Genomic DNA, 57,671 nt, shown 5'->3' with positions numbered 1-57,671 from the left:
CGCCTGGGGGTAACGTTGCTGCGCGGTCGCTACGCGTTGGGCATCGCCAGTGACGATAACGTCGAGACGATAGTCGTCGTTATGTGCAAGCAGCGGTGCATGAAACACGCTGCCGGCGACGCCAAATCCCACCAGCGCCGTGCGGACTGGGCCGCTAACCTGAAGATGCGTCATCACAGTACCTCCGACAGAAAACGCTGCAGGCGCGCGGATTGCGGACGGTCAAAGATTTGTTCCGGCGTGCCGGCTTCCACGATTTCGCCTTCATCCATAAACACCACCTGATCGGCCACGCGCCGGGCGAAGCCCATCTCATGGGTCACGACTACCATGGTCATGCCGCGCTGGCACAAATCGGCCATTAGCGTCAGAACGCCTTTCACCAGCTCAGGATCGAGTGCCGAGGTGGCTTCATCGAACAGCATCACTTCCGGCTCCATCGCCAGCGCGCGCGCTATTGCCACGCGCTGCTGCTGGCCACCGGAGAGATCGCGCGGACGGTGATCGGCTCGCTGAGCAAGGCCCACTTCGGCCAGCCGCTGACGGGCAATCTCCAGCGCTTCGGCTTTCGGGCGGCCTTTCACTTTCCACGGTGCCAGCGCCACGTTTTCCAGCGCGCTGTGATCGGGAAACAGATTGAAATGCTGAAACACCATGCCAATTCTCAGCCGCAGCGCATCGGGCTTGTCCTTCAGGACAGAACGCCCGGCCAGTAAGACATCGCCGTTCTTCGGCTCATGCAGGCGATTGATGCCGCGCAGTAAGGTGGATTTTCCCGATCCCGAGGGACCGATGATGCAGGTGGTGGTGCCCGGTTCGATGCTCAGCGACACATTGCGCAGCACCTCAATCGGGCCGTACGCCAGCGTCAGATTGCGCAGCTCGAGGCTGGCGCCGTGAAATGCAGATGGCATGGCCATATTAATGTCCTCGCTCGCTGGTAAGTGAGACCGCCGGAACCACGTTGCGCTTTTGTTGCACTTCATCGAGCTCCTTCAGGCCGCTTTGTGGCGCGGTGGCACGGCGACGTCCGGTACGGTAGCGGACGTCGATGTAGTTCACGGCGTGGGTGAGCGGCACGGTGATCACCAGATAGAACAGCCCGGCCAGCATCAGGGGTGACAGGTTGCCGCTTAGCACGGCGGCATCCTGGCCGACGCGGAACAGCTCACGCTGACCGGTCATCAGGCCCAGCAGATAAACCAGCGACGAGTCTTTGATGATGGCGATGAACTGATTGACTATCGCAGGCAACACGCGGCGGATGCCCTGCGGAATGATCACCAGGCGCATCGCCCGGCCATAGCTCATTCCCAGCGCCCGGCAGGCTTCCATCTGCCCCTGTTCCACGCTCTGGATACCGGAGCGGAAAATCTCGCCCATGTAAGCGCTGGCAATCAGGCTCAGGGCAAAAATGCCGAGCGGATACGGCGTCGGACCAAATAGCTGATAGCTGAAACGCGCCAGGCCCTGACCAATCAACAGAATGGTGAGGATGGAAGGCAAGCCGCGAAACAGATCGGTATACAGCCGCGCGGGCACGCGCAGCCAGCGCGAGGGCGAGATGCCCATCAGCGCCAGTATCAGGCCGAATAACGTGCCCAGCACGGTGGCCGCCACGGAGATAATGATGGTGTTGACCAGTCCGGTTGCCAGCAGTTGTGGCAGGACGTCCATCATCGATGGAATATCAAAAAACGTACGGGAAAGAATAGTGATCAGATCCATAGCCGATTCTCGGTTGCGGGTGACGGACATGCGCCGTCACCGGATGCAGTCTCACGCATAACGATGCGCAGGGTTATTGGCCGCCGGGCAGATACTGTTGCGGCATTGGCGAACCCGGGAACCACTTCTGGTACAGCTGTTTCCAGGTCCCATCCTGCATCGCCGCTTTGATGGCTTTATCCAGCGCTGCTTTGAACTCGGGCTTGCCTTTGGCGATGGCGACACCCGCAGGCGCGTCAAATGAAGGGATGTTCGCCGCCGTGACCAGCTTAAAGCGGGTGGCATAATCTTTGGCGGCTTCGTAGTCGAGGAACATAGCATCCAGCGTGCCGTTATTCAGCGCGGACACCGCCGCGTTGTTATCGGGGAAACGCACCAGATCGGTCTGTTTGAAGTGCTGCAGCGCATAGTTCTCCTGCAGCGTGCCCTGAATCACTCCGAGCCGTTTATGCGCCAGGGTTTCAACGTTTTTCACTCCGGAATCGCTGCGGGTCAGCACCGTCAGATAGCCCGCAAGATAGCCGGTGGAGAAATCGACGGTTTTTTCGCGCAGCGGCGTGATGCCAATGGCGGCGACGCCGGCATCATACTGGCCATTTGCTACCGCCGGTAGAATGGCGGAGAAGTCCTGACCGATAAAATCCACCTGATCGATGCCCATGCGATGCGCCACATTTTTGAAGAATTCGACGTCAAAGCCGGTGAAGTTGCCGTTTTTATCGGTGAAGGTGTAGGGCTTCGCGTCGCCGAGGCTGGCAACGCGGAGGTGACCGGGTTCGATCAAACCCCAGGGATTACTGTCGCTGGCGGCGTGGGCGCTCCAGCTGGCGGAAACCAGCATTGCCGTGCCGAACAGGGCGGCGGTCAGTTGATTGAAACGTTTGTGCGATGTCATAAGGCTCTTCCGTCTGTGCAGGTGAAACTTCAGAGTTCGCCAAGCCGGTTTATTGTTATTGAGACCGGTCTCAACGCGGAGCAAAATGAAACCGGCTCTGGTTGTGAGACCGGTCTCATTCGGATATACTGATATTAAGCACACGCTATCAGCAGCGTCAATTATGTTGTTATCAACTTGTGATTCGAAATAATTATGACCAATGAAAATGCTCGTTCCCGCGGTCCGACCGTTGCCGACGTCGCCCGCGCCGCCAATGTTTCCAAAGCTCAGGCGGCACGCGCGCTGGGCGGATATGGTTCCGTCAGTGAAGACGTGCAGACGCGGGTGAATCAGGCTGCTGAAGCGCTGGGATACCGACCGAACGAGCTGGCGCGCAGCATGAACACCGGCCGCTCCAATACCATCGGGGTGATTGTCGGCGACATTGAAAACCCGCACTTTGGCCTCGCGCTGCGCGGCATGGCCGACGTCGCGCGCCAGGCGGGCTTTCACCTGCTGTTGAGCAACAGCGATGAAACGCTGGACGAGGAGCGGGAAGCCGTGCGCGTGATGCTGGATAAGCGCATCGATGGCATCATCGTTGCGCCGTGCAGCTCATTGTTTGAGGATAATGAACATCTTCGCCAGGTGCTGGCAGAAGGGCGTTCATTAATGATGTTCGACCGGGCAGTGCAGGGGATGGAGGTGGAGACCATCCAGGCGAACTTTGTCGCAGTGGCCAAACAGGCGACGGAGCTGTTACTGGCGGCCGGACATCAGCGTATTGCTTATCTCTCCAGCATGCGCAGCGCTGCACCGTATTCGCCGGCAATCACGCTGGGCCCCACGCCGGTGGCGCAACGTGTTAGTGGAATGATTGATGCCTACCGGGCCGCAGGTAAGGAACTGGATCCGGCGCTGATTCGGCTTAATGCACTCAGCGAAGCCATCATTGAGCAGATCCTGACTGAACTCCTGGCGCTCGCCGAACCACCCAGCGCGCTGATTGCCTCCGATAACCTGATTGCGATGGGCATCCTGCGCGGTCTGGCCAAACGCGGCCTGCGCGTACCCGAAGATATCTCTTTTGTGATGTACGACGATTTTCCCTGGACCGAGCTGATGTCACCGCCGCTGACCGTGGTCGCTCAGCCGGTGTATGAAATGGGGCGCGAAGCCGCGCGCCGGTTGATTTGCCACATCCGCCAGCAATCCGCTGGCGCCTTACCCGCGTTTGACAGCTGGATGGTGGTGCGCGGCTCAGTGGGGGAAAATCCGTCGGCCCGGTGATACAATGTGCCGCGGCAGGCTTGTGGAATTTCTCCCTGCTTTTTTGGTCGCCATGAATGGCGCCCCTACAGAAAACGGCGCAGTTTTGTCCTTTCTTACGCACCAGTGAAGCATTGGTTTTACTGGTTACACCACTACTTCTCATGATGAAAAAATAGATCTGAAGGTGACTCTACTAAGGAAAAAATACCATTATGATTTCAAATGATAATGTTCTTAATGCATCATCCTTCATGTTGCTATTTTTGTTGTTGCTGTTGGGAGTCTGTTTTTTTATTTTTGTTTATAAAAATCTTGGCGGCGCTAAGGTAGGTAAGGATTCTTTTCTTTATTTCAATTATATGTTTTTTAAACGTGATGCTTTATCAAACAGTGCATTGATTTTTCTTGTTCTTGGATATGTGGCGGCGGCGATAGCTGAATATCGAAGAGGGTTTGATGATTTATCTTTAATATCTAATTTGTCTGGAGGAATGTCATTTCTTCTTTTCGCACTCTATGGGAAGTATTTTTACCAGGGGTTAATTGAAGATAAAAAGCCATTTTTCTTTATCAGGGTTTTCCTGACAAAATCAGACCTGTCTTTTGGTGCGATTTTTCTTTGGCTATCAAGATTTGCGTATATGACATGGTTAATAATATTCATTAGCCATTAAATAACGATTAAGAATATGACCGCAATTGTCACCTCATAAATCTTTGTTGGAGCCAGCCCGTAATGCAGCCTCAGTGCGAGGACGACGAGCTTTTTTGTATTTAAGGCAGGCTGGGCTGTGAATCCAGCAGGGCAAAGATAAGCAAACTACCGGGATCCTTTGGCGGATCTCAAGCTTCATTTAAATCCTGTTATATGAACTTAACTCTTTTGACTATACAGTCATTTTGCAAGGCAATTATGTGTAGGATATCGGCTGATAGATCCGTTACTATAATTAAGTTATACAATAGGCTGGTTACTGTAATCCTTAGAACTATAAATTACGAGATGATTGATATACAATAATACTTTAAATTAATTATTAATCATAAACTCGAAGGTTATATGAGAAAATTAGATGCTCATAAATAAAATATCTTGTTTGATATAAATGGTATTGATTGATTCATTCTGAGGAAGAAAATACATAAAATCATTTAAGAGACACACGACAAAAAATAAGTCAAGATAAAAAAGTTAAGAGCTATAAATAAAGAATCGATAAAGAACACCATACAAAATTAACATCAAATTAAACAGATGCAGTAAAGCCGGGAAAAATAGAAAAAAACACTTTGATCCATCTTTAACTAGATAAGGTGATAATTAAAAATATACAACTGCCTAGACAGATACAAGTCAATGTGATGCATACCCCACTTAGAGAATATGCATCACATAAAAACAACTCTAATATTTATTCAAGCACTTCAATCATATGTGCAAAAGTGCCATTTTCATCAAGTTCAAGGGGATAAAACCTTAACTTAGTTCCTATATGAATTGTTTTATTTCTATCGTCTTCTATTATATCATCACAGCGGAAAAAACATTCGGATTCATTATCATTTAGGTTACTGGCTTTAATAAACCCTCTGCGATTTTCAACATCAAACCATTTTACTACACCTTCAATTTTTCCGGGCAATGAAGCCTGCTTTATTAATTCTTGGGACATAATGGCTTTCCGAGAGGACCATCGTCCTAGATCGCCCGATCTCTCTTTATAAACCCTTTCATCATCATTCATTCGATGGGTAGGGATATCTTTTAAAACACAAAAAGAAAAGTCGAATGAGTATATTGTAGCTTTACGTCCAGAGCCTGCTTCGTCAATGTTAATGATATTGTATTCTTTAGAGCGGCTAGTATACTTATACAAAGGAACATTTGGGAAAGAAAATTTATAGGCCGATCGACTTCGACAAACATTAACTAAGTCATCTAAGAACTCTTTCTCTTGGGCATTTAATCCACTTTCATTATGAGAAGCATGCTTTTTTAAAGCTTCCGTAACGTTATTTTTTTCAACTTTTTTTGCAGAATCACATTCGCTATAGGCAACATCCATGCTCATATCTAATAAATGAATCAATCTTCGCATGTTTCCATGTGATGCATAAAGGATATGTTCTAAAGCGTCACCATAAATCCCAGATTTATTTATGTCAAAAACATCATGCGCTTTAAAACCGATATCTTCATCATCTTTTGGATTAATGTAGTTGTTTATAATATCTATAGATTTCTTTCTTAACCTTTTATAGTCCTGCTCTTCAATTATGCTATTTTCTAGCATAACGACATCACCATAACGTGTTTCATTAAGCATATCCGAGTAGGAATTGGGATAGACAGCCACTTTAGTTCTTATAAAGGATGCCGTTCTAAATTGATTCATTAGTATTTCGAAAAGACCTGTTTTGTTCTGATCGCTTTTGAAAAAACCCTTATCTAATGCACCTGCTTCATCAATCAGCAAAAGTATTTTACCATCAGTATCTTTAAGAAGAAACTTATAGCATTCCTCAATATCCTTGATGCCTGGATTAGGTTTCTTTTTGAACTCTTCGTGGTGATTTACTTTCCAATCTGCAGATGCTTCAACAAAACTAACTTTAATACCGGCTTTCCCTTGTTTATCTGAACTTACTTTTTGAAGATACTCATCACTACTTAACGCAGCTAGTCTAAGCATAACTTCAGCATTCTTATGCTTAGCTATCAAAGCACGAGGTATTAATTTTAAATTACCATGAATATCGGCAAGGTTTCTCACACCCTCAAAATGAGAATGTATCGATGCGAGCTCTTCCACTATCTTTATGACAACTTGCCTGTAAATTTCCTCTGGCTCTTCTATGTGCTGAAAATCATTAAGCTTAATCATTATAGGTAGAATGATTTCACTTTCCCCCTCTACTAATGCGGGTAATAATGAGGACAGATAGAAAGCTTGGTTAGCCCGAAGATACATTGTTTTACCAGAACCCATTCTGCCTTTAATTATAGAGTTCTCATAATCGAATGGTGTAGATAGGCCTGTTAGAGGGTTAACGAAAAGATTTAATAGTGTATTGAGATCATATTCATCTGCATTGCGAGTCTTAAAAGGTCTTGATTCAAATATTTCATCCATAAAAAACCTCATCTTAAAATTTAATTATACATATAGACTAAAGAATTGTTATCTTAACAAAAAGAGGGGAAGAATCTTACTAAAATAACTATATATTTATCAGCGTGATAAACGAATAGGGGTGATGTACGCTTTTATAACGAGGTAGTGCAAACGTTAAATTTGGCTGTTTTAATAACAACAAAATTTAACATAATCATGATTATGCGCACTTTGACCCGAAAGGTAAATCAGTAGTATCCACTCACAGCTCCATTTTTTTAAGGCTGCAAGTTATGGCGCACTCACCATTCTTCAAACCCTCGCCGGCAATAACGGATAACACTTTGTCCAGTTGTAGTTAGCCTTCGCCAGCATCAATTCTCCCGCCACCGCACCGAAATTGATGTCCTGACGTTCATAAAAGAATTGACGCAAAACTGCGGGTAAAAACTCAGCGCTGTAGCGCAGTAACGTGCTGTGCCAGAATGGTGCCGGCAACGGGCTGTTGCCATGCCGCATCAGCAATTCATTTTTCCAGTCTGAATCCAGAACCTTGTCGCAGAATAACTGGCGCATGGCAATCGCAGGCGTATCAGGTATACCCGCAAGCAATAACTGACTGGGCAACGCCACTAAGCACAGATCCCGGATAACGATTTTTTTCGCAGCAAATTCCTGCCAGATCGTGGTCAATTGCACCACTTTCGCTGGTAGAGACTCGTTGACGTCATACAGCGGTAAAGTCAAAGGCAAAAAAGTAAAATGAAGGCCTTGCGCTGGCAGCGTATCGGCAAGCGGATCTGCCTGCGTGAGTCGTTGCAATTCATCAATCAGACGTAACACCGGTAAGGAAACTGACGGCTTTATCCCTGCGGCAAGCGCCAGTTTTACCGGATCGTAATAGTTCTCTTCACGGATGTTCCCGATGCCTGCATTTTTCGCCCACAGCGCAATGGTGTTCTCGTTTGCAGAACGGTACCGGGTTTGCAGACTGATTGGTTGCATGTCAGACCTTAGGGTATTTGGATGAGCGCAGATAATTAATTATGAAACGTTTTTTAGCAGATACTCCAGCCTGATTGTGGTGAAAACGCGTGATTATCTCATGCCTATTCAACCTCGCTTAAACGATGCGCGATTTGTCTTCGCTCTGACGGAGCAAAGCGTCTACAATGCCGGCGAAATTTTTACTGATGAGGATACACAATTGGACACCTGTCCCACACGATTACAATCGGTGCCGATGCTGAGATAGCCTCATCGCTGTCTTAGCCCTGCGTTAAGACGGTGGATTTTCCTCCCCCTTTTTCCTGCGTTCTGTCTGGCCCCGCTGTAATCCATTCTTATAACCCTGAATATCCATTGCCCGGCGGTGATGGAGTGAGGTCTGACATGGACTGGAAAATCTTTTTATTGCGCGTCACGGTCGCGCTGATTCTGGGCGCGCTAATTGGCAGCGAGCGCCAGCTGCGCCAGCGCCTGACCGGGCTGCGCACCAATGCGCTGGTCAGCACCGGTGCCTGTTTGTTTGTGCTGATGACGCAAAGCGTACCGGGAATTGCCGCAGATGCCTCGCGCGTCGCGGCCTATGTGGTTTCCGGCATTGGCTTCCTCGGCGGTGGCGTCATCATGCGCGATGGCCTGAATGTGCGCGGCCTTAACACCGCCGCCACGCTATGGTGTACCGCGGCGATTGGCGTGTTATGCAGCATGGGCTTGCTGCTGGAGGCAGGCATCGGTTGCGTAGTTATTCTGTGCGCCAACATCCTGCTGCGCGAGCTGGCACAGGGCATCAATCGGCAGAGCATCATTACTGCGGAAGACGCCAGCCAGTATTACAAAGTGCAGATCATCTGTCTGGCGGCCGATGAGGTGCAGGTGCGCAGCCTGATGCTGCATAGCCTTGGCGGCAGCGGTCTGCGGCTGCAATCCCTGCACAGTGAGGATCTGGAACCCTCACACCGCATGGCGGTGAATGCGGAAGTGCTGGGTAAACCCAGCCTGACCGATCAGCTGGAAAATCTGGTCAGCCGCATCAGCCTGGAAAAAGGCGTCAGCTCGGTCAGATGGCAGGTGTGTGAGCCGGAGACCGATTGAGTCGTTAAACGCGATGCGGCTGCGCTACCTGCCAAAGCGCAGCCGCAGCGTTGCCGGCAGCACGGTATGCTGGCTGATGGGTTCATCGCTGTTAATCATGGTAGTGAGCAGCGTAAAACACTCCTGCGCCAGGCGCGGCACATCCTGTTCGACGGTATCGATCGGCAGTGTCAGTGAGTCATACAGGTAGTGGTCGTCAAAGCTGGCCACGCGGATGTCGCTGTGCAGCAGGTGATGCTGGCTCATGTAACGCAACACTCCTTCCAGCAGACCGCAGGCGGCGGTAAAAATCGCTTTGGGCGGACGCCCCAGCCGGGCGCACAGTGCGGCAAACATTTCATAACCGCTGCTCGGGTGATAGTTGCCATGAATGATCCACTCCGGCCGCGGCGTCACACCTGCCCGTTCGAGACCCTGCATAAAACCGGCCAGACGATCTTTGGTGGGTGACAGACGCGGCTGACCGCCGAGGAAATAAATCTCATCCGGATTGGCACGCGCCAGCCGTTCCACCAGCTCGGCAGTCGGCGTGACCGAATCGGTCATCACCAGCGGCAGCTGCGTATCATTAACGTAGCGGTCAAACAGCACAATCGGCAGTTGATCGCTCAGTTTGACGTAGTCACTGTCGCTTAACATGCTGGACGCCACGATCAGCCCATCCACCTGACGCGCCACCAGATTATCCACCACCACCCGCTCCTGCCCGGCGTTCTCGTCAGTGCAGGAGATCAGCAGCTGTAAGCCCGCCTCGCGACACAGATTTTCCAGCGCGTGCGAGAACACGGCAAAACCATGGTTGGTGATCTCCGGCACCACTAAACCCAGCGTATGGCTGCGATTATCGCGCAGCGAGCGCGCGTGGATACTGGCCTGATAGTGATGTTCGCGCGCCAGCGTCAGTACCCGTTCACGCGTCTCTTTCGCTACGCGCAACTCTTTGCCACGGCCATTCAGCACCAGGCTGGCGGTGGCTTTGGACACCCCCGCCAGCGCGGCGATATCCGCTATGGTAACGCGTTTGGTTTTTCTCACGTCAGTGCATCGGTTAAGGAAACAATGACTTATTCTACCATGCACGGCCGCAACGACCAGTAGCGCGCCGTCACTTCTGCGTGTCCGGTCAGGGTTAATTGCGCCGGATGCGCCGGGAAGTAGCGGCTGCTCATCACCCCTTCCCCTTCATTAATGAAAATCTCGACGCTTGAGTGATCGCACAGTAACTGGAGCTGATTCACCGCGCCGCGCCAGTAACGGAACTGCCACTCGCCGTTTGCCAGACTGCGCCGCGCGAGCCGCAGCCCGTCGGCGCGCCACTCCAGCCGTAGCTGGTCGGCGAAGTTCAGGGTGATGTCGCCCTGCCCGCTCAGCAGTAACTCCAGCCGCTGCGCATCAATGACCGGCGCATCGGCGGCTGGCCCCTGATAGTGCTGTTCAGCGCTGCGCAGCGCCTGCAGTTCAGTGACCGGACGCTGGAACAGCCGGCCATCGCGCGTGCCCAGTTCGCGCACGCAGGTCATCTGATGGATCCAGCCATTGGCCACCGTGGGCTGCAGCATCTCCTCGCCGTCCGGCACGCCCATCCAGCCCACCAGCAGCCGGCGTCCGTCGGCGGTTAGCGTGGTTTGCGGCGCGTAAAATTCGAAACCGGCGTCAAGCTCATGTAATTCGCCATGGCTAAAGCGGGCGTTAGCGTAATCAAGATCGCCGGACAGCCACGCGCTCGGATGTGCATTGAGAAAACGATGCTGTTCCCGGGCAAGCCCCTGCGGACAGCAAATCAGGAAGGTGCTATCGCCGAGGGTAAACATGTCCGGGCATTCCCACATGTAACTGGCTGCCGCCAGCCCGTTCAGGCCGCTGCCGGCAATCTCGCCCAGATTGTGCCACTCACGCAGGTCCGCCGAGCGCAGCAGCAATACTTTGCCCTGCTTTTGTTGATCCTGCGCACCCAGCACCATGAACCAGTGCTCGCCATGCCGCCACACTTTCGGGTCGCGCACGTGTCCGGTATAGCCGTCGGGCAGCGCGATCACCGGCCCGAGTTTGTCAAAGCCGCCCTGCGCATTCTGCACCGCCAGACACTGCCAGGCGGTGCGCGAACCATCGGCAAACTTCACGTTGCCGGTATAGATCAGGGTCAGCGCGCCATTATCATCAACGGCGCTGCCCGAATAGCAGCCGCTGCGGTCATACTCTTCATCCGGCATTAACGCTATGGGTTCATGCTGCCAGTGCAGCAGATCGGCGGAACTCCAGTGGCCCCAGCATTTATGCTGATGCTGACAGCCCAGCGCATTCCACTGATAGAACAGATGGTAACGCCCGGCGAAGTGAATAAAGCCGTTCGGATCGTTAAGCAATCCGATGACGGGCGCCAGATGCCAGCCCGGATAATGCGGGTCGCGCAGCGCGCGCGGCTGACCGCGCATCACCGCCTGTAAAATATCGGGTAACAATGTAGAAGCCGCCATTATTCCGCATCCGTTTTGTATTTGAGCAGATAAGAGATCACAAATGCGCTGCTGAAGGCAATCACCATGCCAATGGCATAATTAAGCAATGAGCTGGCCTGCACAATCGCCATGCCCGGGAGCCCGGTCAGACCGACAGCTGTCATGTACACATGCACCGACACTACCCAGGCCCCGCCCAGCGCGCCGCCAATCAGGCCGGCGATAAAGGGTTTCATAAAGCGCAGGTTGATACCGAAAATCGCCGCCTCGGTAATACCCAGCAGCGCTGAAAAGCCGGACGGCAGCGAAATGGCTTTGATTTTCACATCTTTGGTTTTAAACCACACCGCCAGACAGGCACCGCCCTGCGCCACGTTAGCCATCGCCCAAATCGGCAGCAGGAAGTTGACGCCAATCGCCGGATTGCCCAACAGCCCGGCTTCAATCGCATGGAAGCTGTGGTGCACGCCGGTGATCACGATAACTGAGTAAAGCCCGCCAAACACCAGTCCGGCCAGCCAGCCGGCATGGGCAATCAACGTGCTGAGGACGAATGAAATACCGTCGCCCAGCATCCGCCCTGCCGGACCAATCACCAGCAGCGCAACGAAGCCGGCGATAATCACCGTCAGGAACGGCGTCAGGATCAGATCCAGCGCGTCCGGAATTACCCGGCGCAGCTGCTTCTCCAGCACGCTCATAAACCACACCGCCAGCAGCACCGGAAACACCGTGCCCTGGTAGCCGATCATCGCCACTTCGATACCGAAAAAGTTCATGGTATGGAAGCCGGCCGCCACGCCCCAGGCGTTGGTGAGCGCCGGATGGGTCAGAATGCCGCCGAGCGTGGCACCGAGGAACGGGTTTCCGCCAAACTCGCGTGCTGCGGTAAAGCCAATCAGGATCGGCAGGATGATAAAGGCCGCCGAGCTGCACATATCCAGCATGATATACAGCGCATTATCGGGGTTAACCCAGCCGTAGGTTTTAACCATGCCGAGCAGTCCCATCAGCAGGCCAGAGGCCACAATCGCCGGGATGATCGGTACAAAAATGTTCGACAGCAGACGCGCAATGCGCTGGAACGGATTGAGCTTGCGCGCAGCGATATCCGCCGCTTCCGACTTGCTGGTTTCACTGATGCCAGCTTCGCGGATAAACGCGGCATACACTTTATTCACCACGCCGGTACCAAAAATCACCTGCAGCTGTCCGGCATTGCGAAAACAGCCCTTCACCCCGTCAAGTTTGCCAATCGCGGCGGTGTCGGCTTTGGCATCATCCACCAGTACCAGGCGCAAACGTGTGGCACAGTGCGCTGCACTGGCGATATTTTCCCGGCCTCCCAGCAGCGGCAGCAGCGACCGGGAAAGAGTAACAAAATCCATAGTAACCTCTGTTTTTGGTTGTTATGCCATCATGCGCTAAGCGGCCCGCACGCGGGCCGTTTCATCAGAACCAGGTTTCCATTTGCACGCCAAAGTTCCACTCGCCGCCGGACTTAAAGCCGGTGCTGCCAAAGGCGTCATCGCTGGCGTAGTTATCCAGACGATGATCCCAGTCCATCCAGCTGGCGAACAGGCGGATTTCCGGACGCTTGAGGAATTCGCCCACATCGCTGGCTTTGAGCGTGGGGGCGACGGTGAGCTTGTAGAAATTGCCGCTGACGGCCTGACGATTGTTATAGCCTTCAGGCCGCAGATCCATGTACTGATATGAGCCTTCATACTGCATCTCAAAGTTCTGCGTAAATTCCTGAATCAGGCGCAGGTTCACGGTGGCCCACTCATAGCTGTCGCCTTTGACATAGCGGTCTTTGCTGCTCTGCGCCAGCAGCGCAGGCGCGATGTGCCAGCCAGCGCCCAGCGGTGTCATGCCGTAGCTGGCGAGCCGCCAGGTATTCGCCTGCGGCAACAGCGCGCCATCGGAACCAATACTCTTCACTTCTGCACCGAGGCCATGACCGTACAGCAGCGCGGTTTTCGCTGAACCCTCACCCAGGCCGTAGAAGCTGTCGTTGTGCAATCCGACCAGGGCGTGCACACCGTCACTGGCGGCATCACTTTTCACGCGGTTGCCGTCAATATCGGTGCGCTGATCGTTATCTTTCGCGCGCATGCCGCTCACCATCAGCTGCAGCGGCCCGACGAAGTTATTCAGCGACAGAATGTAGTTTTGCGCGGTGTTATCGTTATTTTCGATGTCCCCGAAGGTGCGGCCATAAATCGACAGGTTGCTGCGGGCGTCATCGCCCCACTTCATGTCGTAAATACCGGCCCCGGTTCCGGCGAGAAACACCACATCGGAATCGATCCAGTGTATGTCGAAGTTATCGCGGTCGAAACGTTTACCGGCCCACACCGTGGTGTCTTTGAACGCGCCGGTGAAGGTCGGGAGCTGCCCCAGCTCGACAAACGCCTGACGCAGGTTGAGATCGCTGCTGGCGGCAGTCCAGTCGTTGTAGGTGCGCTGTCCGTCGGCCAGCATCGCCTTGAAGCGCGTGGTGGCACCGTTGGTCAGCGTTTGTTTATGTTCGAGGTTAAGTTCAACGTAGGTATCCGGCTCATTGCCGAGCCGCCCGACGTGACCGCCGGTCTCACCGGCTGGCGTGACGGTGGGCCCGCCCTGAGTTTTCGCAGCGGAACTGTTCATCAACAGGCCAGAACGCGCGTAGCCATGAAACTCAAAGCCCTCTGACTCGCTGCTGGCGGCGGGCGCAACAGGCTGAGCGGCCTGCGGTTCGGTCTGTGCCACGGCAACCGGCGTCGGGTTCTGCTGCTGCACCGCAGCCAGCTTTTGCACCTGCTGTTCCGCTGCCTGCGCGCGCTGCTCCGCCACGCTGGCACGCTGTTCAGCCGCGGCCAGCCGTTTTTCCATCGCCGCCAGGCGCGCTTCAATACTGCTCATGTCGTCAGCCGCCCAGGCTGAGCCTGAGCCTAATACGGTGCTAAGGGTTATCGCGATTATACTTTTTTTCACTGTTTTGCATCCCTGAGGCAAGGCTATCATCAGATGTATTTTTTTTGCTAAACCGGTTTAGGCACCGCATCATAGCGGTGCCGATTTTTAAAGCGCAATGGATTTTGCTAAACCGATTTAGTGGATGTGAGATACATCGCAAAACAGGGAAAACGGCGGGGTCAGATACCGTGCTGCTGTAACTGTTGATAGTTGGGTAACGCGGTCATCGCGCCTTTGGCGGTGGTGGCCAGCGCCCCGCACGCCTGCGCCGTGCGCAGGCAGGCCGCCAGCTGCGCTTCATCCGCCGGCAAACCCCGCTGCGCCAGTTCCCACAGCAGTCCCGCCACGAAGGCATCGCCGGCACCGGTGGTATCCACGCTGATCACCGCGCGCGCGGGATAGTGAGTTTGCCGGCCATCAAAATAAGCACGCACGCCAGCGCTGCCCTGCGTGACTAATAACAATTTAAGAGAGAAGCGCTGCGCCAGTTGCGCGATGCCGCTGTCAATGTCGGCGGTGTCCGTCATAAAGGCCAGTTCTTCCACGGAGAGCTTCACCACATCCGCCCGTTGCAGGGCCGCACTGAGGCATTGCAACAACTCCGCCGCATCGGACCACAAATCAAGACGGATATTGGGATCGAAGCTGACAAAACCGCCCGCCTCACGCACACGCTGCATGGCGGTTAACGCCGCCGTGCGCGACGGCTCGGTGAGTAACGCAATCGAACAGCAGTGCAGCCACTCGCCACACTGAAACCGCGGCAAATCGTCTGGCGTGAGAAATAAGTCGGCGCTGGGGCGCACCATGAAGGTGAAGGTACGCTCGCCGTACTCATCCAGGGCCACGACCACCGTGGAGGTGCGCTGCTGCGCATCTTTGCGCATATGGGAAACATCCACCTTTTCCTGCGCCAGCGTGCGACACAAAAACTGGCCAAAAGGATCGTCGCCCACCCGTCCGATAAATCCGCTACTGCCCGCCAGCCGGGCGATACCCACTGCCACATTGGCGGGCGCGCCGCCGGGACACTGCAACAAACGGCCTGCGTCATCAGGCAGCAAATCCACTACGGCATCACCCAGACACCAGATACGTTTCATCATGATTCAGTCTCACCTAATCGCTAAAACGGTTTAGCAAAGCATGCATATTAATCATGAATGTGGGTATTTGTCACCGTGAACAGACCGACAGGCTTCAGACTTGTCCGTTGCTGGGATCGGTTTCGCCCTGCCGCATGGTCGTCTGCGTATTGACGTCTATGCTTAAAGTTTTCCAAAACCTTATAAAAATCGGTGTCATTGAGATTTCATTTCGCCACTTGTCCGGAGGCAAAGGCATGAGCAACCCACGCGATGAGAAGACGCAGCGGTATTCACCGCAGCAGGAAGAGACAGAGCGAGCCCGGCTGACAGCCGGTGCCACCGGGCCGGCCCCCGTCACGGTGCCGGTCACGCTGCAGGTGAACGGCGAACCTCAGCAGCTTAACGTGGATACCCGTACCACGCTGCTGGACGCGCTGCGCGAACATTTACATCTGAGCGGCACCAAAAAAGGCTGCGATCACGGTCAGTGCGGTGCCTGTACCGTGCTGGTCAATGGCCGGCGCATCAACGCCTGCCTCACTCTCGCGGTGATGCAGCAGGATGCCGAAGTGACCACCATTGAAGGCGTCGGCACGCCTGATGATCTGCACCCGCTGCAGTCCGCCTTTATCCGCCACGACGGCTATCAGTGCGGCTACTGCACGCCGGGGCAAATCTGCTCCTCGCTGGCGGTGCTGCAGGAAATTGCGGCGGGCATTCCCAGCCATGTCACGGGCGATCTGACTGCCGCGCCAGCGCTGAGCGATGAAGAGATTCGTGAACGCATGAGCGGCAACATCTGCCGCTGCGGCGCCTATGCCAACATTCTTGCCGCCATTGAAGAGTACGCCGGAGGCCAGAAAGCATGAGAGCCTTTACCTTTGAACGGGCAGCGACGCCCGCACAGGCTGCCAGCAGCGCGATGCAGCATCCGGGCGCACGGTTTATTGCCGGCGGTACCAATCTGCTCGATTTGATGAAGCTGGAAATTGAAACCCCGTCGCACCTGATTGATGTTAACGGACTGGCGCTGGACAGCATTGAACCCACCGCCGGGGGCGGCTTACGTATTGGTGCGCTGGTGCGCAATACCGATCTGGCGGCAGATGCGCGCATCCGGCGCGACTATGCCGTGCTGACGCGCGCGCTGGTGGCAGGCGCTTCTGGCCAGCTGCGCAATCAGGCCACCACCGCCGGCAACCTGCTGCAGCGCACGCGCTGTCCCTATTTTTACGATGTTAATCAACCCTGCAATAAGCGTCAGCCCGGTACGGGCTGTGCCGCACGCGAAGGATTCAGCCGCCAGCATGCGGTAGTGGGTGTCAGCGAAGCCTGTATTGCCACCCATCCCAGCGATATGGCGGTGGCGATGCGACTGCTGGATGCGGTGATTGAAACCGTCAGCCCTGATGGCAGCCAGCGCGCCATTCCCATCGCTGAATTCTACTGCGCACCGGGCGACACGCCGCATATCGAAACCGTGCTGCAGCCGGGTGAGCTGATCGTCGCGGTCACCCTGCCTGCACCGCTGGGTGGCACCCACATTTACCGTAAGGTGCGCGATCGCGCTTCTTATGCCTTTGCGCTGGTCTCAGTTGCAGCGGTTATCCTGCCTGAGGGTAGCGGCCGGGTGGCCGTCGGCGGCGTGGCCCATCAGCCGTGGCGCAGCGCGGCGGCGGATGCTGAGCTTCCTCACGGGGCGCAGGCAGTCTGCGATGTGCTGTTTGCTGATGCGCGTCCCACTGAAGCCAACCGATACAAACTGTTGCTGGCGCAGCGTACGCTCGCCTCAGCGATCGCGGAAGCGAGGAGCAACGCATGAAATTTGACACACCAGCAACCGCCAATCCTATCGATCGGCAGCGCGTCGTCGGCCAGCCGCTGGCGCGCATCGACGGGCCGTTAAAAACCACCGGCTCGGCGCATTACGCCTATGAATGGCATGCTGAAGCACCGGATGCGGCCTACGGTTATGTGGTCGGCGCACCAGTTGCCAAAGGCAATATTCTCTCGATTGACACCCACGCCGCAGCACAGGCACCGGGCGTGCTCGGTATCGTCACCGGAGCAACCGCCGGCAAACTCAACAAGGCAGAGCGCAACACTGCGACGCTGCTGGCAAATAATCAAATCGAACACTATCACCAGGCTGTGGCGCTGGTGGTGGCGGAGACCTTCGAGCAGGCACGTGCGGCCGCGCAGCTGGTTAAGGTTAACTGCCAGGCTGAAACGGGAGCTTACGATCTCACAGCGGCCCAGCCAGAGGTGACAACGTCACCCGAAGGAGAGCCGGATAAAACACTGGGCGACGTCGATGCTGCCCTGCACTGCGCAGCCTTTACGCTGGACGCCACCTACACCACGCCCGATCAAAGCCATATGGCAATGGAACCGCACGCTTCCATGGCGCTGTGGCAGGACGATCACCTGACGGTCTGGACCTCGAATCAGATGATTAACTGGTGCCATACCGACCTGGCGCACACGCTCGACATGCCGATGGAAAAGGTGCGCGTGCTGTCTCCTTACGTCGGCGGTGGCTTCGGCAGCAAACTGTTTTTACGAAGCGATGCGCTGCTGGCGGCTCTGGGCGCGCGCGCCGTGGGACGCGCGGTGAAAGTGATGGTGCCGCGCCCGATGATCCCCAACAACACTACGCACCGGCCAGCGACGCGGCAGCGCATCCGATTAGCTACCGATGCGCAAGGCCATCTCACCGCCATTGCCCATGAAAGCTGGTCCGGTAATCTGCCGGGCGGAACGCCGGAAACTGCGGTGCAGCAGACTGAATTACTCTACGCCGCCGCCAATCGGCTTACCGGGCTGCGCCTCGCCGAACTCGATCTTCCCGAGGGCAACGCGATGCGTGCGCCGGGTGAAGCACCCGGTCTGATGGCGCTGGAGATTGCCATGGATGAAATGGCCGCCATCGCCGGTATCGACCCGGTTGAGTTTCGCATCATCAATGATACACAGGTCGATCCGCTGCATCCGGAGCGCTTCTTTTCACGCCGCCAGCTGGTGCAATGCCTGCGCACCGGCGCCAGCAAATTTGGCTGGGCGGAGCGCTGTGCTAAACCCGGGCAGCGGCGCGAGGGGCGCTGGCTGGTGGGCATGGGCGTGGCAGCCGGTTTCCGTAACAACCTGCTGGCACCCTCTGCCGCGCGCGTGCAGCTGGATGCGCAAGGCACAATCACTGTCGAAACCGACATGACCGATATCGGCACCGGCAGCTACACCATCATTGCCCAGACGGCAGCCGAGATGATGGGCGTGCCGATTGAGCAGGTCAGCGTACGGCTCGGCGATTCGGCGTTTCCTGTCTCGGCGGGTTCGGGTGGCCAGTGGGGAGCCAATACTTCCACGGCCGGGGTTTATGCGGCCTGCGTCCGGCTACGCGAGAAGGTTGCCGCACAGTTGGGTCTGGATGCGGAAAGCGCAGAGTTTGCCGATGGGCACATTCACGCCAACGGGCAGCGCCTGCCGCTCACTGCGGCGGGTCCGCTGATGGCGGAAGAGACCATGGAATTCGGCGATCTGGACAAAACCTTCCAGCAATCCACCTTTGCCGGTCATTTTGTCGAAGTGGCGGTCGATAGCGCCACCGGCGAAGTGCGCGTGCGGCGCATGCTGGCGGTATGTGCCGCGGGGCGCATTCTCAACCCCAAAACCGCGCGCAGTCAGGTGATCGGCGCGATGACCATGGGCCTCGGCGCCGCGCTGATGGAGGAGCTGGCGGTGGACACCCGGCTCGGCTACTTCGTCAATCACGACATGGCAGGCTATGAAGTGCCGGTACACGCCGATGTGCCCGAGCAGGAGGTGATTTTCCTCGATGATATCGATCCGGTCTCTTCGCCGATGAAAGCCAAAGGCGTTGGTGAACTGGGGCTGTGTGGCGTCGGTGCTGCGCTGGTTAATGCGGTCTACAATGCCACCGGCGTTCGGGTGAGAGACTATCCGGTGACGCTGGATAAGTTACTCGCCGCGCTGCCCGATCAGCCGTAATGCAGGTCCCTTCCGCCAGTGCATGCTGGCTGGCGGAGGGTGGAAAGCGTAAGTGGCTAAGCCGTCAGGACTGCTCAGTGACAGAATGCGCTAACGCGTGACGCCGGCCCTCTGCGGCCAGCGTCACTGCGGTAGTTAATGCTCTCAGCGCCCCGCTTCCTTCGCCAGCCCGCACCAGTGCACCAGCGTTAGCGCAATGGCTTTGGTGCAGGCCACCAGATCGGCAATCGGCACATGTTCGTTAGGCTGATGCGACAGCGCCGGATCGCCGGGACCAAAGTTGACCGTCGGCGTCTGGCCTAACGTGCTGGGCAGGCCGATGTCGCTGTGGGCACCAAAGCCGGCCAGCTGCGGGCTCAGTGCCGCGTCACTCACGCCCTGCTGAAAAGCGCTGACAAAAGGATGATCGGCCGGGATCTCGGCGCAGTCGGCGTCCAGTATCCACTCCACGCGCGCCGGATGCTTTGCCAGGTAAGGATCCAGCGCGCATACCTTCGCCACGTGCGCCTCAATCTCCTGTTTTACCTTACCGCCCAGCCCCATCTCATCCTTTTCTGCCGGCAGATATTGCACGTCGATGACGATCTCGGCGCGGCCGGCAATCGACGCCGGGTGCTCGCCCACTTTCAGCTGCGTCACGATAATCTGGTTGGGCAGATCCATGAGTGGATGGTTTTTGTCGGGCTGCGTCTGCCAGCGGCGGTTCAGCACATCGAGCCCGTCCAGCATCTGGCGACACAACATCACGGCATCAACCGGACCGCTGCTGTCCCAGCTGTTCGGCGTTAATTCCGCATGGCCGCCGATGCCATCCAGAATGATGCGCGCCCACAAAATGCCGTGGCAAATCGGCGCGATGCGGTTGGCAGTGGGCTCCGTCATGATACCGGCATCGGCTTTGAAGCCGCGATCCACCATTGCCAGCGAGCCCATGCCGCCGATCTCTTCATCCACTACCGTGGTGAACACCACGTCGCCGGCCAGCTGCACGTTGAGGTCCTGCAGCAGCTCCACCGCCATCAGCATACAGGCCACGCCGCCTTTCATGTCCACCGCACCGCGACCATACACCGCCTCGTTGCGGATCTCCGGCACAAAAGGATCGCTGTGCCAGTGCTCAGCCGGACCGGGTGGTACCACGTCAATATGGCCGGTAAGCATCAGCGACCTGCCGCCACCGGATCCGCTCAGGGTGCCGCCCAGATTGGGACGGCCTTCGAAGGTGCGGCCTTTATTGGCGCCCGGGCGGCCCTGATACTTCTGGTACAGCGCCGGGCCATCCGGATCCCACAAATCGGTGTCCATGCCCAGCGCCATCAGCCGCTGCTGCAGATAGCGCTGGCAGTCGCGCTCGCCTGGCCCGGCCTCGCGCGGATCGACCTTTACCACCGAGGGAAACGCCAGCAGGTCGCATAATGTCTGCGCGATACGCTGCGCGCTGGCATCGACGTGTGCGCTAATTTTTTCAGTCAGACTCATGTGTTATCTCCGATAGATAAAAAGTCGTTGTGCCATTAACACCATGATTAACAGCATGCCCACCACGCCCAGTTGCCACACGCTGTTCAGCCCCAGCTGCAACATGCAGGTTTTGAGGGTGACCAGCATCAGCGCGGCGGCAAGAACGCCGATGACACTGCCGCGCCCGCCAAAGATCGCCACGCCACCCAGCAGCGCGGCAGTCAGCGATTCCAGCTCAAGATTGACACCGATTTCCGGGCGGGCGCTGCCGAGCCAGCACAGGGAAATAAAGCCGGCGCAGCCCGCCAGCGCGCCGCTCAGGCAGTAAACCAGCAGCCGCAGGCGATCGACCGGAATGCCCACCAGCCGCGTGGCGTGCTCATTGAAGCCGCAGGCGTAGATCCATTTGCCCCACGCGCTGTTGCTGAGGATCAGCCACGCCAGCAGAAACGCCGGGATGACACAGGTTAAGAAAGGCAACGGAACGGACAGCATGGCCGCCCGCCCCCACTGCGTAAGCAGCGGCGGCACGCCGGCCAGCGCCGCACCACCGGTTAATGCCAGCGCCAGGCCGGAAAACAGATAAAAACTGCCCAGCGTAACGATCAGCGGCCAGAGGCGTAAGCGCGCCACCAGCAGGCCGTTCAGCGCGCCGGCCAGGCTACCGCTCAGCAGGCAAATCAGCGGCAGCCAGCCGGGCGCAATGCCCTGATCGAGTGCCAGCATGCCAATGACCGCCGAGAGCGAAACGTTACCGCCAACCGACAAATCAATGCCGCCGCCGCCAGTCATCACCACCAGCGACTGCCCGAGCGCCACCAGCGACAACAGCGTGGCAAACTGCAGGATGGAGGTCAGCGACCATGCCGCCAGCATCTGCGGCAGCACAATCGCGATGGCCCCCAGCAGCAACAGCCACAGCGCCAGCAGCAGCGTCAGATCGGGGGCTTTGCGCCACAGTTTCATGCCAGCCTCCTTAGCGATAACAGCCGCCCACTGGCTGCTTCACTGCTCAGCACCAGCAGCAGCACCGCCCCGGTGACCACGGTTTGCCACAGCGAGGGCACGCCAATCAGCAGCAGGCCATTTTGCAGAATGCGCAACAGCAGCACGCCGAGCAGCGTGCCGAGCAGACTGCAGGAGCCGCCGGTAATGCGCGTGCCCCCCAGCACCACCGCGGCAATCGCCTCCAGTGCCAGCGTGCCGCCGACGGTCATCTCCACGTTACGATAGGTGGCGATGTAGCAGGTGGCGGCCAGGCCGCACAGCACGCCACTGAGGGCAAAAGTCGCGACACGCACCTGTGTTACCGAATGCCCGCCAGCCGCGCTTTTTCTTCGGAGTTGCCGGCGGCCAGCAGCCATAACCCGTACGGCGTATGGCGCAGCGCCAGCCACACCAGCGCCCAGGCCGCGACAATCAGCCAGGCCATCAGCGGCAGCCCCAGCAGCGGCCGCATCAGCGCGTGCGTCAGATCGCCCGGCAGACCGGAAAGCCACTGCCCGCCCAGCAACACAAACAGCGCCGTGCGCCAGACGCCGAACAGCCCCAGCGTGCCAACAATCGCCGGAATGCGGCCAATCACCACCACCAGCGCGGTGATCAGCCCTGCCAGCAGGCCAATAAGCGGTCCGGCCAGCGCCGCCAGCAGCGGGGATTGCAGCATCAGCAGTTGTCCGACACCCCACGCAGCCACGCCCATCACCACGCCCACCGAGACGTCCACGCCGCCCATGGCGATCACCAGCGTCATACCCAGCGCGATCAACAGCAGTTCGCTGCTGTTGCGCAGAATGGTCAGCAGGTTGTCAGCGGTAGCAAACCACGGCGAAAACCACGTAAAGCAGGCGCCAGCCAGCACGGCGATCGCCAGCAGGACGATTTCCCGCGAAGTCATATGCATCACAGGCCTCGTCAGAATTTGAACTGGTCGACGTTATCTTTGGTGAACACCGCCGGCTTGCCGAGCAGCAGCACACCGGTTTTGCTGTCAAAGGTCACCGGTTGGGCAAAGCCGGGAACGTGGTTTTCGGCGGCAAACGCTTTCCCGTCGATCAGCTGTTTGCCCGCCCACACCGTCAGATAGCCAAGCTTTTCCGGGTCCCACAGCACGGTGTAGCCAAACGCCCCGCTTTTCAGGTAGGCGCGCGCGGTGTTCGGGCTGCAGAAACCGCTGCCAATTACCTTGCCGTTTTTGCCAGCGGTTTCGATGGCCTGCGCCACGCCCGGACAGGTTGTGGAGGCCATGGCAATCACCCCTTTCAGATCGGGGTTAGCGGACATCAAATCGGTGGTGATTTGCGCCGCGCGGCTGGCGGAACCGCCGGCATACTGGGGTTTGAGCAGCGTAATGTGCGGATATTTGCTTTTCACCCGCTGCTGCATAAAGCCAATCCAGCTGTTGAGGTTGGACGCGGTGGCTTCGCCGGAGACGATGCCAATTTTGCCGCGCTCGCCGACACGTTTGACCATCTCATCGATCACCGTATCGCCCAGGCCCTCATCGGTGGCCTGCGCCACATAGACCGGCCGCCCGCTGTCGGGCGCATCGCTGTCGCTGGTGAACAGATGCACATTACTCGCCTGCGCCTGCGCCATCACCGGCGCAATACTGGAGGCATCCAGCACGCTGATACCAATCGCATTGACCTTCTGCGCAATCAGGTTCTGCACGATCTGCAGCTGATCCATTGGGTTGGTATCTACCGGACCGCTGTAGACAAACTCCACGCCGAGATCGTGCGCGGCGCGCTTGCCGCCCGCCTCCATCGCCTGAAAATAGGGAATACCGATGATTTGCGGCACGAAGGCCACCTTTTGTGCCGCGAAGGCGTAACCCGATACCAGCAACGACAGCGAACAAACAGCAGTAGCAATGCGATGCATGATGATTTCCCCTGGTGTGAGTGCTTAGGTGTTTTCGAAAATGCGCGCATCAGGATGCGCACCGGTAATGAGTGCAACGATTTCGTCCGGCGTGGTGTCCGCGTGACGGCGCTCGGCGATTTTGCGGCCGCGACGAAACACCACCATGCGATCGGCCACGGCAAACACATCGCTGATGTTGTGGCTGATCAGCACCACAGCGCAGCCGCGTTCGGCCAGGCGGCGCGTCAGCTGCAGGACTTTCTGCGTCTCCGCGACCGCCAGCGCGGCGGTGGGTTCATCCATGATCACCAGCTGCGCGTTGAGATTGAGTGCGCGACAGATCGCCACCGCCTGGCGCTGGCCACCGGACAGACTGCCAACCGCCGCTTCGGCATCGGAAATGTGCGCATCGAGTTCGGTCAGCAGTCGATCCACCGTTTCGCGCATCGCGCGGCGGCGCAGAAAAGGAATGCCGAGCACGCGGCGCTTCAGCTCGCGGCCAAGAAACACGTTCTCGGCAATCGACAGATTCTCTGCCAGCGCCAGCTCCTGATAGATGGTGGCAATACCGTGCTCGGCGGCCTGGCGCGGCGATGTGAATTTCACCGCCCTGCCGTCTACCCACAGCTCGCCGTCGCTGGCGCTGTACGCGCCGGATAACACTTTGGTAAAGGTCGATTTGCCTGCGCCGTTGTCACCCAGCAGCGCCAGCACTTCGCCGCGATGGATCGACAGATTGACCTGGCTAAGCGCCGTTAACGCGCCGAAGCGTTTGCCGATGTTGCGCGCTTCGATGAAACAGCTAGTCATGGGCGCTCTCCGGGTAAGCCGCGCTGTGGAAATCGATCTCCCACTGCAGCACGCGGGCGTAAAGCTGCGACAGCTGCGCCTGTTGCGCCGCGCTGAGCGTCAGTGCGCACTGGTCCAGCTCGGTTTTCAGCCACTGCGCCTGCTGATGGAACTCGTCTTCGGCATGCATCTCTACCCAGCGGCGCACGTCAGCGTCCTGCTGCGATTGCGCGCTGACGCGCAGGCACCAGTGGTAATACATCCACTCGGCACCGAACATCAGGGTGATGATTTCCGCATAGCTGCCCTGCTGCGCGACTTTCAGCATGCCATCGCGGAATGCGCTGACGCCGGGCAGATCGTCCGGGTAATCCGCCGGCTGAATGCCGCGCCGCGCCAGCACCGCCTCAAACCAGGCGATTTGCGTATCCACCAGCGCATTGAGCACGCCAATCAGCCAGCGCTGCTGACGAATGCCGGGCGCCTTGCTCACCGCCAGCGCAAAAATAGCGATGGCGGTGGCGACGAAGTTACCCTCAAACACCAGATAACGATTAAACACGCTGGCCGGCAGCCGATCGTGCTCAATGTCGACGACAAAGCGGTGCTGCTGCATCGCCTGCCACAGCACCTGATGCTGCGTCAGCAGCCGATCGCTGAAGCTTTCCATCACGCCTCCTCCAGCGCAGCCTGCGCCACCGCCATAAAGTGCTTCACGCGCGCCAGTTCCACCGGGTTCCACCACACGCCATCAACTTTCAGCGTGCTGGCGACAATCACCCCCTGCGTGCGGCCAAGGATCTGACAGACGTTGTCCGGCGTCACGCCTGAGCCCACCAGCAGCGGCAAGGCAGTTGCGGCGCGGATTTCGTCGATCTCACTCAGCGTGGCGCTGTCGCCGGTGCGCTGGCCGGTGGCGATCACCGCATCGGCTTCGAAGAAGTCGACGTCACGCGTCAGCTCCTGAATCGAGCGGTCGGCGACAATCGCGTGGCTGCCGTGTTTAACATGGCTATCGGCAAATACGCGGATATGATCGGCCCGCAGCTGATTGCGATAGCGCAGCGCTTTAGCGGCTGCCCCTTCGATAAAACCTTCATTGGCGATATAGGCATTGGCCCACTGGTTAACGCGCACAAAATCCGCCCCGCCGGCTAATGCCGTGGCAATTGCCGGGATTGCCGCATTGGCCAGCACGTTAATTCCCAGCGGTGCAGCAAAACGCTCGCGGATTTTATCGGTGATCACCGCCATAAATGCCGCCGTTTCCGGACCAATATCATAGGGCTTGGCAAAGGGAATATCGCCATGATTCTCAACAATTAAACCGTGCACGCCGCCAGCCAGATAATTATCCGCATCGCGCAGGGCGCAATCGATAATTTCACTCACCGGTTTACCGCGATATTTCGGCGAGCCGGGAAAGGCATCACAGTGAATAACCCCAATCACCGCTTTACTGCGTGAAAAAATATCTTGTATCGCGTTACTTTTTTCTGCTGATATAGAAGCCATCTCTTTCACCTTATTAACGAGAAAACTATGCGTGTCTATGTTGCAGGCAATATTGTGGTGGATGAAACCTGGTCCATCGATCAACTCCCTGAAAAAGGCGCATCAATTCATGGCAGCAAAATTGCGCAGGATATCGGTGGCAAAGGCGCCAATCAGGCAATCGTACTTTCGCGTTGCGGCATCGATACGCGCTTAATTAGCGCCACTGGCGATGATATTAACGGCCAGTGGATCCGCGAACGCATCCGGCACGAAAGATTAACCTTACTGCCGCCTCAGTTTTTGTCTGCTCACAGTGACACCTCAATTATTTTTAATAGCAGCGACGGCGATAATGCCATTATTACTACCACCGCCGCGGCCGACGCGCTGGCAGCCGATATTATCCTGGCTTACTTAGCCGATGCCGCTGCCGGCGATATTCTGCTGCAGCAGGGCAATTTTTCTGTGGATAAAACCCGCCGGTTATTTAACTGGGCAAAAGCGCACGGCTTAACCACGGTATTTAATCCTTCACCGGTCAATCCGGACTTCGCCGATCTCTGGCCGCTGATTGACATCGCGGTGGTCAATCAACCGGAAGCCGATCTGCTGCAACCCACCGGCGTTAACACGCTGGTGATTACCCAGGGTGCCGCCGGTGCGCTGCTGATGCGCGGCAATCAGCGCGTGTTCTGCCCGGCGAACACTGCCGCGGCCGTCGATACCACCGGCGCCGGTGACACTTTCCTCGCCGTGCTGCTGGCGTCTGCCCTGCTGCGCGGCGTCGCGCCCGACCTGCTGGCGCTGCAGCATGCCAGCGCGGCGGCGGCGATCACCGTCAGTCGCACTGGCACGCTGAACGCGTTTCCCGATGCTGATGAATTACAACGTATTCTGGCGCAGCGCTAAGCCTGGGCGCAGACGTTCGCGTCTGCGCCTGGCGGTTACTTAAACAGCGAACGGTAGCTGTCGACGTTGGCTTTGGTCACCACCGTGGCCGGAACCAGAATGGTTTTGCTCACGGTTTTACCGGCCGTCAGGCTATTCAGCGCTTTCAGTGCTTCTTCACCCATTTTCTTCGGATCCTGCTGCAGCACGGCGGTAACGTAGCCACCGTCAATGCCGCTGATGGCTTTTGCCGTCAGATCCCAGCCGAATACCTTGATGTCCTTCTGCCGTCCCTGGTTTTCTACTGCGGCAATGGCACCCAGCAGCGCCGGCTCGCCGGTGGCATAGATCGCGGTGAGATCCGGGTTGCCGGTAATCAGGTTTTCGGCAGCGGTCATGGCGTTGTCCTGAATATTCTGGCCATCGACCACATCGGCGACCGTTATCTGGCTATTGCTTTTAATCGTCTCTTCAAAGCCTTTCTGGCGCTGGTTTTGGATGGCCGAATTGAGCGCGCCGACAATTCCCAGTCGCGCTTTGCCGCCCATCTCTTTCGCAACATAATCGACAAAGTATTTACCGAGGATTTTTCCACCTTCGAGGTTATCTACCCCCACCTGCGCTGCCTGCGGACCGGCAGGCAATACGGCATCAATCGCAATCACCGGAATATTCGCCGCTGCGGCTTCTTTTATCGCTGGCATAATACCGTTGACATCGATTGCATCCACCAGAATGCCTTTCACTCCCTGCTGAATATAGTTTTCAATCGCATCGTTTTGCGCCACGGGATTATCGTTGGCGTTATAAATTACCAGCTGTTTACCGCTGGCTTTGGCCGCTTCCTGCGCGCCCTGATTCATCAGGTTAAAAAACAGCGCCTGCTGATTAATCTGGACTAACGCATAAGTGGGTGCGGCGTGAGCCTGAACGCATAATGAACCTGCGGCGAGTAAACCACTCGCGATGAACAGTGAACGCAGTTTTCCGCTGAAAGATGACATCATTGAGTTCCTCGTCGGGAATAATAATAACCAGCGCTTCTCAGCGACGTACCGCTGAGCGTTTTTTTTGGCAGGTAAATATCAGTTCAATGATTCTGAGCACGGCGATAATGCCGTGTTTTGATGCCGCCGGCGTTGTCTTTTTCGGCATCCCATCCACTGGGAGTGCGGGGTGAAAAAAAACAATGTCGGGTTGGGAAGTTAATCCCGGTACTGCGGTAAACGCTTTATACAATTCGCCCGACGAATTTTTTTGTCAAGTGTTTATTTCTCCAGCAACGCAATCGGGAAAGCGCTGTATTAGTCGCGCTTAACTGTGTTACAGATAAGCCACCCCGGCAAACATGGCGAAATGGATGAGTACAAAACGCGTGTTGTTATCTGACGTGGCAAAGCTGGCTGGCCTGTCAAAAGCCACGGTGTCACGCTATCTGAATCACAGTATTGTGCTGCCGCAGGACACCGTTGACCGCATTGAAAGCGCGATCCGCACGCTGGACTATCGCGGTAATTCTCTTGCGCGGCGTTTAAGCAAAGGCGGCAGCGAAACCTTAGGCCTGGTGCTGCCGGATATCACTAACCCGTTTTTTGCCGAACTGGCGGATGCCGCCGAAGAAGCGGCGTCAGCACACGGTTACAGTCTGGTGCTGTGCATCACGCGCAACAATCCGGACAAAGAGGCGCAGTTTATCCGCTGGCTGGATACGCGCCAGGTAGATGGCCTGCTGTTCACCACCAACCGGCCGGACAACGGCCTGCTGCGCGACGAGATCCAGCGCCAGCGCCATGTGGTACTGCTGGATGAAGACATTCCCGGCAGTAACGTGCCGAAGGTCTTTGCAGATAACGTGCAGGGTGGCCGCATGGCAACCGAGCAGCTGATCGCCGCCGGGCACACGCAGATTGCGTTTATCGGCGGCCCGGAGCAGCTGATGAGCGTGCGCGAACGCTATCTTGGCTTTTGCACCGCGATGCAGCAGGCCGGTTTAACCGTACCGCCGCAATGGGTGATGTATGGCAACTACGAACGCGAATTTGGTCAGCAGGCGTTGCAGCACCTGTTCCGCTGCACGCCGCGCCCTAGCGCCGTGTTCGCCGCCAGTGACTATCTGGTGCTGGGACTGCTCGACGGTCTGCGCGCCATCGGCCTGCAGGCACCGGCGGCGCTGTCGCTGGTCGGCTTCGATGACGCCAACTACAGCGATCTGACACAGCCGCGTATCTCCACCATCCGCCAGCCAGCGCGCCAGTTGGGCCACACGGCGGTAAGCATTATGCTGCGCCTGCTCAACAACGAGAGCGGCATCCCGATGGAGACACGTTTACCGGTGGAATGGATTGGTCGCGATTCGGTGGGATTTGTTAGCGATGTCCCAAAATGAGGCAAAACTGCACAATCATGGCGCAAAAAGTGAGCGATTTTTTCCGTTAGCGGTATAGTGAGTAAACCGGTTTACTTGCTGATTACATAACATACGATGTATTACAACAAGTTAGCCGCGAGTGCAGTGCCTGTTATTCAGGCTGGCATGGATGCTGCAATGTCATACCTGGCGAGTAAATATCATTGTAGCGTTTACCCTGTTGCTGTGAATTAAGGGTTTATCTGACAGGTAAACCGGTTTACTAGATTGTAAATCGTGTCAGATAGCCTCTTTTTCGCGACCGGCTAAACATTTCCCACAGGCGTTGATGGGAGTGATCCAATGCAGCAATTACAAGCTCTTCCGGCCCGGGTGGAGATGATTAACATCACCAAAACCTACGGCTCAATTCGTTCTCTGCGCGGCGTCAATCTGCAGCTGGCCCCCGGTGAAGTGCTCGGTCTGGTGGGCGACAACGGCGCCGGCAAATCGACGCTGACCAAAGTGCTGTCCGGCGCGGTGATCCCTACCAGCGGCGCGATCCGCATTGATGGCGAACAGCAGCACTTCAGCAATCCGGCGGATTCGCGCCGTTGCCATATCGAAATGGTTTATCAGGATCTGTCGCTGTGCGACACGGTCGACGTGGCCGGTAACCTGTTCATGGGCCGCGAACCGACCAGACGCATCCTCGGCGTGCCGTTTCTCGATCAGGCCACAATGCATGCGCAGGCGCGTGAGATGCTGAAAGGTCTGGGCATCTCGATTCCTGATACCCGTCTGCTGGTGCGTAACCTCTCCGGCGGGCAGCGTCAGGCGATTGCTATCGCCCGTGCCGCCGCGTTCGATCCTAAAGTGCTGATTATGGATGAACCCACTGCCGCGCTGGCGGTAGCGGAAGTCGAGGCGGTGCTGGAGCTGATTCGCCGCGTGTCGGCGCGCGGCGTCAGCGTGATCCTCATCACCCACCGGCTGCAGGATCTGTTCCTGGTGTGCGATCGCATCATGGTGATGTACGAGGGCACTAACGTGGCCGATCGCCGCGTGGCGGACACCAGCCTGAGCGATATCGTCAACCTGATCGTGGGTGAGAAATTTACCGCGCAGTCCGCGGCAGCACACTGAGGTAACAGGATGAGCATCATGAATTTAGGCAGTTCACGCATGATCCAGCACTCTCTGCCGCGCCGCTTGTTGCATAACCATTCGGGTGTGGTGAGCATCGCGCTGTTTTTTGTCTTTTGCTGCGTGGTGTTTTCGCTGATCACCAGCAACTTTCTTACCAGTACCAACTGGCTGAATATCATCCGGCAAAGCGCGCCGCTGCTGATCGTCGCCACCGCGATGACGCTGGTGATTACTACCGGCGGCATCGATTTGTCGGTCGGCTCGACGCTGGCGCTGGTGGGCGCGCTGTCGGCCATTGCGCTTAATAACTGGGGCCTGCCGTGGCCGGTGGTGCTGATTGGCGGGCTGCTGCTCGGCGCGCTGGTGGGCGCCATCAACGGCTTCTTTATCGCCTGGGAAGGGATACCGGCATTTATCGTCACGCTGGCCACGCTGGCGGTGGTGCGCGGCATCGCGCTGCTGGTGACGCAGGGCTATTCGATTCCGGTGCCGGCTGACAGCCTGTTCACCTTTATGGGTCGCGCCTGGGTGCTGGGGATTCCCATGCCGGCGCTGATCGGCATCGTGGTGCTGCTGGCCGGTCACATTGTGCTTAATCACCTGCGCTTTGGCCGCTACGTCACCGCCATCGGTGCCAACGCGGAAGGCGCACGCCGCAGCGGTATCAATACCAAAGCGGTGACCATGAAAGTGTACATTCTCAGCGGTATGGCGGCGGCGCTGGCTGGCATGATCATCACCGCGCGCCTCGGCAGCGGCTCTTCTAACCAGGGCGAAGGTTTTGAACTGCAGGTGATTGCGGCGGTGGTGCTGGGCAGTACCAGCCTGTTTGGCGGCTTTGGAACCGTGATCGGTACGCTGCTCGGCGCGCTGTCGATTGCCATTATCCAGAACGGCCTGATTTTGTCGCATATCTCGCCGTTTTATACCCAGATCGCCACTGGCACCATCATTCTGCTCGCCATCTGGCTCAACACCCGCATTCTCAACCCGAGCCGCGCGCCCGCCAAAGGATAGCCCATGAAAGGATCAATTTTTCGCCATGCGGATCCGTTGCCGCTCGGCGTCAGCAGCGGTCAGGTGATGACGGTGCTCGGTCCGCTGCCGGTGGCGGAGATGGGCGTCACGCTGATGCACGAGCACATTTTACTGGATGCCTCCGGTAAATGGGTGCCGCCCTGCTGCTGTAGCGACCGCCACATTGCTGAAATGCCGGTGCGCATCGAAAACCTCGGCGAGCTGTCACTCAACCCGCTGATGAGCCGCGACAACTGCCAGCTGTTTGACGTCGACACCGCAATTGACGAGCTAATGAAATACCGCGCGCTGGGCGGCGAAACGGTGATCGATCCGACCAATATCGGCATCGGCCGCGATGGCAAAGCGCTGCAGCGCATCGCCCGTCTCACCGGCCTGAATATTGTGATGGGCACCGGCCTGTATCTGGAGCCGTCGCATCCGGAGTGGGTAAAAACCATCAGCGTGGAACAGCTGACCGACAAGCTGATTTATGACCTCGGCGGACTGCCGGAGAAGCCGGAGGTCCTGGCCGGGCTGATCGGTGAAATCGGCATCTCCAGCCGCTTCACGCCGGATGAAGAGAAGTCGCTGCGTGCCGCCGGACGCGCCAGCGCCGCCACCGGCGTACCGATTCAGGTGCATCTGCCGGGCTGGGAGCGGCTAGGCCATAAGGTGCTGGATATTCTGGCGCAGGAAGGCGCCGATCTGCGCCACACCGTGCTGTGTCACATGAACCCCAGCTTTGCCGACAAAACCTACCAGCGCGAGCTGGCGGATCGCGGCGTGTTCCTCGAATACGACATGATCGGCATGAGCTACTACTACGCCGACGAATCGGCGCAGTCACCGTCCGATGAGGAGAACGCGCGCGCCATTTGCGCACTGATCGACGATGGTTATCTGCCGCAGATTTTGCTGTCCCAGGACGTGTTCCTGAAAACCATGCTGACGCGCTACGGCGGTCACGGCTATGGCTACATCCTCAAACATTTTGTGCCGCGCCTGAAACGTCATGGCGTCAGCGGCGAACAACTCGAAACCCTGATGATCACTAATCCGCAACGGGTGTTTGGCGGATAAACGGAGAAGTTGGCATGCAAAAGAACGTCTTGCTGGTCGGTGAATCCTGGACCAGTACCGCAACGCACGTAAAAGGCTTTGATCAGTTTGCTACCGCCACCTGGCACAGCGGTGCGGCGGATTTTCTCGCCTCGCTGCAGGAGAGCGCCTATGCCGTCACGCATATGCCGGCCCACGCCGCCGCCACCGATTTTCCGCAGACGCTGGAGGATTTGCAGCGCTGGAACGTGATTATACTGTCCGATATCGGTGCCAATACCCTGCTGCTGCATCCGGACACCTGGCTGAAAAGCCGGCGCACGCCCAATCGCCTGGCGCTGATTCACGACTATGTTGCCGCGGGTGGCGCATTAATGATGGTAGGCGGCTATTACAGTTTTCAGGGGATTAACGGCGGCGCACGCTATCGCAATACGCTGGTGGAGAAAGTGCTGCCGGTGCGCTGTCTGGCCTGGGACGACCGTATCGAAACGCCGGAAGGCAGTTACGCTGAGGTGACAACGTCACACAAAGTGGTTACCGATCTTCCCGGCGACTGGCCGTGGCTGCTCGGTTACAACGAAGTAGAGATGCAGCCGGAAGGCACGCTGCTGGCCACCGTGGCGGGCACCGGCCATCCGCTGCTGGCGGTGCGCGAATATCAGCAAGGCCGCTCGCTGGTGTGGACCAGTGACATGTCAGCTCACTGGCTGCCGGAAGAGTTCAGCCGCTGGCCGGGCTATCGCCAGCTGTGGATCAACTGCCTCGACTGGCTGACGGAGCGTGACTGATGCCAGCGCGCTCACTGCCTCTGGCGCAGCAGCTGCTGAGCTTTGACACCATCAATCCACCGGGCAATGAGCTGGCCTGTGTGCAATTCCTCGCCGCGTGGCTACAAGAGCAGGGCTTCGTTGTCGAACTGACGGGGTTTGGCGAGCAGCGCGCCAACCTGATCGCCCGCCTGCCGGGCCAGATGCCGGGCAAACCGCTGGCCTTTACCGGCCATCTGGACACCGTGCCGCTGGGTAATCAGCCGTGGCAGTTTGATCCGTTTGGTCACGACATTGATGGCGACCGGCTCTACGGGCGCGGCGCCAGCGATATGAAAGCGGCGGTAGCGGCGTTTGTGCTGGCCTGCGTGCAGCATAAAGCGGCGATTGCTGCCGGGCGCGGCGTGGTACTGCTGCTGACCGGCGGTGAAGAGACCGGCTGCCATGGTGCGCAGGCGCTGATCGCGGCCGGGCAGTTGCCTGAAATTGGCGCGCTGATCGTGGGCGAGCCGACCGCCAACCAGCCGGTGATCGGCCACAAAGGCGCGCTGTGGCTGCGCTGCGAAACGCGTGGCAAAACCGCGCACGGAGCCATGCCGGAGCTGGGTATCAACGCCATCTACCTGGCGGCTGATGCGCTGGGTAAAATTCGTCACTTTTCACCGGGCGCGCCGCATCCGCTGATGAAACAGCCGACGCTGAACGTCGGCCGCATTGAGGGCGGCCTCAACATCAACTCGGTGCCTGACCGCGCCGCGTTTGATGTGGATATCCGCAGCGCGCCCAACCTGCAACACGCGGTGATTCGCCAGCAGCTGGCGACCTTTCTCGGTGACAGCGTGCACATCAGCACGCTGGTCGATCTGCCAGCGGTGCTGAGCCCGGAGCGGCACCAGTGGATTCAGTCGGTGTACCGTGCCTGCGAAGCCGTGACGCAGCAACCTGCGGAAGCGCGCATCGTGCCCTATTTTACCGATGCCTCACTGCTGATGCCGGCGCTCGGCGATCTGCCCTGCATTATTCTCGGTCCCGGTGAGCCGACGCAGGCGCACCAGACTGATGAATACTGCCTGGTGAGCCGTCTGAGCGAGGCTGAGCAGATTTACGGGCAGCTCATCGCTGAATGGATGCGCTGAGTGCCGCTGATGCGCTAAAAGCGGATTTTTTCCCTCTGCGCCGCCGGAAACGCCCTGCAGCCTGTTACACTCGTCGGCTATAACAACTTTTTAACGTCAGCGGCGCAGTGTGCTGGCGTTATTACGCAGGATAGTCGCGGTTATGCCCGTCAATTTTGACCTCAACGATCTCTACGCCTTCCGCGCGCTGGTGGAGTACGGCAACTTTCGTCTGGCGGCGGAGTCAATCTGCCTGTCGCAGTCAGCGCTCAGCCGCAGAATTGAGAAGCTGGAAGCGGCGCTCGGCACCCGGCTGTTTGACCGCACCACGCGGCGCGTCACGCTAACGCTGTATGGCCAGAACTTTGCTCAGCGCTCGGAGCAGCTGCTGGATAATGTCGAATCGATGCTGGCCGACGTCGAGCGCGCCAGCCAGGATCGCACCGGCCTGATCACCGTCGCTACCGTGCCCTCGGGCGCTTACTATTTTATGCCGGAGGTGATCCGCCGCTTTCAGGCGCGTTACCCGCGCGTGCGCATCAAGCTGATAGACAGCAGCGTCGGCAACGTGATGGATGCAGTCAGCAGCGGACAGGCCGATTTCGGTATCTGCTTTGCGCGCAATCTTCCGTCGGAGCTCACCTTCACGCCGCTGGTGGAAGATGTTTACGTCGCCGCCTGTCGCCACGATCATCCGCTGGCGACGCGCCAGCAGCTCAGCTGGCAGGAGTATTTTGCGCAGGATTATGTGGCGCTGGATAAAGTGTCCGGTAACCGCAATCTGCTGGACAACGCGCTGGCGCACATTACGCCCGCCCGGCAAAGCATCTGCGAAACGCGCCATGTCACGACGCTGCTGGGGATGGTAGAAGCGGGCATCGGCATTGCTGCCGTGCCCGCGATGTCGATGCCGGCGAACGGGCATCCGCTGCTGCGCCAGCTGGCGCTGACCGATCCGCAGGTCACCCGTTCGGTGGGATTAATTCGCCGCAGCGGACGTATGCAATCTTACGTCGCTGCGGAACTGGAAAAGCTGATTATCGAACAGTCTCATCACGCTTAACGCGCGGTTTGCAACGTCAGCGCGCGGCGGCGATACAGGTACAGCGTCGCCAGCAGCGCACAAATCGCCGCAAAGCTCATCCAGTAACCCGGTGACGCTTTGTCGCCGGTGTATTCGATCAGCGCGGTAGACACCACCGGCGTGAAGCCGCCAAACAGCGCCGTTGCCAGGCTGTAGGCCAGCGAGAAACCGGCGACGCGCACTTCTGCCGGCATCACTTCGGTCAGCGCCGGGATCATCGCACCGTTATACAGGCCGTAAATAAACGACAGCCACAGCAGCACGCTCAGCATCATGCTGAAGGTCGGCGTCTGCGCCAGCAGCGTCAGTGCCGGGTAGGCGGTCGCCAGCGCCAGCAGCGTCATCGCCAGCAGCACCGGTTTACGCCCAAAGCGGTCCGACAGCGCACCGCCAATTGGCAGCCAGATAAAGTTGGAGATCGCCACCAGCAGCGTCACCAGCAGGCTGTCCGAGGCGCTCAGCATCAGCACTTTTTTGCCGAAGGTAGGCGCATAGACGGTAATGAGGTAGAACGCGGTGGTGGTCATCGCCACCATCAGCATCCCGGCAATCACCACCGGCCAGTTCTGCAACAGCGTGCTAAATACCTGACGCATATCCAGATGATGACGGCGCGCGCTGAACTCCTGCGTCTCCTCCAGACGGCGGCGCAGAATAAAGATAAACGGCACGATCAGGCAGCCAAACAGGAACGGAATACGCCAGCCCCAGGCGCTGATGGCGCTCTGCTCCAGCGCAGCATTGAGCGCGAAGCCCATTGCGGCCGCGACCATGATGGCAACCTGCTGACTGCCGGATTGCCAGCTGGTGTAGAAACCTTTGCGCCCCGGCGTGGCAATCTCTGCCAGATAAACCGACACGCCACCCAGTTCTGCCCCGGCCGAGAAGCCCTGCAGCAGACGACCAATCAGCACCAGCAGTGGCGCCCACAGGCCAATCGACTGGTACGACGGAATCAGCACGATCAGGAAGGTGCCCGCCGCCATGATCGACAGTGTGACGATCAGCCCTTTGCGCCGGCCAACCTTATCGATATAAGCGCCCAGCACAATCGCGCCAATCGGCCGCATCAGGAAGCCGGCACCAAACACCGCAAAGGTCATCATCAGCGACGCGAATTCGCTGCTGGCGGGGAAAAAGGTGTGCGCGATATAGGTGGCATAGAAACCGAACAGAAAGAAATCAAACTGTTCGAGGAAGTTGCCGGAGGTGACGCGGAAAATAGCGCCAACCCGGGCTCGGGTGGTCATCGGTAAGGCAGAGGAATGCATAAGTATCTCCAGTTTGTCCCTGGCGCTGTTATCAATCGCGCCTGCTTCGGAAGACTGGATCAGAACGTTAAGGTTAATAAGCGCAATAAACGCATGGCGTGATGCGTGCGGCGCATTAATCGCTGCCGGCAACGGGCCACCCTCAATATTAACAATGAGTTAACAAAGCCAGCCCCGTTTTTACTCCGCTCAGGCCCGCGGGCACCACAATACAGATTTGTGACCAGCTTCAAGCCGCTCACGGTGAGCCTGCCACATCACAGGATAAACACATCTCTTTTTTCGCATATGTAGTTGACTTCATCACGTCGCCGCACCACACTGTTTGCTTTCCATTCAGGAGGGATTATGTCGCCGCTAACGCCACTGCAGCTGTTTAAAAACCTTTCCGACGAGACGCGTCTGACGCTGGTGCTGCTGCTGAAAGAACGTCAGGAGCTGTGCGTGTGCGAGCTGTCTGCCATCCTGCAACTGCCGCAGCCGAAGATTTCCCGCCATCTGGCGCTGTTACGCAACAGCGGTTTGCTGAGCGATCGCCGTGACGGCAAGTGGATCCACTATCGCCTTTCGCCGCATATGCCGGTGTGGGCAGCGACGGTGATCGAACAGGCATGGCAATGCCAGCGCGATGCGATCCATGCCCTGCTGCTGCCGGTGCAGCGCGACCAGCTGACCACCGATGGCCGGGCGGTGTGTCTGTAAAAAATTTTACCCATACATATTCGATTTTTCACATATGAAACGAACACAACCTGACTTTCCGGAGGAAACTTGTTACTGGCAGGGACTATTTTCGCCATTACTTTACTGCTGGTGATCTGGCAACCGCGCGGGCTGGGCATTGGCTGGAGCGCCAGCGCCGGCGCGCTTCTGGCGCTGCTGACGGGCGTGGTGCATCCCGGCGATATCCCGGCAGTGTGGCAGATTGTCTGGAACGCCACCGCCACCTTTATCGCGGTGATCATCATTAGCCTGCTGCTTGATGAGGCCGGCTTTTTTGCCTGGGCGGCACTGCACGTGGCGCGCTGGGGCGGTGGCAGCGGTAAAAAATTGTTCTCCTTTATTATCCTGCTGGGCGCCGCAGTCGCCGCGCTGTTTGCCAATGACGGAGCCGCGCTGATTCTGACGCCTATCGTGATCGCGATGCTGCTGGCGCTGGGTTTCAGCCGGGGGGCCACGCTGGCGTTTGTCATGGCGGCCGGGTTTATCGCCGATACCGCCAGTCTGCCGCTGGTGGTATCCAATCTGGTTAACATCGTCTCGGCCGACTATTTCCGGCTCGGCTTTGGCGATTACGCCGCCGTGATGATACCCGTCACGCTCGCGGCGGTGCTGGCGACATTGCTGATGCTGCACCTGTTTTTCCGCAAAGAGCTACCGCTCAGCTACGATCGCGCCCGGCTGACGTCGCCTGCGGCGGCAATTCGGGATCGAGCTACTTTCCGCGCGGGGTGGCTGGTGCTGCTCTTATTGCTGGCTGGCTTTTTTGCCCTTGAGCCGCTGGGCGTACCGGTGAGTGCCGTGGCCGCCGCAGGTGCACTGATGCTGTGGCTGGTGGCGCGGCGGGGCCAGGTGATTGACACGGGTAAAGTGCTGCGCAGCGCGCCGTGGCAGATTGTGGTGTTTTCGCTCGGCATGTACCTGGTGGTGTATGGTTTGCGCAACGCCGGGCTGACCGTCTGGCTCACCGGTTTGCTGAATAATTTTTCTGCGACCGGCCTGTGGGGCGCAACGTTTGCCACGGGCTTCTTCAGCGCCCTGCTCTCCTCCATCATGAACAATATGCCGACGGTGCTGGTGGGCGCCCTGGCGATTGATGCCAGCTCGGCGCACGGCGTGGTGCGCGAGGCGATGATTTACGCCAACATTATCGGCTGCGATCTGGGCCCGAAAATCACGCCGATTGGCAGTCTGGCAACGCTGCTGTGGCTGCACGTGCTGGCGCAAAAAGAGATTCGCATCAGCTGGGGCTACTATTTTCGCGTCGGCATCACTCTGACGTTACCGGTGCTGGCCGTGACGCTGGCAGCGCTGGCGCTGCGCCTTTCCCTTTGACCGTTAAGAGACTGAGAATGACTAACATTACGATCTATCACAACCCGGACTGCGGTACCTCGCGCAATACGCTGGCACTGATTCGCAACAGCGGCGTCGAGCCCACCATTGTGCTTTATCTGGTTACGCCGCCCACGCGTGAAACATTGCAGCAATTGATCGACGCCATGGGGATTGGCCTGCGCGCGCTGGTGCGCCAAAACACCGACGCCTGGCAGGCGCTGGGGCCCGCACGTGAAACGCTGAGCGATGAGCAACTGCTGGATGCCATGCTGGCGCAGCCGATTCTCATCAACCGCCCGATTGTGGTGACGCCACTGGGAACGCGTCTGTGCCGTCCTTCTGAGCAGGTGCTGGATATCCTGCCCGATGCGCAGCGCGGTCCGTTTACTAAAGAGGATGGTGAGGTGGTGATTGATGCGCAGGGCCGGCGCGTCAGTCTTTAGTCGGTCAGAAATCGTCCGGGATAATCTGCTTCAATCGCGTGCACCTGGTCATAACGGCCAAACAGGCGATAGCGATTGCGGGCAATCAGGTTGTAGATCAGATTAGTGAGCCCGTCCGGCAGATAACGCAGAACGCCGCAGGCGCGCCACGGCCAGGGCAGCGAGTGCATAATGCGACAGATAGCCTGCGCGCGCAGCCAGTGCTGCCCATCGCGCAGTAACACGATGGTGCGGATGTTATCGTGCGGTAATCCGGCGCGCTGCAGCAGCTGTTTGCCGCGCTCGCTCTGGATCGCTGCAAAGTGATAATCGCGCGGCAGGCGGTGGCGCAGCAGAAAAATCACCCAGGCATTGCACAGCTTGCATTGTCCATCATAAAGGATGATCGGCTGGCCGGACTCGGGTTGCACAGATGATGACACCTGACCTCCGCATTGCAGATACAAAAAAACCGGTGAGGCGACACGCCCCACCGGTTCTATTATATGTCACTTATCAGAAGCTGACTTTCACGCCCGCCACCGCGCTGGTGTCGCTGTAGCTGTGGTTGCCCAGCTGCTGCGCCACGCCGCCCCACAGATTGACGTTCGCGTTCAGCCGCGCGTCCACGCCCAGCTTCACCTCGGCGGCGTTACGCGTGCCCGCCTGCTCGATGTTCACGCCGTTCAGCGCGGTGCCGAACGCCTTGCTGTTGTGCAGCCAGTTTGCCTCAGCGTACGGCTCGATGGCGCTCTGCGACTGCGGGTCGAGCAGCGTGCGCAGCGAGGCGCGCACGCCCAGGCGGCTCTGCAGGTTGTCCTGACCGGTGGCCTGCACGCGGCTGCCGTTCTGCTCTTTCACGTCGTCCGCCTTCACGCCCTGCCAGTTCAGCTGCGCCTGCGGACGCAGCCACAGGCTGGTGCTGTCGCTCAGCGTCGCCACCTGTGCGCGGTAGCCGCCGGCCAGCGACGCGCTGATGCCTTTGGACTTGTACGACTGCTGGCCGATGTCATCGCCCTTCACGCTGTTGTTAAACCAGCCGTAGCTCAGTGAGCTGTCAACAAATGCGCCGCTCTGCTCTGCCGCGTTCTGCAGCCAGCTGCCGTGCACGCCCAGGCTGTAGCCGTTCACCTGGCCACGCGACTGATAGCCGCTCACCGCCGAGCGCGATTTGCTCTGCGCGTTGCCGTAGCCGGCCATCGCGCCGAAGCGCAGGCTGTCGCTGCCGGTCAGCGTGCCGCTCGCCACGTCGCCGCCCAGCTGGATGGCGTAGCGGTTGGTGTCGGACTTCAGCTGGCCGCTGCTGTCTTTTACCCGGCTGTGGCCGGCGCTGTTGTGCAGCCACAGGCGCGTGCTCTGCTGCTGGCCGTTCGCGTCGGTGAAGAAGGTTTCCGCCGGACGGTCGTCCATGCCGGTGGTAAACAGCGTGTTGGCCGCCGCCAGGTTGGCGCTGTAGCTCGCCGCTTCCGGACGCACGATCATGTTGTGCTGATTTACCGGCGGCTCGACGATCTGGCCGCCCTCGCCTTCGCCCGGCGTCACCACCGGATCGGGCTCGCTGCCGTTTTTATCGCTCACCAGATACCAGCCGTGCTGATCCGCGCCCTTCACCAGGTTGTAGTCATAGGCACCGGCGACAATACGCCCTTTCTGACGGAACTCGCCGTTGTTAGCGCCGTCCACCTGAATGATGTTCAGGCCCTGGATAGTCTGCGCGCCGCTGCCGCCGGCGTTGTTGACCACCACGTCGGTGCTGCCGCTGCTGTCGCCGAGGATGTGAAGTTTATCCGTCGCCGAGCTGTCGTCGCCCAGCGCCGCGTTCATCACCAGCGTGCTGTTGTCGCCGCTGTAGTTACCGTTGACCGTCAGGGTGCTGAAGCCGGCGCCGTCGTGGGTGAAGTTCAGCGTACTGTTGCTGGCGCTCAGCGCGTCGACGCTGCTGTTGCCGGTGATGTTCCACTGGCTGTTGTCGCTGAGCGTCAGCGTGTGCAGGCCGGATGACGCACCGGTCCACGCCGAGCTGCCGCTCAGGTTGATCTGGCTGTCGGTGGTCTGGCTGCGGTCAATGTCTACGTTGCCTTCAAACAGCGAGTGGTTGCTGCCGTTCAGGACCACCGAGCCGGCGGTTGAACCTTGTGCGGTGTTATAGCCGGTTTTCAGCAGCGTGCTGCCGCTCAGCACCGAGTTGTCGGCGTCAATGTTCATGCTGGTGCCGGTCAGCACGTTGACGGCGGTGCCGTCGGTCGCGGTGATGGCGGTATTCGCCAGTTTTATATCCGCCAGCGTTGTCTGATACTGCGATTGAATACCTGTGGCGTTTTCGCCGGAAACATTAATCTCTGAACTGGTCAGGGACAGGCTATTGCTCAGATCCGGATGAAGTAAGTTCACTAAGTTGATTGCTGCGTTGAATCCTTCAGCATCAGAACCCGTTTTATCAATGGTAATCTTATCTCCATTAAATGTGCTACCGTCCTGCACTTCAATACCGTAACCGCCGCTGCGCTTCTGCACGGAAACATTTTCAGCATTCATTGTCGCGGAGAAAGCTGAAGCCAGGGCAGCTGCGCTTTTTGCGTCCGAAATGATGTCGATATTTTTCAGATTCGCGGTGCTGCTATATCTGGCATGGACCGCGATTGAAGCGTCAGGTCCCGTTTCTATCTGGCTGTCGGAGAGATTCAACTTCGTTCCGGTTCCTGACGCCAGCACGCCCATGCCGTTACCAGTGACTTTTATCGCAGTATTTGACGCATTAAGAGCCGATTTTGAATCCGCCGTCAGACCATTAGCACCTGCGCCACTGACCGCAAACGTACTGTTATCCACATTCAGTACTGAACCTTCGCCGCTGGCATAGCCGCCGTAAGCATTTTTGCCAGCGGTGCTGACCTGCACGTTACTGACGCTTACGGTTGAAGCGCCGCCGGCATAAACACCAAATGCACTTGCTCCGGCGGTTGTAACCTTGCTGTTATCCAGATTAACTTCCGTACCGGCATTGTTAGCTGTCACGCCATTCGACTGGTCGCCGCTGGTGGTTACCTGCACGCCGCTGGTGTTAAGTTTGCCACCGGAACCCGCAGCCAGGCCGTAGGCTTTGATGCCGCTGGTGGTGACGCTGCCGCCTTCCAGAGTGACCTCTGTGCTGGCCAAATTACTAAAAACTCCCGATGAATCGTCACCACGGGTGATAACAGCCACACCACTGGCATTGAGTTTGCTACCGTTACCCGCCACCAGGCCGTAGGCTTTATTGCCGCTGGTGGTGACGCTGCCGCCGGTCAGATCGATCAGCGAACCCGCTGCGCGGGAATAAGCACCGTACGCGCCGTCGCCGTGAGTGACATAGTCGGTGTCAGTGCTGTTGATGATACCTGCCGAAGAGGCGTAGGCGGCGTGGGCGGTCTGGCCGGAGGTTTCCACCTTTGTGCCGTTGGTCTTCACCGCGCCGGTCACGCTGGCCACGATGCCGTAGCCGCCGGCGCCGGTGGTGGTCACGCTACCGCGCGTCATCTCCGCAGAGGCAGCGCCGGCGGTGGAAAACACACCGTAGCCGCTGGTGCCCGCGTTCAGCACCGTCACGTCGGTGGCGGTGGCTTTTGCGCCGTTCTGCACCAGCAGCCCGTAGTATTTGTCGCCGGTCGCCTGCAGCGTCTGATTATTCAGTTCAACCGGCTGCGCCGGATCGCTGACGGTGGCACCGTTGGCGGCCAGCGCCGCCGGTGAACCGGCCAGCAGCAGCGCCGAGCCCAGCGCGCCGCCGATCAGTGCTGATTTATTCGCCGCTTTGCCGGAGCAGGATGATTTGACTTTGCCGCGCGCCAGTTCCGAGGTGACGACATAACATTGCAGGGCATAATTCCAGATAACGCGATAGCTCTTGTTCATATTCTTTTCCTGATTCAGGTTAAAGCAATCCCTTCCGGCAATAAGCGGAATAAGCGGTTATTAACGGGCAGGCACGGAAGAAACAGCCATCAAACTATTTACGGTGACGCGCTGTCTTACCGGCCTTAATTAATCTCTGCCAGAGCGGCTGATGGGAAAATATTCGCAAAATCGCGGAAAGGTGAATATGAGAGCACCGGAATACGGCTGTAGTCGCAGGACTACAAAAAGTAAGTCGCCGCGCTATGTTCCAGATCAATTAATTCTGTGTTAACACGTCAGGTGAGCAGTAAACAAAAGCGGAGAACGCGGGCGGGCTAAAAAAAAACGGCCCCCGTTGCGGGAGCCGTTGTTCATCAGAAGCTGACCTTCACGCCGGCGATGGCGCTGGTGTCGCTGTAGCTATGGCTGCTCAGCTGCTGCGCTACGCCGCCCCACAGGTTGACGTTGGCGTTCAGCGTGGCATCGACGCCCAGCTTCAGCTCACCGGCGTTACGCGTGCCGGCCTGATGGATGGTAACGCCGTTCATTGAGGTGCCCAGCGCGCGGGTGTTGTGCACCCAGCTGGCCTCGACGTACGGCTCCACGCTGCGCCCCTGCTCCAGCGCAGAGCGCAGCGAGGCGCGCACGCCGACGTGACTCTGCAGGTTATCTTCACCGGTGCCGCGCACGCGGGTGCCATTGCCTTCCGTCAGGTCATCGCCCTTCACGCCCTGCCAGTTCAGCATCGCCTGCGGACGCAGCCAGAAGCCGGTCGACTCGGAGAGCGTCGCCACTTCGGCGCTGTAGCCGCCGGCGAGCGACGCCAGGATGCCCTTCGACTTGTAGGACTCCTCGCCGACGTCCTCGCCCTTGATGCTGTTGTCGAACCAGCTGTAGCTCAGCGTGCTGTCGATAAATGCGCCGCTGCGCTCGGCCGCGTTCTGCTGCCAGGTGCCGTAAATGCCCAGGTTGTAGCCGTGCACCTGGCCGCGCGACTGATAGCCGCTCACCGCCGAGCGCGATTTGCTCTGCGCGTTGCCGTAGCCGGCCATCGCGCCGAGGCGCAGGCTGTCGGTGCCGGTCAGCGTGCCGCTCGCCAGGTCGCCGCCCAGCTGGATGGCGTAGCGGTTGGTGTCGGTTTTCAGCTGGCCGCTGCTGTCTTTCTGATGGTTGTGGCCGCCGCTGTTGCGCAGCCACAGGCGGGTGTGCTGCTGCCGGCCGTTCGCGTCCGTGTACTGCGTGACGCCCGGGCGGTCGTCCATGCTGGTGGCGAACAGCGTGTTGGCCGCCGCGAGGTTGGCGCTGTAGCTCGCCGCTTCCGGGCGCACGATCATATTGTGCTGCCCCACCGGCGGCGCGATGATGTCACCGCCGGTGCCTTCGCCCGGTGCGGTCACCGGATCGGTGTTAACCGGATCGGTTTCGCTGCCGTTTTTGTCGCTCACCAGATACCAGCCGTGCTGATCCGCGCCTTTTACCAGGTTGTAGTCATAGGCACCGGCGACAATACGCCCTTTCTGACGGAATTCGCCGTTGGTCGCGCCGTCCACCTGAATCAGTTGCAGGCCCTGAATGGTCTGCGCGCCGCTGCCGCCGGCGTTGTTCACCACCACGTCGGTGTTGCCGTTGACGTCACCCAGCACGTGCAGCCGGTCGGTGGCCGAGGTGTCGCCGCCCAGCGCCGCATTCATCACCAGCGTGGCGTTGTCCGCCGTGTAGTTGCCGTTGACGGTCAGCACCGTGAAGTTCGCGTTGTTGTGCGCCACGTTGATCACGCTGTTACTGGCCGTCAGCGCATCCACGCTGCTGTTATCCATGATGTTCCACTGGCTGCTGTCGCTGAGCGTCAGCGTCTGCAGGCCGGATGACGCGCCGGTCCACGCCGAGCTGCCGCTCAGGTTGATCTGGCTGGCGGTGGTCTGGCTGCGGTCAATGTCCACGTCACCGATGAACAGCGAGCGGTTGCTGCCGTTCAGCACCACCGAGCCGGCGGTCGAACCTTCTGCTGTGTCATAGCCGGTTTTCAGCAGCGTACTACCGCTCAGCAGCGAGTTGTCGGCGTCGATATGCATATCGGTGCCGGTCAGCACGTTGACGGCGGTGCCGTCAGTGGCGGTGATGGTGGTATTCGCAAGCTTAATGTCCGCCAGCGTGGCCTGTCGTCTGGAAAGAATGCCGGTGGCATTTTCGCCGGATACATTGATATCTGAATCGCTCAGGGAAAGAGTATTCCGTGCATCAGGATAATATAAATTCGTCATATTTATTGCAGCATTAAACCCTTCAGAGTCCGTGCCACTTTTTTGAATTGTAATATTATTACCGCTGAAAGTACTGCCATCCTGGACCTGAATGCCAAAACCCCCGCTGCGCGCCTGCACGTTAACATTATCGCTGTTTAATGTAGCGCCATAACCCACTGCCAAAGCAGCATTACTGGCGTCAGTGATGATTTCAACATTTTTGAGGTTGGTCGTGCTGTTATACTTCCCCAGTGCTGCGTTTCCGGCATTCTGCCCCATGTGAATGTGACTGTCGGACAGGTTCAGCACCGTGCCTGTTCCCGATGCGTAAGTGCCTGAGCCGTCGCCCGTAATCTCAATCGCGGTGTTTGTGGCATTAAGCGTCGATTTTCCGTCCGCCTGTAGGCCATTAGCTTCTGCGCCACTGACAACAAACGAACTGTTGTCCACATTCAGTACAGAGCCTTCGCCAGTAACGTAGCCGCCGTGCGCATTTTTGCCAGCGGTGTTGACTATCACGTTGCCGACGTTAAGAGTTGAATTAGTTCTGGCATATAAGCCATATGCACCTTGTCCGCCAGTCGTCACTTCTCCACCCGTGAAAGTCAGTGCAGTGCCGGCACTTTCGGACACTACGCCATAGGCCTTATCACCACTGGTAGTGACCTGCACATTACTGGCATCCAACGTTGAAGCACCACTGGCATACAGACCAAATGCACTGGCTCCGGCGGTAGTAACCTTGCTGTTATCCAGATTCACTTTCGTACCGGCATTGCTGGCAGTTACGCCATTCGACTGGTCACCGCTGGTGTTCACCTGCACGCCGCTGGCGCTGAGTTTGCCGCCGGAACCCGCCGCCAGACCGTAGGCTTTAGTGCCGCTGGTGGTGACGCTGCCGCCTTGCAGAGTGACTTCCGTGCGGGCCAGGTTGCTAAAAACACCCGATGAATCGTTACCCTGGGTAATAACGGTCACATCGCTGGCATTAAGTCTGCCGCCGGAACCCGCCACCAGACCATAAGCTTTAGTGCCACTGGTGGTGACGCTGCCGCCTGTAATATCGATCAGCGTACCCGCAGCGCGGGAATAAACACCATAAGCACTGTCACCGTGCGTTATATAGTCTGCGTTCTGGCTATTAATGATTCCGGCCGAAGAAGCGTATGCGCCGTAGGCGTTTTTTCCGCTGGTTTCTACACGGGTGCCATCAAGTTTAAATGCGCCGGTCAGGCTGGCGACCACGCCGTAGCCGCCATCGCCCGTGGTTTGCACGCTGCCGCGTGTCATCTGAATATCAGAAGAAGCGAGCGTGGAGAATACACCGTAGCCATCAGCGCCATCAGTTAATACCGTTACATCCGTGGCGCTGGCCTTAGCGCCGCTCTCAACCAGCAACCCGTAATGATCTTTACCCGTCGCCTGTAACGTCTGGTTGCTGAGATTCAGAGTTTGTTCCGGTCCTGTTGCAGTCGCGCCATTATCTGCCAGCGCCGCCGGTGAACCGGCCAGCAGCAGCGCTGAACCCAGCGCGCCGATAATCAGGGATGATTTATTTGTCGCTGCACCAGAGCAGGAAGACTTCACTTTGCCGCGTGCCAGTTCCGAGGCCACGACATAACATTGCTGGGCGTAATTCCAGATAACACGATAATTTTTGTTCATGATTTTTCCTGATTCTGATTATGTCGAACCCGGACGGATACGACGTAACGGTTTAAACGGCGGCGATGCGATAGGAATTTTCTCCTTCACCTGATGCCGCAAAATAATTAAAGCTACGGGATTGGGCTGAATTCTAACGCTGAGACAGGTCTTAACCTCTTTAAGACCTGTCTCAAAACTAATCGCCAGACAAATAAAAACCATCAGATTACGCTGTAGGCTGAGGACTACAGGTTTACTCACCTTGAAATTTAAATAATTCAAAAACAATGCTTCCGCGCAACCTGAGTGCGCAGAGAATAAACGCCACGTCTCCCTTTGCAACCCGCAATGCAGCGTGGTTAATTCAGCGTTTATTCATTTACCCGAATTGATGCACACTCGGCTTATTACCTAAATATAACAACAACGACTAATTTATTTATCAAATAATTCACCTGATGCAGATCTCATAACTTACCCATAACATAAAACATTTAAAGATTTACGGTAAGTCGCTGTTATTAAAGCGCTAACCTTGCCACCCTCTGTTGTCATGTTAACTTTTTAAAAACTTACGAACCTTTAATCTTCAGCACTTAAGTTTAATAAATTCGCGCCGTTTATCCTTAGTGAATAATCTTTATGCTAAGCAGAAAAGTCGCAGGCGAGATTTTATCGTTGTAAATAAGACAGCCAGTAATCAGCTGTAAGTTATGGACTACATTTAAAAATAAATGCCCATGTACAGAATGATCTTGAGTTGATTAAGATGACATTATATAAGTGTGCTTTTGAACGAGCGTACTCAGTTTAATTAAGAGAAAGGCAGTGCGTATGGCTAACTTTGTTATTGTTGATGATCATCCCATTGTGCGCGTGGCGATAAGACTGGTGCTGGAAAATGCCGGGCATCGTGTTTCAGCAGAGGCTGTTGATGGCGACAATATATTTAGCCTGATCAAAGAGAATGGCGCCGATGCGGCAATTATTGATATAGATCTGCCCGGCATTGATGGTATTGAAGCGGTCAGGAATCTTCGCACCGCGGGCTCATTAATTCCGGTGATTGTGATGAGCGGGAAAAACGCGGAATTTTACGCCTATAAGAGTAAAAAAGCAGGTGCCAATGGTTTTATCAGTAAAAAGAACAATCTGAACGACCTGGCACAAGCCGTTGACGCGGTGCTTTCCGGCTATGGTTTTTTCCCGCTGCGCCTGAGTCACCAGGCGGAGGGCGATCAACTGGTGCAGGACAGCGACAAATTGCTGCTGCTGTCGCATCGCGAATATGAAGTGCTGCGCTATCTCGGTGAAGGCACCGAGATTGTCAAAATTGCCAACCGCATGAAGCTCAGCAATAAAACGGTCAGTACCTATAAAGCCAGACTGATGGAAAAGTTATCGCTGAAAAATCAAAAGGATTTACTCGATTTCACCCGCCGGAACCAGATTAACTGATGCGACTTTTTTTCCTGTGCGCGCTGTGCTGCGCGCTGCTGCTGGTCGCCCCACTGCGCGCGGCGGTGCAGCAGCTTAACTATCAGCCTAACGATTTGCCGGCGATGCCCGCGCCGATGCTCAATGACAGCGACTGGCACTGGCTGGGGCAAAAGCGCGACAGCGTGATTGGCATCTATGGGCCGGATCGGCCACCGATGCTGCGCACCAATCCTGAAGGAAGAGTGTTTGGCTACATTCCCGATGCGGCTTACGCTGCGCTGCACAGCCTGGGTATCAGTTTTCGCGTCAAACATTATGACACCGCGCCCGAAGCCTTTGCCGCGCTGGCGCGCGAAGAGCTGGATATGATATTTGTGCCGGCCGGTGAGGCGGTGCCGGCGCATGTTAACGACACTATCAGCGTAACCGCGCTGAAAGCCAGCCCGGTGCGGGTGGTGCGCAGCAGCAGTAACCCACTGGCCGGTCAGGAGTTTTTACCTGGCCCGGCGATAACCTCCCCCTACAGCCAGCTGCCGCAGGTCGCGATGGGCACCCTGCCCTATGCCGATGTGCCGGCGGTGGAAGCCTATTACCTGATTGAACGCAACTATCTGAATACGCTAACCATCGATCACATTCTGCCCGATCTCAGTTCGCCGTATCGCTTTGTGGTCAACAGTAAAGAACACGTGCTGGCGCGGGCGATGCGCATTGCGTTTGACGCCCTGCAGCGCCACGCGGCCGGTGAGATCATTGCCGCACGCTGGGATATCGCCAACATCACGCGCTTTGTCACCACGCCGCTGGCGCTGACGCCCACCGAGCAGGCCTGGCTGCAGACGCATAACCAAATCAACATGGCGGTCACGGACCTGGTGGCACCGTTCTTTATCAAAAACGCGCAAGGCGAAATCACCGGCATCGTGCCGGAGTTGCTCAACCTGATTGAAATGCGCACCGGGCTAAGCTTCAACTTTGTTGAGATCAGCGACAGTCGCGATCTGACCGCGCGGATGAAACGCGGCGATGTCACGATTGCCGCACCGCTGATCTGGAGCCAGCAGCGCAGCCGTGACTTTTTGATGACCACACCATTTATGTTCACGCCGGAAGTGCTGGTGACCAACACCGCCGCGCAGGATGCGCCGCCAAAGCGCGCCGCGCTGGTGCGCGAGCAGGATGCCTCCCACTGGTTCCTGAAAAAATATCCTGATGTGTCAGTCGATTATGTTGGCAATCCCAGCCTGGCGATGCAGTGGGTGGCGGATGGGCAAACCGACGCCACCATTAATACGCTGGTGGGCGCGCGCTATCTCTCTGAAGGTCTGTATCCCGGCAAACTGCGCTTAACCGAGCTGAAACCGGCGCAGGAAGCGGCTATCGCCTTTGGCGTCAGCCGCAGCGAGCCGGAACTGCAGGACATCATGAACAAAGCGCTGGCCGCCATTCCGGCTGGCATGATGACCGATGTATTAACCCACTGGCAGGCCACGCCCGCCGCGCATTTCGACACCTGGAAGCTGTACCGCAAAGAGTTTTATGTCGGCGCGCTGGGCGCAGCCACCATCATCGCCGTCACCTTTGTCTGGGCGGTGCTGCTGATGCGGCAGGTCAAACGGACGCGCCGCACCAAAGCGCTGCTGCGCCAGGAAATTCAGCTGCGCGATCGCCTGATCAATGGTCCGCCGCGGCCGTTTTATGTGGCCTCGCTGGATGGGATGATCGTGCACACCAATCCGGCGTTTACCCAGTTTTTCACCCCGGAAGAACAAACCCATCTGGGCTATTCGCTGTATGACTGTCGCCATCCGCTCTATCACGTGTGGCAGCAGATCGACAAAAACATCCAACCCGGCGACATTCCGGAAGAGGCGGAATTTGTTATTGATGACGGGCGGCAGAAGCGCCATATCCGTCACTGGATGACCTCGTACACCGGCGATGAAGTCGGCAGCGGCGGGCTGATTTGCGGCTGGCAGGACGTCACCGACTACCTGCAATTGCTGGAAGATCTTTCGCTGGCGCGCGAAGCCACTGAGCTGGCCAGCCAGAGCAAAAGCGACTTCCTCGCCACCATGAGCCATGAAATTCGCACGCCGCTCAGTGCGGTGATTGGCCTGCTGGAACTGCAGACGCAGGAAGGCCGCGCCGATACCGAACTGATTCGCGTGGCGCACGAAGCGGCGGTCAGCCTGATGGATATCGTCGGCGACATTCTCGATATGGCGAAAATTGAGTCGGGACGCATGACGCTGCAGCCGCAGTGGGTCAGCCTGCATGCGCTGGTGCGTCCGGTGATCTGTGCCTTCGACGGCCTGGCGCGGCAAAAAGGCATCAACCTGAACCTGATGCTGCCGGTCGGCGATGACGATCTGTTTTGCGATGCCAGTCGCGTACGCCAGGTGCTGTCTAACCTGGTGGGTAACGCCGTCAAGTTCACCGATCAGGGTGAAGTGAAGGTTACGGTGGGTCTGACGCCGCTGGAGAGCCATACCGAGCTGCGGATCCAGGTGGCCGATACCGGACGCGGCATCGATAAAGCAGCGCAAAATGCGCTTTTCCGCCCGTTCGAACAGGCCGGCCTGTCGGATAACGCCGGCACCGGGCTGGGCCTGTTTATCTGCCAGGAGATCACCCGCCTGATGGGCGGCAGCATTTCTCTGGAGAGCGAACCCGGCGTCGGCACCGTGCTCAACGTCGCCGTGCCGGTCAGCGTGCGTGATATCGCTACCCCGCTGCCGTCTCCGGTCGCGGAACCGTTGCCCGCTGCGCCGCAGGTCGCGCTGAATGTGCTGATCATTGACGATCATCCGGCCAACCGCCTGCTGATTTCGCGTCAGCTGACGCTGTTAGGTCATAGTTTCCGCGAAGCGAACAACGGTGAAGAAGGCCTGGCGCAGTGGCGACAGCAGAAGCCGGACGTGATCATTACCGATTGCAATATGCCGGTGATGAACGGTCTGGATATGACGCGCAACATCCGCCGGGAAGATAAGCACACCTATATCATCGGTATCACCGCCAACGCGCTGCAGTCGGAGCGTCAGCGCTGCCTCGAAGCGGGCATGAACGAGTGCGTATTCCGGCCGGTTAAGCTGGCGCAGTTAACCACGATTCTGAGCCAGATTCACAGCGCCAGCGCGCTGTCGGTCGGTGATGATTTTTCTGACTGGGTGGATATTGCCGAAATCGAGAAATATATGCCCAACAGCCCCGGCGCGATCGCGGATTTTCTCGACATCGTGATTAATGAAGCACGCACCGATCTGACGCAGGCGATTGACGTGGTACAAAGCGGCGATCTCGCGACTGCCGCCAGCCTGTTTCATCGCATCACCGGATCGCTGCGCGTCACGGGCATCCGTCAGCTGACGGAGCAGTGCGAAATGCTGGAAGAGCTGGCGGAAATGCAGGAAGACAGGGCAATTATCCTGCTGCATTTGCGGGAAGCGCTAACGCTGGTGGACAGGATGGAAGCTTCGTTCCGAAATCAAACCACACCCGCCCAGGCCGGCGCGCACTGATTGTGCGCCGTCAGGCGGTTTTGATCAGCTTATGCAGCAGCGGATGAGTAATCTGCTCAAACATCCCGGCGTTATTAAATGCCCGCGCCGCCAGCATCGCGCCGTGCACGCTGGCCATCAGCGTTTTGGCTTCGTTTTCAGCGCTGTCGCTGAGCTGGAAAACGCCGCTGGCGGCGCCTTTACTCAGCTGGCGCGCTAACCAGCCGGAGAGATCGCTGAAGTGGCCGCTGACTTCCGTGGCAACATCCGGCGGCAGCGTGGGCATTTCCGCCGCCAGCATCGCGCAGATGCAGAAAGGTGAAGTTCCCTCTTTAATGCAGTGCGCCCAGTAATCGACGTAGGCTTTCACTTCGTTCAGCGGATCGTTGATCTGTTCATCCATCGCCTGCATGCCCGCCTGCGCCTCAGCACGATATTCCTCCACCACCGCTTTCACCAAATCGGCTTTGCCGGGAAAATGGTGGTGAATGCTGGCTTTGCGGATATCCACCTGGGCGGCAATATCGGCATAGCTAAAGCTTTTATAGCCGCCGGCGGTGAGCAACTGGCGGGTGCAGGCCATGATTTCGCGGGCTTTAGAGGAACGGGCAGTCATAACGCAATCCGGTAGAACAACAGAGATCGGTCAACCTACTGGCAGGCAGGGAAGAAGTCAAGCCAGCGGCCTGGCGTGCAGCGCGCACTTTTTTCATTTTTTCAGCAATATTTTCATCGCTGATTCGTCTACCTCATCACCAACCCTGTTTATCACCGTAATGAGGAACCCCAATGAGAGATTTTGACAGGCATCAGCATCCCCGTGGTCACCGCTTTGTTCATCACCGTATGGCGAAACCGCTGCTGCTCGGCGTGGTGCTGTTTGCTGCCCTTGGCCTGCTGGTGATGTCGCTGTGGAATGCGCTACTGCCGGAACTGACCGGCGTAAAAAGTATTGGCTTCTGGCAGGCGCTGGGACTGCTGGTGCTGTGTCGCATCCTGTTTGGCGGGCTGGGCTTCCATCCCGGTATGTTTGGCATGGCGCGTCGCCGCATGCATGAACGCTGGATGCAGATGACGCCGGAGCAGCGTGAAGCCTTTATGCAGCAGCGGCGCGAGCGGTTTGGCGGCCGTGGTCATCATGGCGGACGCTGTGACTGGCACGATCGCCGCAGCCAGCGTGACGATCCGCGCCCGCCCGCGGACGATGCGCCCGCCAAATCCCCGGATGCAGAGTAAACAGCATGGCGCAGGATTCGCGGCTGCTGGCGGCCCTCAGCGCCTGCCGCACTAAGCTCAGCGCCTTTATTCGCGGCCGCAGCGAGCGGCACGATGAGGCCGAAGATATCCTGCAGGAGATCAGCTGGAAACTGCTGCAGGTGGAACAGCCGGTGGAGAACGTCAGCGCCTGGCTGTTTCGCGCCGCGCGCAACGAGATCACCGATCGGTCACGAAAAAAACGCGAGCTCTCGCTGTTCAACGCCGCCGGAGACGAGGATTTTCCCGAGGATGAAATTGCCGAAACGCTGTTTGGCGTGGCGCAGACGCCGGAGGATGAGTATCTGAAGACGCTACTGTGGGAAGAGCTGGACGATGCGCTCGCGGAACTGCCTGCTGCGCAGCGCGAGGTATTTGAAAAGACCGAGCTGCTCGGCTTCAGCTATCAGGATCTGGCCGCTGAAAGCGGCGACAGCGTGCAAGCGCTGCTGTCGCGCAAACATAAAGCGGTTCTGTTTCTGCGCACCCGGCTGCGCAGCCTGTACGATGAACTCACTGCCTGACCTGCACAACCCGATAGCCAAACGGCCATCGGGTTGCGTGCTTTACCACCAGGCCGCGGTGGACTGCGGCTGTAACAGATCGACGCCCTCGCCCAGCATCGGCAGACACAGTGCAACCTGATGCTCCGCCGCCAGCTGGACGATTTGGGTAAACGGATCGTCCCAGCGGTGAAAAGCTAAATCAAAAGCCGCGTTGTGAATCGGAAACAGCCAGCGCGCGTTGAGGTCCTGAAACGCGCGCAACGTGTCCTGCGGCAGCATATGAATGTCGGCCCAGCGCGCATCGTAAGCGCCATTTTCCAGAAACGCCGCATCAAACGGACCGTATTTCCGGCCAATCGCTTTGAAACCGTCGAAGTAACCGGAGTCACCGCCAAAAAACAGGCGGAACTGATCAGAAATCAGCGTCCACGAACACCACAACCGTTTGTTGCTGTCGAACAGGCCGCGTCCGGAAAAGTGCTGCGACGGCGTCGCGACAAAATGGATATCGCCGATATCCCGCGACTGCCACCAGTCGAGCTGGATGACTTTCTCCGGCGCAACACCCCACTTAATCAGCAAATCGCCGACGCCGAGCGGCGTGAGAAAGTGCTTCACCCGATCTTTCAGCTGCATGATGGTGTGGTAATCAAGATGATCGTAATGGTCGTGCGACAAAATAATGCCTTCGATCGGCGGCAGATCGGCCACGGCAATCGGCGCTGGCTGAAAGCGCTTTGGTCCCAGTCGCTTAAAGGGCGACGCGCGCTCGGCGAATACCGGATCGGTCAGCCAGAACTGGCCATTGAGCTTCAGCAACAGCGAAGAGTGGCCAAGGCGAAAGACGCTGTTGGGCGCGGCCTGTGCCAGCGCGGCGGCCGTGATGGGCTGCACCGGCAGCGCGGCCGGCGGCTGGGTATCTTTCGGTTTATTGAACAGGAAATCCCACAGCATTTTGCGGTAGTCGCCAAAGCTCAGCGACTGACGCGGCTGGACGTTGCGAAACTTTTTGCCATCAAACTGGGCGGAGTGCGGATACTCCCTGATTGCACCCCGGCAGAGGCTGGAACCCTTCAACATAGCGCGGATACCTCGAAAATGAGAAAGCTGGCTGGCAGCAGCGGTAAACATCTGCGGCTACGTTAACCGTTTTATGCCGCGCGCGTCCTCACATTACGAGCCATCGCACCACCGGTAACGCAGAATTTCGCTGCCGGTGCGGCCTTCTTCTGGCGGATGACAGGGCGGCAGCAGGCAGGTAAAGTAGCGCTTTTGCATGATTTTACGAGGGAAAATGAACACGCTTTTCGTTTACGGCACGCTGCAGCCGGGCCAGTGCAATGCGCATATCCTGGAAAACATCGGCGGTGAGTGGCTGGCAGGGACGGTCGCCGGCACTTACTATGCTAACGGCTGGGGCGCGGCCGCCGATTTTCCCGGCATCGTACTTGATGAGCACGGCGCGCGCGTGCCGGGTTATCTGTTCATCTCGGACCGGCTGGCGCTGCACTGGCCGATGCTGGATGAGTTTGAAGATGGCTACGATCGGGTGCCGGTCGAGGTCACTACGTCCGACGGCCAGCAGCGGACGGCGTGGATTTATCAGCTGCAGCCACAGCAGGACACCGCGCGCTAACCCCGCACCTTGCCTACACTGATCCTCACCGGACTGTGAGGAGAAGCCATGATCACCATTTGTACCGCCTGCGGCACGTCTTATCAGCAGCAGCAACCTGCCCTTACGCAGTGTCGCATTTGTCAGGATGAACGCCAGTTTGTGCCGCCCGGCGGGCAGCAGTGGATCGATCAGTCTGCGCTGCGCGCCTCGCATCAAAACCAGTGGCAACAGCTGGCGCCCGGGCTGCTCAGCCTGCAAACCGTACCGGATTTTGCCATCAACCAGCGCGCCTTTGTGCTGCAAACGCCGCACGGCAATATCCTGTGGGATTGCATCGCGCATCTGGATGACGCCACCATCACCCTGCTGCGTGCGCTCGGCGGCCTGCACGCCATCGCCATCTCCCATCCCCACTATTACAGCACCATGCAGGACTGGGCCGACGCCTTCGACGCGCCGGTGTATCTGCACGCCAGCGACAGCGAGTGGATTATGCGCACATCGTCCCGTCTGCAGCCCTGGCACGGCGAAAGCTGTGATCTGCTGCCGGGCGTGCGGCTGTTACGTCTCGGCGGTCACTTTGCCGGCGGCACGGTGCTGCACTGGGCGCACGACGGCGGCGTGCTGCTGAGCGGCGACATTTTGCAGGTAACGCCCGGTGCCAGTGCAGTTTCGTTTATGTGGAGCTATCCCAATATGTTACCGCTGGCCGGCGCCACGGTGACAGCCATGCTGCAGCGGTTGCAGGGCGTGAAGTTTACGCGCCTGTACGGCGCGTTTGCCGGCCGCGAAATTCTCTCGCGTGCCGATGAGGCGGTGCAGCAGTCGGGCCGTCGCTATCTGGCCTGTCTGCAACATCCCCAGCCGTAGCGCTTACACAGCCGCGCTGGATAAATACCAGGCGATCGCACCGCGCACGGATGTACAGACGTCTGGACGTATACTATAGTCGGTTTCCTGCAAACATAAGGAAACCTGCAAACAATGAAAAAAACATGGCTTACCGCCCTGCTGGCGGCCTCTGTCACCCTGCTCAGCGCCTGTGACAACCACAACGACAATAAAATCAAAGTGGCGATCAATACCGGACCGGATGAGGCGCTGTGGCAGGCCGTGAAGCAGGTGGCACACGATAAATATCAGCTCGATGTTGATGTGGTGGCGTTTAACGATTACGTGCAGCCGAACGAAGCGCTGTTCAATAAAGATGTGGACGCCAATGCGTTCCAGAGCCTGCCTTATCTGGAGATGCAGTCCAAAGAGCGCGGATATAAATTTGCCGTCGTGACCAATACCTTCGTGTTCCCGATTGCCGGTTATTCGCGCAAAATTAAGTCACTGCAGGATCTGCCGGATGGCGCTACCGTGACCGTGTCTAACGAAGCGACCACTCTGGGGCGTAGCCTGCTGCTGCTGCAGGCGCAGGGCCTGCTGAAGGTGAAACCCGAAGCCGGTCTGCTGCCGACCACGCTGGACATCACCGACAACCCGAAAAAGCTGAAGATTGTGGAAGTGGATACGCCGCAGCTGGCGCGCACGCTGGACGATCCGCAGGTTTATCTGTCGATCATTAATAATAACTTTGCCGCGCTGGTGAATTTATCCGCCTCGCGTGACGGGATGTTTATGGAAGGCAAAGCGTCGCCGTACGTGAATGCGATTGTGGCGCGCGAAGATAATAAAGACAGCCCGAACGTGCAGAAGCTGAAAGAAGCGTTCCAGTCCCAGCCGGTACTGGATAAAGCCAACGAGATTTATAAAGGCGATATTATTAAGGGTTGGTAAGGATTACCTGCCTGTTGATGCAGGCAGGAACAGGATTACCGCACCCATCGTAGCGGCGCAATTTATTGCGCATTCGGGCAGTTGTGCGGTGTTTCACTCAGCGCGATAAATCGCGCCGCTACAATGTGTGCAGGATGGTGGTGCCGAAATACAATTCCGCACGGATCGTAGCGGCGCAATTCATTGCGCATTCCGGCAGTTGTGAGGTGTTTCACTCAGCGCGATAAATCGCGCCGCTACAATGTGTGCAGGATGGTGGTGCCGAAATACAATGCCGCACGGATCGTAGCGGCGCAATTCATTGCGCATTCCGGCAACTGTGAAATGTTTAACTTAGCGCGATAAATCGCGCCGCTACATATTGTGCGGTCGGAGGGTACGGATATAATTTTTGGTACAAA

General features: G+C 57.7%; 50 protein-coding genes (1 of these 50 running past the window's edge). 24 read left to right on the top strand and 26 right to left on the bottom strand.

All coding sequences use genetic code 11. The features are described 5' to 3' along the window. The 4 genes from F3J41_RS06380 to F3J41_RS06365 all read right to left on the bottom strand — a co-directional run. Positions 1-174: the 5' portion of a Gfo/Idh/MocA family oxidoreductase gene (locus F3J41_RS06380; protein ID WP_166710317.1), read on the bottom strand. 900 nt of this gene lie to the left of the window's left edge; the window shows 174 of its 1,074 coding nt (coding positions 1-174); its start codon is at positions 172-174; its stop codon lies beyond the left edge, outside the window. Further along, positions 174-920, bottom strand: coding sequence for an amino acid ABC transporter ATP-binding protein (locus F3J41_RS06375; RefSeq protein WP_021509433.1), 747 nt, complete (start codon positions 918-920; stop codon positions 174-176). The genes F3J41_RS06380 and F3J41_RS06375 overlap by 1 nt, the downstream gene beginning before the upstream one ends. A gap of 1 nt (position 921) precedes the next feature. After that, on the bottom strand, positions 922-1,728 hold the full coding sequence (locus tag F3J41_RS06370) for an amino acid ABC transporter permease (RefSeq protein WP_021509434.1): 807 nt from the start codon (positions 1,726-1,728) through the stop codon (positions 922-924). A gap of 73 nt (positions 1,729-1,801) precedes the next feature. After that, on the bottom strand, positions 1,802-2,623 hold the full coding sequence (locus F3J41_RS06365; RefSeq protein ID WP_058781468.1) for an ABC transporter substrate-binding protein: 822 nt from the start codon (positions 2,621-2,623) through the stop codon (positions 1,802-1,804). A 195-nt stretch (positions 2,624-2,818) separates the two neighbouring features. On the opposite strand from F3J41_RS06365, the gene F3J41_RS06360 reads away from it, so the two are divergent. Both F3J41_RS06360 and F3J41_RS06355 read left to right on the top strand, forming a co-directional pair. Beyond that, entirely contained in the window at positions 2,819-3,895 is a 1,077-nt protein-coding gene (locus tag F3J41_RS06360) for a LacI family DNA-binding transcriptional regulator (protein ID WP_166710315.1), read from the top strand. A gap of 194 nt (positions 3,896-4,089) precedes the next feature. Beyond that, complete coding sequence (locus tag F3J41_RS06355; protein ID WP_166710313.1) at positions 4,090-4,551, top strand: hypothetical protein; 462 nt, start codon at positions 4,090-4,092, stop codon at positions 4,549-4,551. A gap of 738 nt (positions 4,552-5,289) precedes the next feature. Here F3J41_RS06355 and F3J41_RS06350 read toward each other — a convergent pair. Both F3J41_RS06350 and F3J41_RS06345 read right to left on the bottom strand, forming a co-directional pair. Further along, a complete protein-coding gene (locus F3J41_RS06350) occupies positions 5,290-7,011 on the bottom strand; it encodes a hypothetical protein (RefSeq protein ID WP_166710311.1) in 1,722 nt (573 codons plus the stop codon). Between the two features lie 294 nt (positions 7,012-7,305). Further along, the gene (locus F3J41_RS06345; RefSeq protein WP_166710309.1) at positions 7,306-7,998 is read right to left on the bottom strand and encodes a hypothetical protein; all 693 of its coding nucleotides are present in this window, start codon (positions 7,996-7,998) and stop codon (positions 7,306-7,308) included. A 387-nt stretch (positions 7,999-8,385) separates the two neighbouring features. Here F3J41_RS06345 and F3J41_RS06340 point away from each other — a divergent pair, with 387 nt between their 5' ends. Then, positions 8,386-9,090 carry an MgtC/SapB family protein gene (locus tag F3J41_RS06340; protein WP_021509440.1) on the top strand — a complete coding sequence of 235 codons (705 nt, stop codon included), beginning with the start codon at positions 8,386-8,388 and terminating at the stop codon, positions 9,088-9,090. 24 nt (positions 9,091-9,114) lie between these two features. Here the strand turns inward: F3J41_RS06340 and F3J41_RS06335 are convergent, their stop codons facing one another. The 5 genes from F3J41_RS06335 to F3J41_RS06315 form a co-directional block, all read right to left on the bottom strand. Then, on the bottom strand, positions 9,115-10,125 hold the full coding sequence (locus tag F3J41_RS06335) for a substrate-binding domain-containing protein (protein ID WP_058770156.1): 1,011 nt from the start codon (positions 10,123-10,125) through the stop codon (positions 9,115-9,117). 29 nt (positions 10,126-10,154) lie between these two features. After that, positions 10,155-11,564: a sucrose-6-phosphate hydrolase gene (locus F3J41_RS06330; protein WP_166710307.1), complete on the bottom strand. Its 1,410-nt coding sequence runs from the start codon at positions 11,562-11,564 to the stop codon at positions 10,155-10,157. Continuing rightward, a complete protein-coding gene (locus tag F3J41_RS06325; RefSeq protein WP_104093617.1) occupies positions 11,564-12,934 on the bottom strand; it encodes a sucrose-specific PTS transporter subunit IIBC in 1,371 nt (456 codons plus the stop codon). The genes F3J41_RS06330 and F3J41_RS06325 overlap by 1 nt, the downstream gene beginning before the upstream one ends. 64 nt (positions 12,935-12,998) lie before the next feature. Further along, positions 12,999-14,555 carry a carbohydrate porin gene (locus F3J41_RS06320; protein WP_211075110.1) on the bottom strand — a complete coding sequence of 519 codons (1,557 nt, stop codon included), beginning with the start codon at positions 14,553-14,555 and terminating at the stop codon, positions 12,999-13,001. Between the two features lie 131 nt (positions 14,556-14,686). Then, positions 14,687-15,613 carry an aminoimidazole riboside kinase gene (locus F3J41_RS06315; protein WP_166710303.1) on the bottom strand — a complete coding sequence of 309 codons (927 nt, stop codon included), beginning with the start codon at positions 15,611-15,613 and terminating at the stop codon, positions 14,687-14,689. A gap of 236 nt (positions 15,614-15,849) precedes the next feature. On the opposite strand from F3J41_RS06315, the gene paoA reads away from it, so the two are divergent. Genes paoA through paoC form a run of 3 tightly spaced genes read left to right on the top strand, consistent with a single transcriptional unit; the run spans position 15,850 to position 19,603 of the window. Further along, positions 15,850-16,464 carry an aldehyde dehydrogenase iron-sulfur subunit PaoA gene (gene paoA / locus F3J41_RS06310; RefSeq protein ID WP_166710301.1) on the top strand — a complete coding sequence of 205 codons (615 nt, stop codon included), beginning with the start codon at positions 15,850-15,852 and terminating at the stop codon, positions 16,462-16,464. Further along, on the top strand, positions 16,461-17,417 hold the full coding sequence (locus tag F3J41_RS06305) for a xanthine dehydrogenase family protein subunit M (protein WP_058770152.1): 957 nt from the start codon (positions 16,461-16,463) through the stop codon (positions 17,415-17,417). Before paoA ends, F3J41_RS06305 begins: the two co-directional genes overlap by 4 nt. Further along, positions 17,414-19,603, top strand: coding sequence for an aldehyde oxidoreductase molybdenum-binding subunit PaoC (gene paoC, locus F3J41_RS06300; RefSeq protein ID WP_166710299.1), 2,190 nt, complete (start codon positions 17,414-17,416; stop codon positions 19,601-19,603). The genes F3J41_RS06305 and paoC overlap by 4 nt, the downstream gene beginning before the upstream one ends. 144 nt (positions 19,604-19,747) lie before the next feature. On the opposite strand, the gene F3J41_RS06295 is transcribed toward paoC, so the two are convergent. Genes F3J41_RS06295 through F3J41_RS06265 form a run of 8 tightly spaced genes read right to left on the bottom strand, consistent with a single transcriptional unit; the run spans position 19,748 to position 26,236 of the window. Then, a complete protein-coding gene (locus F3J41_RS06295; RefSeq protein WP_058758757.1) occupies positions 19,748-21,082 on the bottom strand; it encodes a M20 family metallopeptidase in 1,335 nt (444 codons plus the stop codon). Positions 21,083-21,085: 3 nt separating this feature from the next. Further along, a complete protein-coding gene (locus F3J41_RS06290) occupies positions 21,086-22,030 on the bottom strand; it encodes an ABC transporter permease (RefSeq protein ID WP_021509450.1) in 945 nt (314 codons plus the stop codon). Continuing rightward, entirely contained in the window at positions 22,027-22,365 is a 339-nt protein-coding gene (locus F3J41_RS23390) for a hypothetical protein (protein WP_371815450.1), read from the bottom strand. The genes F3J41_RS06290 and F3J41_RS23390 overlap by 4 nt, the downstream gene beginning before the upstream one ends. Before the next feature lie 5 nt (positions 22,366-22,370). Beyond that, entirely contained in the window at positions 22,371-22,967 is a 597-nt protein-coding gene (locus F3J41_RS23385) for an ABC transporter permease (RefSeq protein ID WP_247656255.1), read from the bottom strand. 11 nt (positions 22,968-22,978) lie between these two features. After that, positions 22,979-23,950 (bottom strand): autoinducer 2 ABC transporter substrate-binding protein, encoded by a 972-nt coding sequence (locus F3J41_RS06280; RefSeq protein ID WP_058758760.1) that lies wholly within the window; start codon positions 23,948-23,950, stop codon positions 22,979-22,981. 24 nt (positions 23,951-23,974) lie between these two features. Beyond that, positions 23,975-24,742 carry an ATP-binding cassette domain-containing protein gene (locus F3J41_RS06275; RefSeq protein ID WP_058770147.1) on the bottom strand — a complete coding sequence of 256 codons (768 nt, stop codon included), beginning with the start codon at positions 24,740-24,742 and terminating at the stop codon, positions 23,975-23,977. Further along, on the bottom strand, positions 24,735-25,391 hold the full coding sequence (locus F3J41_RS06270) for a TenA family protein (protein WP_166710297.1): 657 nt from the start codon (positions 25,389-25,391) through the stop codon (positions 24,735-24,737). Before F3J41_RS06270 ends, F3J41_RS06275 begins: the two co-directional genes overlap by 8 nt. Further along, complete coding sequence (locus F3J41_RS06265) at positions 25,391-26,236, bottom strand: BtpA/SgcQ family protein (RefSeq protein ID WP_166710295.1); 846 nt, start codon at positions 26,234-26,236, stop codon at positions 25,391-25,393. The genes F3J41_RS06270 and F3J41_RS06265 overlap by 1 nt, the downstream gene beginning before the upstream one ends. 27 nt (positions 26,237-26,263) lie before the next feature. Between F3J41_RS06265 and F3J41_RS06260 the strand changes: the two genes are divergently transcribed. Next, positions 26,264-27,127 carry a PfkB family carbohydrate kinase gene (locus tag F3J41_RS06260; RefSeq protein ID WP_159377742.1) on the top strand — a complete coding sequence of 288 codons (864 nt, stop codon included), beginning with the start codon at positions 26,264-26,266 and terminating at the stop codon, positions 27,125-27,127. Positions 27,128-27,162: 35 nt separating this feature from the next. Here the strand turns inward: F3J41_RS06260 and F3J41_RS06255 are convergent, their stop codons facing one another. Continuing rightward, positions 27,163-28,113, bottom strand: a complete 951-nt coding sequence (locus F3J41_RS06255; protein WP_058758765.1) for a substrate-binding domain-containing protein — start codon at positions 28,111-28,113, stop codon at positions 27,163-27,165. Positions 28,114-28,454: 341 nt separating this feature from the next. Between F3J41_RS06255 and F3J41_RS06250 the strand changes: the two genes are divergently transcribed. The 7 genes from F3J41_RS06250 to F3J41_RS06220 all read left to right on the top strand — a co-directional run bounded on the left by F3J41_RS06250 (position 28,455) and on the right by F3J41_RS06220 (position 35,629). Further along, positions 28,455-29,492 (top strand): LacI family DNA-binding transcriptional regulator, encoded by a 1,038-nt coding sequence (locus F3J41_RS06250; protein WP_166710293.1) that lies wholly within the window; start codon positions 28,455-28,457, stop codon positions 29,490-29,492. Positions 29,493-29,852: 360 nt separating this feature from the next. Continuing rightward, complete coding sequence (locus tag F3J41_RS06245; protein WP_021509459.1) at positions 29,853-30,599, top strand: ATP-binding cassette domain-containing protein; 747 nt, start codon at positions 29,853-29,855, stop codon at positions 30,597-30,599. Between the two features lie 18 nt (positions 30,600-30,617). Continuing rightward, the gene (locus F3J41_RS06240; RefSeq protein WP_164861075.1) at positions 30,618-31,619 is read left to right on the top strand and encodes an ABC transporter permease; all 1,002 of its coding nucleotides are present in this window, start codon (positions 30,618-30,620) and stop codon (positions 31,617-31,619) included. Between the two features lie 3 nt (positions 31,620-31,622). Next, entirely contained in the window at positions 31,623-32,702 is a 1,080-nt protein-coding gene (locus F3J41_RS06235; RefSeq protein ID WP_132463775.1) for a phosphotriesterase, read from the top strand. A 14-nt stretch (positions 32,703-32,716) separates the two neighbouring features. After that, positions 32,717-33,472, top strand: a complete 756-nt coding sequence (locus F3J41_RS06230; RefSeq protein ID WP_166710291.1) for a glutamine amidotransferase — start codon at positions 32,717-32,719, stop codon at positions 33,470-33,472. Next, positions 33,472-34,587 (top strand): M20 family metallopeptidase, encoded by a 1,116-nt coding sequence (locus tag F3J41_RS06225; RefSeq protein WP_059012269.1) that lies wholly within the window; start codon positions 33,472-33,474, stop codon positions 34,585-34,587. The genes F3J41_RS06230 and F3J41_RS06225 overlap by 1 nt, the downstream gene beginning before the upstream one ends. Positions 34,588-34,729: 142 nt before the next feature. Next, entirely contained in the window at positions 34,730-35,629 is a 900-nt protein-coding gene (locus F3J41_RS06220; protein ID WP_059012271.1) for a LysR family transcriptional regulator, read from the top strand. Here the strand turns inward: F3J41_RS06220 and F3J41_RS06215 are convergent. Further along, complete coding sequence (locus tag F3J41_RS06215) at positions 35,626-36,921, bottom strand: MFS transporter (protein WP_021509465.1); 1,296 nt, start codon at positions 36,919-36,921, stop codon at positions 35,626-35,628. The two genes, F3J41_RS06220 and F3J41_RS06215, sit on opposite strands and share 4 nt — an antisense overlap. A 348-nt stretch (positions 36,922-37,269) precedes the next feature. Between F3J41_RS06215 and F3J41_RS06210 the strand changes: the two genes are divergently transcribed. The 3 genes from F3J41_RS06210 to arsC all read left to right on the top strand — a co-directional run bounded on the left by F3J41_RS06210 (position 37,270) and on the right by arsC (position 39,422). Continuing rightward, positions 37,270-37,623, top strand: coding sequence for a metalloregulator ArsR/SmtB family transcription factor (locus F3J41_RS06210; protein WP_021509466.1), 354 nt, complete (start codon positions 37,270-37,272; stop codon positions 37,621-37,623). 69 nt (positions 37,624-37,692) lie between these two features. Next, the gene (locus tag F3J41_RS06205) at positions 37,693-38,976 is read left to right on the top strand and encodes an arsenic transporter (RefSeq protein ID WP_059012274.1); all 1,284 of its coding nucleotides are present in this window, start codon (positions 37,693-37,695) and stop codon (positions 38,974-38,976) included. Positions 38,977-38,993: 17 nt separating this feature from the next. Beyond that, the gene (gene arsC, locus F3J41_RS06200) at positions 38,994-39,422 is read left to right on the top strand and encodes an arsenate reductase (glutaredoxin) (RefSeq protein WP_058781447.1); all 429 of its coding nucleotides are present in this window, start codon (positions 38,994-38,996) and stop codon (positions 39,420-39,422) included. Here the strand turns inward: arsC and F3J41_RS06195 are convergent. From F3J41_RS06195 to F3J41_RS06185, 3 genes are all read right to left on the bottom strand, one after another. Continuing rightward, positions 39,419-39,844: a thiol-disulfide oxidoreductase DCC family protein gene (locus tag F3J41_RS06195; RefSeq protein WP_021509469.1), complete on the bottom strand. Its 426-nt coding sequence runs from the start codon at positions 39,842-39,844 to the stop codon at positions 39,419-39,421. The two genes, arsC and F3J41_RS06195, sit on opposite strands and share 4 nt — an antisense overlap. A 73-nt stretch (positions 39,845-39,917) precedes the next feature. Further along, positions 39,918-43,292, bottom strand: coding sequence for an autotransporter outer membrane beta-barrel domain-containing protein (locus F3J41_RS06190; protein ID WP_166710792.1), 3,375 nt, complete (start codon positions 43,290-43,292; stop codon positions 39,918-39,920). A gap of 356 nt (positions 43,293-43,648) precedes the next feature. Next, positions 43,649-47,182, bottom strand: a complete 3,534-nt coding sequence (locus tag F3J41_RS06185) for an autotransporter outer membrane beta-barrel domain-containing protein (protein ID WP_104093646.1) — start codon at positions 47,180-47,182, stop codon at positions 43,649-43,651. An 816-nt stretch (positions 47,183-47,998) separates the two neighbouring features. Between F3J41_RS06185 and F3J41_RS06180 the strand changes: the two genes are divergently transcribed. Together F3J41_RS06180 and F3J41_RS06175 are read left to right on the top strand one after the other, a co-directional pair. Then, the gene (locus F3J41_RS06180) at positions 47,999-48,622 is read left to right on the top strand and encodes a response regulator (RefSeq protein WP_021509472.1); all 624 of its coding nucleotides are present in this window, start codon (positions 47,999-48,001) and stop codon (positions 48,620-48,622) included. After that, entirely contained in the window at positions 48,622-52,128 is a 3,507-nt protein-coding gene (locus F3J41_RS06175) for a response regulator (protein ID WP_166710289.1), read from the top strand. The genes F3J41_RS06180 and F3J41_RS06175 overlap by 1 nt, the downstream gene beginning before the upstream one ends. Before the next feature lie 10 nt (positions 52,129-52,138). On the opposite strand, the gene F3J41_RS06170 is transcribed toward F3J41_RS06175, so the two are convergent. After that, on the bottom strand, positions 52,139-52,723 hold the full coding sequence (locus tag F3J41_RS06170; RefSeq protein ID WP_021509474.1) for a TetR/AcrR family transcriptional regulator: 585 nt from the start codon (positions 52,721-52,723) through the stop codon (positions 52,139-52,141). 173 nt (positions 52,724-52,896) lie between these two features. On the opposite strand from F3J41_RS06170, the gene F3J41_RS06165 reads away from it, so the two are divergent. Both F3J41_RS06165 and F3J41_RS06160 read left to right on the top strand, forming a co-directional pair. Next, positions 52,897-53,343: a hypothetical protein gene (locus F3J41_RS06165; protein ID WP_031280103.1), complete on the top strand. Its 447-nt coding sequence runs from the start codon at positions 52,897-52,899 to the stop codon at positions 53,341-53,343. A gap of 5 nt (positions 53,344-53,348) precedes the next feature. Further along, on the top strand, positions 53,349-53,885 hold the full coding sequence (locus F3J41_RS06160) for an RNA polymerase sigma factor (protein ID WP_088517637.1): 537 nt from the start codon (positions 53,349-53,351) through the stop codon (positions 53,883-53,885). 42 nt (positions 53,886-53,927) lie between these two features. Here F3J41_RS06160 and F3J41_RS06155 read toward each other — a convergent pair whose 3' ends face one another. After that, the gene (locus tag F3J41_RS06155; RefSeq protein WP_166710287.1) at positions 53,928-54,947 is read right to left on the bottom strand and encodes an MBL fold metallo-hydrolase; all 1,020 of its coding nucleotides are present in this window, start codon (positions 54,945-54,947) and stop codon (positions 53,928-53,930) included. A gap of 214 nt (positions 54,948-55,161) precedes the next feature. Here F3J41_RS06155 and F3J41_RS06150 point away from each other — a divergent pair, with 214 nt between their 5' ends. The 3 genes from F3J41_RS06150 (at position 55,162) to F3J41_RS06140 (ending at position 57,270) form a co-directional block, all read left to right on the top strand. Beyond that, positions 55,162-55,503, top strand: a complete 342-nt coding sequence (locus tag F3J41_RS06150) for a gamma-glutamylcyclotransferase family protein (protein ID WP_058781439.1) — start codon at positions 55,162-55,164, stop codon at positions 55,501-55,503. A 48-nt stretch (positions 55,504-55,551) separates the two neighbouring features. Continuing rightward, positions 55,552-56,355, top strand: coding sequence for an MBL fold metallo-hydrolase (locus F3J41_RS06145; RefSeq protein WP_166710285.1), 804 nt, complete (start codon positions 55,552-55,554; stop codon positions 56,353-56,355). Positions 56,356-56,469: 114 nt separating this feature from the next. Continuing rightward, positions 56,470-57,270 (top strand): MetQ/NlpA family ABC transporter substrate-binding protein, encoded by an 801-nt coding sequence (locus tag F3J41_RS06140; protein WP_166710283.1) that lies wholly within the window; start codon positions 56,470-56,472, stop codon positions 57,268-57,270. Positions 57,271-57,671 lie beyond the last annotated feature (401 nt).

The sequence above is a fragment of the Pantoea sp. Ap-870 genome (assembly GCF_011752515.1).
Lineage (GTDB): Bacteria > Pseudomonadota > Gammaproteobacteria > Enterobacterales > Enterobacteriaceae > Pantoea > Pantoea dispersa.
Note: the sequence above shows the minus strand (reverse complement) of the source record. Positions and strands in the feature narration are given on the sequence as shown.

Bases quoted from the DNA above. Each gene is read 5' to 3' on its own strand.
- F3J41_RS06350 (WP_166710311.1), bottom strand. From the start codon at position 7,011: ATGGATGAAATATTTGAATCAAGACCTTTTAAGACTCGCAATGCAGAT.
- F3J41_RS06225 (WP_059012269.1), top strand. From the start codon at position 33,472: ATGCCAGCGCGCTCACTGCCTCTGGCGCAGCAGCTGCTGAGCTTTGAC.
- F3J41_RS06255 (WP_058758765.1), bottom strand. From the start codon at position 28,113: ATGATGTCATCTTTCAGCGGAAAACTGCGTTCACTGTTCATCGCGAGT.
- F3J41_RS06220 (WP_059012271.1), top strand. From the start codon at position 34,730: ATGCCCGTCAATTTTGACCTCAACGATCTCTACGCCTTCCGCGCGCTG.
- F3J41_RS06305 (WP_058770152.1), top strand. From the start codon at position 16,461: ATGAGAGCCTTTACCTTTGAACGGGCAGCGACGCCCGCACAGGCTGCC.
- F3J41_RS06250 (WP_166710293.1), top strand. From the start codon at position 28,455: ATGGCGAAATGGATGAGTACAAAACGCGTGTTGTTATCTGACGTGGCA.
- F3J41_RS06235 (WP_132463775.1), top strand. From the start codon at position 31,623: ATGAAAGGATCAATTTTTCGCCATGCGGATCCGTTGCCGCTCGGCGTC.
- F3J41_RS06270 (WP_166710297.1), bottom strand. From the start codon at position 25,391: ATGGAAAGCTTCAGCGATCGGCTGCTGACGCAGCATCAGGTGCTGTGG.
- F3J41_RS06370 (WP_021509434.1), bottom strand. From the start codon at position 1,728: ATGGATCTGATCACTATTCTTTCCCGTACGTTTTTTGATATTCCATCG.
- F3J41_RS06360 (WP_166710315.1), top strand. From the start codon at position 2,819: ATGACCAATGAAAATGCTCGTTCCCGCGGTCCGACCGTTGCCGACGTC.
- F3J41_RS06150 (WP_058781439.1), top strand. From the start codon at position 55,162: ATGAACACGCTTTTCGTTTACGGCACGCTGCAGCCGGGCCAGTGCAAT.
- F3J41_RS06265 (WP_166710295.1), bottom strand. From the start codon at position 26,236: ATGGCTTCTATATCAGCAGAAAAAAGTAACGCGATACAAGATATTTTT.
- F3J41_RS06290 (WP_021509450.1), bottom strand. From the start codon at position 22,030: ATGAAACTGTGGCGCAAAGCCCCCGATCTGACGCTGCTGCTGGCGCTG.
- paoC (WP_166710299.1), top strand. From the start codon at position 17,414: ATGAAATTTGACACACCAGCAACCGCCAATCCTATCGATCGGCAGCGC.
- F3J41_RS06165 (WP_031280103.1), top strand. From the start codon at position 52,897: ATGAGAGATTTTGACAGGCATCAGCATCCCCGTGGTCACCGCTTTGTT.
- F3J41_RS06280 (WP_058758760.1), bottom strand. From the start codon at position 23,950: ATGCATCGCATTGCTACTGCTGTTTGTTCGCTGTCGTTGCTGGTATCG.
- F3J41_RS06355 (WP_166710313.1), top strand. From the start codon at position 4,090: ATGATTTCAAATGATAATGTTCTTAATGCATCATCCTTCATGTTGCTA.
- F3J41_RS06325 (WP_104093617.1), bottom strand. From the start codon at position 12,934: ATGGATTTTGTTACTCTTTCCCGGTCGCTGCTGCCGCTGCTGGGAGGC.
- F3J41_RS06260 (WP_159377742.1), top strand. From the start codon at position 26,264: ATGCGTGTCTATGTTGCAGGCAATATTGTGGTGGATGAAACCTGGTCC.
- F3J41_RS06155 (WP_166710287.1), bottom strand. From the start codon at position 54,947: ATGTTGAAGGGTTCCAGCCTCTGCCGGGGTGCAATCAGGGAGTATCCG.
- F3J41_RS06190 (WP_166710792.1), bottom strand. From the start codon at position 43,292: ATGAACAAGAGCTATCGCGTTATCTGGAATTATGCCCTGCAATGTTAT.
- F3J41_RS06365 (WP_058781468.1), bottom strand. From the start codon at position 2,623: ATGACATCGCACAAACGTTTCAATCAACTGACCGCCGCCCTGTTCGGC.
- F3J41_RS06320 (WP_211075110.1), bottom strand. From the start codon at position 14,555: ATGATAGCCTTGCCTCAGGGATGCAAAACAGTGAAAAAAAGTATAATC.
- F3J41_RS06170 (WP_021509474.1), bottom strand. From the start codon at position 52,723: ATGACTGCCCGTTCCTCTAAAGCCCGCGAAATCATGGCCTGCACCCGC.
- F3J41_RS06330 (WP_166710307.1), bottom strand. From the start codon at position 11,564: ATGGCGGCTTCTACATTGTTACCCGATATTTTACAGGCGGTGATGCGC.
- F3J41_RS06215 (WP_021509465.1), bottom strand. From the start codon at position 36,921: ATGCATTCCTCTGCCTTACCGATGACCACCCGAGCCCGGGTTGGCGCT.
- F3J41_RS06210 (WP_021509466.1), top strand. From the start codon at position 37,270: ATGTCGCCGCTAACGCCACTGCAGCTGTTTAAAAACCTTTCCGACGAG.
- F3J41_RS06230 (WP_166710291.1), top strand. From the start codon at position 32,717: ATGCAAAAGAACGTCTTGCTGGTCGGTGAATCCTGGACCAGTACCGCA.
- F3J41_RS06140 (WP_166710283.1), top strand. From the start codon at position 56,470: ATGAAAAAAACATGGCTTACCGCCCTGCTGGCGGCCTCTGTCACCCTG.
- arsC (WP_058781447.1), top strand. From the start codon at position 38,994: ATGACTAACATTACGATCTATCACAACCCGGACTGCGGTACCTCGCGC.
- F3J41_RS06295 (WP_058758757.1), bottom strand. From the start codon at position 21,082: ATGAGTCTGACTGAAAAAATTAGCGCACACGTCGATGCCAGCGCGCAG.
- F3J41_RS06180 (WP_021509472.1), top strand. From the start codon at position 47,999: ATGGCTAACTTTGTTATTGTTGATGATCATCCCATTGTGCGCGTGGCG.
- F3J41_RS06375 (WP_021509433.1), bottom strand. From the start codon at position 920: ATGGCCATGCCATCTGCATTTCACGGCGCCAGCCTCGAGCTGCGCAAT.
- F3J41_RS06175 (WP_166710289.1), top strand. From the start codon at position 48,622: ATGCGACTTTTTTTCCTGTGCGCGCTGTGCTGCGCGCTGCTGCTGGTC.
- F3J41_RS23385 (WP_247656255.1), bottom strand. From the start codon at position 22,967: ATGCATATGACTTCGCGGGAAATCGTCCTGCTGGCGATCGCCGTGCTG.
- F3J41_RS06275 (WP_058770147.1), bottom strand. From the start codon at position 24,742: ATGACTAGCTGTTTCATCGAAGCGCGCAACATCGGCAAACGCTTCGGC.
- F3J41_RS06185 (WP_104093646.1), bottom strand. From the start codon at position 47,182: ATGAACAAAAATTATCGTGTTATCTGGAATTACGCCCAGCAATGTTAT.
- F3J41_RS06245 (WP_021509459.1), top strand. From the start codon at position 29,853: ATGATTAACATCACCAAAACCTACGGCTCAATTCGTTCTCTGCGCGGC.
- F3J41_RS06240 (WP_164861075.1), top strand. From the start codon at position 30,618: ATGAATTTAGGCAGTTCACGCATGATCCAGCACTCTCTGCCGCGCCGC.
- F3J41_RS06160 (WP_088517637.1), top strand. From the start codon at position 53,349: ATGGCGCAGGATTCGCGGCTGCTGGCGGCCCTCAGCGCCTGCCGCACT.
- F3J41_RS06145 (WP_166710285.1), top strand. From the start codon at position 55,552: ATGATCACCATTTGTACCGCCTGCGGCACGTCTTATCAGCAGCAGCAA.
- F3J41_RS06340 (WP_021509440.1), top strand. From the start codon at position 8,386: ATGGACTGGAAAATCTTTTTATTGCGCGTCACGGTCGCGCTGATTCTG.
- F3J41_RS06345 (WP_166710309.1), bottom strand. From the start codon at position 7,998: ATGCAACCAATCAGTCTGCAAACCCGGTACCGTTCTGCAAACGAGAAC.
- paoA (WP_166710301.1), top strand. From the start codon at position 15,850: ATGAGCAACCCACGCGATGAGAAGACGCAGCGGTATTCACCGCAGCAG.
- F3J41_RS06315 (WP_166710303.1), bottom strand. From the start codon at position 15,613: ATGATGAAACGTATCTGGTGTCTGGGTGATGCCGTAGTGGATTTGCTG.